Origin of the sequence: Streptomyces sp. NPDC006207, from assembly GCF_040613835.1 — a bacterium.
Taxonomy (GTDB): domain Bacteria; phylum Actinomycetota; class Actinomycetes; order Streptomycetales; family Streptomycetaceae; genus Actinacidiphila.
The window spans coordinates 52931-104971 of the sequence record NZ_JBEXSX010000011.1 but is presented as its reverse complement, the minus strand read 5'-3'; the positions used below and the strand labels follow the sequence as shown (position 1 = coordinate 104971).

The following is a 52041-nucleotide window of genomic DNA, read 5'->3' as shown; positions in this document are numbered from 1 at the left end:
CCGTACGGGTCGTCGAGCACTCCGCGGGCGAACTCGACGCGGCGAAGGCGGTCCTGGACCGCCGGGCCAGGGCGGGGGCCGCTCCGGCGGCCGTGACCGGCTGGCGCGTCGACCCGCGGGCCAACCGCGTCGTCGTCGACGTCCGCGCGGGCGCGCGGGACACCGCGGCGGTGCGCGCCTTCGTCGCCTCCGCCCGCCGGGCCGCACCCGGCGCCGTCGTCACCTCGGTACGCCGGGCCGCGCAGGCACCGGCGACGCTCTCCGCGGGGACGGTCGGCGGGGACCCGTACTACAGCCACAACATCCGCTGCTCCATCGGTTTCTCGGTGTACGGCGGCTTCGTCACCGCCGGGCACTGCGCCCAGCCCGGCGCCGCCGTGTACGGCTGGGACGGCTCCTACGTCGGCGCCTTCCAGGGCGGCACGTTCCCCGGCAACGACTACGGCTGGGTCAACGTCGGCAGCGGCTGGTGGACGGTTCCGGTGGTGCTGGGCTGGGGCACCGTCCCCGACGCCCTGGTGCGCGGCTCCGCCGAGGCGCCGGTGGGGGCGTCGGTCTGCCGGTCCGGGTCGACCACGCACTGGCACTGCGGCACCATCCTGGCGAAGAACGAGACCGTGAACTACAGCCAGGGCAGCGTGTACGGCCTGACGAAGACGAACGTGTGCGCGGAACCGGGCGACTCCGGCGGCTCGTTCATCAGCGGCGACCAGGCCCAGGGCGTCACCTCCGGAGGCTGGGGCAACTGCTCCTCCGGAGGCGAGACCTGGTTCCAGCCCGTCAACCCGATCCTGGCCCGTTACGGCCTGACCCTGCACACCGCCTGAGGCAGGTGCTCTTTCAGTGTCCCGTCGCGCCCTCGCGGGCGCGGCGGGGCATCAGGAAGGCGGCCGCCAGGGCCGCGACGAACGCGGCCGCGGCCATGAGCGCCGTCCACTGGGTCGCGGGCACCGTGCCCCCGTCGGCCGCGTACGAGAAGAACGCCGTGCCGAGCACCGCGACACCGACCGAACCGCCCAGCTGCTGCACGGCGTTGAGGACACCCGAGGCCGAGCCGGTCTCGCGCTCCTCGACGTCGGCGAGGGCGATGTCGAAGAACGGCGCCATGACCAGGCCCATCGCGAAGCCGTTCAGCAGGAGGGCGGGCAGCAGCTGCCAGGTGGTGGCCCCCTGGCCCGCCAGGTGCACGGTGAGCGCCAGCGCGGCGACGGCCACCGCCGACAGCGCGAAGCCGGCCTGGATGGTGCGCCGGCCGTACTTCGGGCCGAGGACGGCACCGGAGAGGACCGCGCCGACGACCGTGCCGGCGGACCAGGGGATCATCGACGCCCCGGCGTGCAGGGCGCTGTAGCCGAGCCCGACCTGCAGGTGCAGGGTGAGCACGAGCATCAGCCCGCTGATCGCCGCGAAGAAGGCCACGCCCACCACGAGCGCGGCGGAGAAGCCGCGGTGGCGGAAGAGCCCCGGCTCGACGAGCGGGGAACCGCCCCGCGCCACCAGGCGCCGCTGGTACCAGGCGAAGAGGCCGAGCACCGGGACCGCGCCCGCCATCGACAGGTACGTCCACAGCGGCCAGCCCAGGTCGCGGCCCTGGACCAGGGGGTACACCAGCATGAGCACCCCGAGGCTGACCAGCGCCGACCCCGGCAGGTCCAGCCGCGGCGCGTGCGGCGAGCGGCCCTCGGGCAGGATGCGCAGCGCGACGGCGAAGGCGACGGCGCCGAGCGGGACGTTGATCAGGAACACCGAGCGCCAGCCGGAGCCGAACAGGTCGGCGTCGGTGAGGAAACCGCCGAGCACCGGCCCGGCGACCGCGGCGAGCCCCATGACCGGCCCGAAAGCGCCGAAGGCCGCCCCCTGCTCCTTCGGCGGGAACATCTGGCGCAGGATGCCGAGCCCCTGCGGCACCATCATGGCGGCGAACAGCCCCTGCGCGGCCCGCCCGCCGATCAGCATCCCCGCGGAGCCCGCGGCCGCGCACAGCGCGGAGCACACCGTGAACCCGGCGAGCCCGACGAGGAACATCCGGCGGCGGCCCACGATGTCGCCGAGCCGCGCCCCCGTGATCATCAGCACGGAGAAGGCCAGCGTGTAGGCGGCGGTGATCCACTGGATCTGCGTGGAGCTGCCGCCGAAGTCGGCGCGGATCGAGGGCGAGGCGACGCCGACGATCGTGGCGTCGAGCAGATCCATGATCTCGACGGCGAGGATCACGGCCAGCCCGAGCTTGCGCAGGGGGTGGCCGACGGCCGGGGGCGCCGGCGGGGAGGGGGCTTGGGTGGTCATGGGGGCCTCCGCGGGATAGGGCGAACGGCGTTCGTTTTGAACGAACAGTGTTCTAGAAGACGAACAGTGTTCGTGTCAAGTACGCTGTTCGTGTTCCGCTCCCGGAGGTGCGCAGCACGTGACATCGGTCCCCGTCCCGCCCTGGCGCGCCGAGCGCAAGAAGGCCCCCCGCCGCAGCCTCAGCCGCGAGGCGATCGTCAGCGCGGCCCTGCACGTCGTCGACGCCGAAGGCCTCGACGCGCTGAGCATGCGCCGGGTCGCCCAGGAACTGGACACCGGCGCCGCCTCGCTCTACGCGCACGTCGCCAACAAGGAGGAGTTGCTGGAGCTGCTCCTCGACCGCATCCAGGCCGACGTGACCCGCCCCGAGCCCGACCCGCAGCGGTGGCAGGAGCAGATCAAGGAGATGGCCCGGCAGGGCCGCCGCGTCCTCGTCGCCCACCGCGACCTTTCGCGAGCCGCCATCGGCCAGGGCATCCCCTTCGGCCCCAACGCCCTCCTCAACGCCGAGGCCATGCTCGCGATCTTCAAGGCCGGCGGCCTGTCCGACCGGGTCTGCGCCTACGGCGTGGACGCCCTCGCGCTCTTCGTCACCGCCACCGCGGTCGAGGAGAGCCTGCGCAACAGCCAGGGCTTCGGCGGGACGGGCGTCCCCCTCGACGAGCACATCGCCCGCATCCGCGAGTACTTCGGCTCGCTGCCCCCCGCGCGCTTCCCGCACATCACGGGCATGGTCGACGCCCTCATGCGCGACGAGGGCGACGAACGCTTCGAGTTCGGCCTCGACCTGCTCGTCTCCGGCCTCGCCCGCCACGCCCCGGCCTGACGCCGGGCCTCTGCGGCTGCCGCGTAGGGGGGCACGTACTCGGCCGGAGCTGAGTACGTGCGCTCTGGCCGGTGCCCGGGCGGGGCGGGACGCTCGGGTCATGCGCCCATCAACAGTGAATCCCGCTTCCCGGTTGTTGCCGATCCTCCTGCCGGCCGTCGTCGCGTCGGCCGACTGGGCTGCCTGGCTGGGCTGGGACAGCCACCGTGATGTGCAGCCCGACGGCACCGTGACCGGTCCCTACGAAGCCTGGCAGGTCGCAGGGCTGGTTGTGACGCTCGTGGCGGTCGTGTGCTGGGCCGCGTCCCGCGGCTTCGTCATGGCCGCCGTGCTCGGCACCACGCTCGGCCTGACCGCCGCCGCCTTCGTCGACTGGTCGGACGACTCAAGCGGCCTCTTCGTGGTCGGCGTCGGGATGGTCCTGACCGGGAGCCTCGTCGTGACGGCCGTCATCGCCAAGGTGGTCGCCTCCGTGACAGGGGACGGACGAAGGACGAGGGCCTGACGGCCTGCACCCACGCCAGGGCGTGGGGGGTGGTGGTGCCCGCGGGACCAGAATTCACCGCAACGACGTTGTAATGAAAACATCCGGGGCCCTAGTCTCCGAGCAGGACGGCGACGGGGAGGTCGGCATGGGGACGGGTTCCGCACCCGCGGACACACGGATGATGGGGATCGTGCACGGCGCGCTCCGCCGTGACCTGGAGCGCACGCGGACGGTGTTGTCCACCGAGCCGCATCCGCAGCCGGGGCAGGGGAGCGCGGTCGGCCGGCACGTCGTGTGGCTGATGGAGTTCCTCCACGCGCACCACATCGGCGAGGACGAGGGACTGTGGCCGCTGGTGCGCGAGCGCGACCCGGCCACCGGGCCGCTGCTGGACTCGCTGGACGCCGACCACCGCCGGATCACCCCGGCGGCCGTGACCGTGACGGACGCCGCCCGGCGGTACGCGGAGACGGCCTCCGACCAGGCGCGCGTCAGACTGCTGGCGGCGCTCGACGCGTTGACGGCCGTGCTCGTACCGCACCTGGAACGCGAGGTCGAGCAGGCCATGCCCGTCGTGTCGGCCACCCTCACGCAGGACGCGTGGCGTGACTGGGACCAGCGGTACAACGTGAAGTCCAAGTCGTTCAGGCAGCTCGGCATGGAGGGGCACTGGCTGCTCGACGGCATCGACCCCGAGGGGCACCGGATCGTGGTCGCTCTGGTGCCCCCCGTTCCGCGCTTCATCCTGCTGCACGGCTTCGCCCGCGCCTACCGGCGGCGCCTGGCGCAATGGTGGCGGCCGCAGGACCCCGAGCGGGGCGGGGCGGTCCGCTGATGGCGGAGCAGGAGGAGCCCCGGGCGCGGCGCGCGTACCGGTCACCGCGACGCGAGCAGCAGGCGGGGGAGACCCGGGCCGTCGTGCTGGCCGCGGCCGTCCGGCTGTTCGGCGAGCGGGGGTGGGCGGCGACCGGGATGCGTGACGTCGCCCGCGAGGCCGGGGTGTCGGTCGAGACGGTGTACGCGGGCTTCCGGTCCAAGGGCGAGCTGCTGATGGCCGCGCTCGACGTCGCCGTCGTCGGCGACGCGGAGCCCGAAGCGCTCGCCGAACGCCCGGAGTTCGCCGGACTCGCGTCGGGGACCCGGCAGGAGCGCATCGCCGCCGCTGCGCGGCTGGTCACCGCCATCCACCGGCGCACCGCCGGTGTGCACCTCGCGCTGCGCGAGGCGGCCGCCTCCAACGGCGACCTGGCGGGGAAGCTGCGGGACAACCAGCGGCGCCGGCGCGTCAGCGTCGAGCAGGGCCTGACCGGCGTCACGGGGCGTGCGGTGACCCGGGAGGAGCTCGACGGGGTGTGGGCCGTCCTCGGCGTCGAGGTCTACCACCTGCTGACCGGGATCTCCGGCTGGACACCGCAGCAGTACGAACAGTGGGTGGCCGGTGTCATCGACCGGCTGCTCGACGCGTGAGACCCGAGCACACGACCTGGAGGGGGAGGAACAGTGAGGGGTAACGACAGGGAGCGGGGCGTCGCCCGGACGTGCCGCACCGAGGTGGTCGTCGACGCGCCGGCCGAGGCCGTGTGGCGCGTCGTCGCGGACGTGACCCGGACCAGCGAGTGGAGCCACGAGTGCCACCGGGTCACCTGGCTGCGCGGGGCGAGCACGGCGGCACCCGGCGCCCGCTTCCGCGGCCGCAACCGATCGGGCCGGCTGAGGTGGAGCCGGGTCTGCGAGATCGTGGCGTTCGAGGCCCCGCACCGGATCACGTGGCGCACCGTCGCCACCCCGCTCTTCCCCGACAGCACCGACTGGACCATCGCGGTGGAGCCGGCGGGCACGGGGACACGGGTGGTGCAGACCTACCGGATACGGAACACGCCCGCCTGGTTCCGGTGGCTCGTGGGCCGGCTGGTCCCGGCCCACCTCGACCGCAGCGGTGACCTCACCGGCGACCTGCGCCGCATCGGGACGATCGCCGCCCGCGACGCGCGGACCGCCGCGGCACGGCGCTGAGGACGGGCCGGCGGCCGGGAAGCCTCAGCGGGGCGTGCGGATCGCGAACACCCCGATCGTGGCCAGGGTGAGGACGACCCAGGCGAACCACACCCATCCGTTGGGGCCGAGCGCCACCGTGTACGCGGTCACGGCGACCAGACACGCCACCGTGCACGTGATCATCGCCTTGGCAGGTGTGGGCATCCCTGGCCTCCTCCCCGGGGGCCGCGCGGCGGCGGCCCGGACTCCATGGTCCCGCCGCCGCCCGCCGTGCGCTACCAGTCGCCGTCGGTGACCTGACCCTCGTCCCCCAGCTGCTGCACCTGACCCGGGTGCGGCGCCACCCACGGCGACTCGTCCTCGCCGAGCCAGTCGCCGACCGGCTTCACCTGGGTGAGCGTGCCGGGCGCCGCCAGGTCGTCGGCGTCGGCGTCGTAGTAGTCGAACCAGGGCAGTCCGGCGGCGGTGTACGCGGCGCGGTCGACCGGGGAGGGGGGAGCCGGTTCGCCGGTGATGCGGCGCCATTCCGGCACCGTCGTCAGGTGGACGTAGACCCGGCCCGAGGGCTTGCCGCGCCAGTCGGAGGGCTTGCGGTCGTCACGGTAGACCTCCTGCCGCATGCGGCCGCCGGCGCCCAGCCCCATGGAGACCGGGGACCGTCCCGCGCCCCCCGCCCGGCGCGCGGCGCCCCCCGGACGCGGGACGCTCCCCGGGGCCGGCGGAGGGGCGGCCGCCGGGGCGGCCATCGGCATCGCCCCCGGGGCGCCGCCGTAGCCGCCGAAGGCCGCGCGACGCGTGCTCTCCCGGCGCCGCTGCTCCGCCACCCACGCCGCCAACTGCTCCTCGCCGAGTTCGGTCACCTGCAACTGCACCCCGCCCCAGACCTCCTCGCCGGTGACCTGGCCCTCGACGGTCGCGCCCAGACCCAGGGGCACGGCCACGAACTGCCTGATCGTCCCGGAGCCCGAGTTGATGCCGTCCAGCCACGGCTGGCGCGGCAGCACCACGTAGTTCTGCGGGTCCTGCGACAGCCGGTCGCTCCACGGCCGCCCCGACACCGCGCACACCTTGCCGACGCCCACCTGGAGCGCGGCCGGCGCGGAGGCCGAGAAGCTGAGCCACATGGCCTCGCGCTGGTAGACGGGCAGCATGACCCCGCCCCGTGCGAGCCATTCCCGGGGGGCGGTGTCGGGGTGGTCCGAGACCCGGCGCAGCGGGAAGGTGCCGATCCCGGGTGGGAGCGGATGCGTCCCCGTCTCCGGCAGCCGCAGGGTGCGCATGAAGCGCACCGTGACACCGCCCGGCAACTGCAGCGCGTCGCCCGATATCCGTACCTGGTCGCCCATCGCGGGCCTCCCTTCGCGGCGGGCGGCCCCGTCAGCCGCGACCCCGTGCCTCCAAGGATGCCAAGTACGCGTTGTAGGCTGCCAGTTCCGCGTCGCCGTCGCGGTCCGCGGCGCGGTCCTTGCGACGCGCCTGGCGCTGGTCGGAGGTGTACCACTGGATCAGCAGCGCCACGAGGACGATCACCGACGGGATCTCGCTGAACGCCCACGCGATGCCGCCGGCCGCGGTCTGGTCGTCCAGCGCGTCGATCCCCAGCGAGGCGGACGGGTGCTTGAAGGCGCCGATCATCGGCTCGCTCGCCATCATCAAGGCGATGCCGAAGAAGGCGTGGAACGGCATCCCGGCGAACAGTTCGAGGATGCGCATCACATGGCTCGGCCGGTTCGGCCCCGGGTCCACGCCCATGATCGGCCAGAAGAACACCAGGCCCACGGCGAGGAAGTGGACCATCATCGCGATGTGCCCGGTCCGGCTGCCCATCAGGGTGTCGAACAGCGGCGTGAAGTAGAGCCCGTACAGGCTGGCGATGAACAGCGGGATGGTGAACGCCGGATGCGTGATCACCCGCAGGTAGCGGCTGTGCAGCAGCGCCACCAGCAGCTCCCGCGGGCCCTTGCGGCCCCGTCCCGCCGTCGGCAGCGCCCGCAGCGTCAGGGTCACCGGGGCGCCCAGCAGCAGGAGGATGGGGGAGACCATGCTGACGACCATGTGCTGCACCATGTGGACGCTGAACATGACCATGCCGTAGTCGTTCAGCGCGGTGCACATCACCAGGGCGATGGACAGCACGCCGGCGACGAAGGCGACGATCCGTCCGGCCGGCCAGCGGTCGCCGCGCCGCAGCAGTCGTACGACGCCCCAGCCGTAGAGCGCGAGCGCGAGCAGACAGCCGGCCAGGAAGACCGGATCCCCGCTGAACTCGAGCCCCCGGCCGAGGGTGAACGGCGGGAGCTCCGCCGTCATCCCGTGTCCGCCGTGGTCCATCCGTCACTCTCCTGTCGTGCCTGCCGCACGCACCGCGCCGTCGGCAATGTGCCGGTTGGGGCGGGTGCGCCCGCACCAGACTAGAACCGCCCCCGGTCGCGCTCGCGACCGGGGGCGGTTCCAGGAGTGTGTCAGCGCGTCACAGCACGCACTCGGCCTCGACGTAGCGCTCGGCGGGGACGGTCTTGAGGTGCTCGACGGCGGTGGCGAGGGGCACCAGCGTGATGTCGGTGCCGCGCAGCGCCGTCATCATGCCGAAGTCGCCGTTGTGCGCGGCCTCGACCGCGTGCCAGCCGAAGCGGGTGGCCAGCACCCGGTCGTAGGCGGTGGGGGTTCCGCCGCGCTGCACGTGGCCGAGGATGACCGGGCGGGCCTCCTTGCCCAGCCGTTCCTCCAGCTCGATCGAGAGCCGGGTGGCGATGCCGGTGAAGCGCTCGTGGCCGTAGACGTCCTTGACGCCCGACTCGAACTCCATCGTGCCCTCGCGCGGCTTCGCGCCCTCGGAGACCACGACGATCGCGAACTTCTTGCCCGCGGAGAAGCGCTCGCCGACCCGCTGGGTCAGCTCCGCGACGTCGAAGGGGCGCTCCGGCACGACGATCGCGTGCGCGCCGGCCGCCATGCCGGAGTGCAGGGCGATCCAGCCGGTGTGGCGGCCCATGACCTCGACGATGAGCACGCGCTGGTGCGATTCGGCGGTGGTCTTCAGGCGGTCCAGCGCCTCGGTGGCCACCGTCACGGCGGTGTCGAAGCCGAAGGTGACGTCGGTGGAGGCGATGTCGTTGTCGATCGTCTTGGGCACGCCCACGATCGGCAGGCCGTTGTCGGACAGCAGCCGGGCGGCCTTGAGGGTGCCCTCTCCGCCGATCGGGATGATCGCGTCGAGACCCAGGTCGGCGACGTGGCCCTTGGCCCGCTCGACGCCGTCCCGCAGGTGCTCGGGGCGGACCCGGGAGGAGCCGAGGATGGTGCCGCCACGGGCCAGGATGCCGCCGACCGCGTCGAGGTCGAGCTTGCGGTAGTCGCACTCGAGGAGGCCCTTCCACCCGTCGTGGAAACCTATGACCTCGTCCCCGTGGTCGACGACCGCGCGGTGCACGACCGACCGGATGACGGCGTTGAGGCCGGGGCAGTCGCCGCCGCTCGTCAGCACACCAATACGCATTTGCTCGTTACTCCTGAAAGATCGATCCGGGCGCCGGACGCCGTCGTCCGGATGGACCCGCGGCGACGCGCACCGCTGCTCACTACGTTATCGAGCCGGGCGCGGGCGGCGGAAACGCCGCCCGCACTGCGGACACAACCCGGCCCTGGCCCCGTTTCCCCCGGTCGGACCCGCGACGTTGCGGACCTCAGGCGGGCTGGGACGCCGCCGCGATGCGCTCGGCGCGCAGCGCCTCGTACCACTGGTCGTCGACCGGCGGCAGCGCCCTGACGTCCATCGCCAGCTTGATCAGCATGTCCGCGATCTGCGGGTTCCGGGCCATGACGGGGCCGTGCATGTAGGTGCCGAAGACGGTCTCGTTGTACGCGCCCTCGGTGCCGTCGCCGGTGCCGTTGCCGTTGCCGAAGCGGGTCCGTGCCAGGGGGCGGGCGTTCTTGCCGACGTGCGTGACGCCCTGGTGGTTCTCGAAGCCGGTCAGCGGGGGCAGACCGAGGACGGGGTCGATGTCGGCCAGCACGTCGCCGACGCAGCGCTCGCCCTCGCCGCGGACGCTCACGACGTCCAGCAGGCCCAGGCCCGGTTCGGGACGGCCGAGGTCGTTGACGAACTCGTGGCCGATGATCTGGTAGCCGGCGCACACCGAGAAGACGATGGCGCCGTTGTCGACCGCGCGGTTCAGCCCGCCGTCGCGGCGCAGCCGCTCGGCGGCCAGCCGCTGCGGGCGGTCCTCGCCGCCGCCGATGAGGTAGATGTCACCGGAGGTCGGGATCGGCTGGTCGGACCGTACGTCGATCCGGGTGACCGGCACCCGCCGCTGGCGGGCCCGGCGCTCGGTGACCAGGACGTTGCCCTGGTCGCCGTAGGTGCTCAGCAGGTCGGGGTAGACCCACACCAGACGCAGGCTGGAGTCGCTCACAGCGTGTTCTCCTGTCGAAACGGGTCTTCGGTCAGTTGCCGACGCGGCGGCGCAGGTCCTGGAAGGCGGTGTAGTTGGCGATGGCCTCGATCCGGCCGGCCGGCGAGGTGCGCACCGCCTCGTCGAAGTCCCGGCACACCTCGAACTGCAGCCCCGCCACCTCGAGCCGGACCGCGAGGTCCAGCTTGCGGTCGCCGATGACCCGGATCGGGTGACCGGCCAGGCGGGTGTAGTCCACGTCCCACAGCCAGGAGGTGTCCGTGCCGTCGGCCCCGCGGGCGTTCACCGAGAGGATCACGGGGGTGGGCGGGCCGTCGATCAGCGAGAAGGTCTCCAGCCAGCCGGCCGGGTTCTTCGCCAGCAGCAGCCGTACGTCGCGGTCCTGGAAGGACACCACGTCGTAGCGGCCGGCGACGGCCTGCACCTTGTACATCCGCTCCAGGGCGACCTTGGGGTCGACCCCGAACGCGGCCGCCGCGGCGGCCGACACGGCGGCGTTGGACTTGTTGGCGCGGCCGGGCAGCTGGAGCTGGATCGGCCACGCGGACCCGTACGGGTCGATCACGTGGTCGCCGGACAGCGCCCAGGTCGGCGTCGGGCGGCGGAAACCGCACTCGCCGCAGAACCAGTCCTCGGCCGGCCGCTGCAGGACACCGCCGCAGGAGGGGCAGGACCAGGCGTCGTCCTTCCACTCCTGGCCCGCCGCGACCCACACGACGGTCGGGCACGAGGAGGCGGCCCAGGTGATCAGCGGGTCGTCGGCGTTGGCGATGATGATGGCGTCCGAGCCGGCCAGGCCCTCGCGCCACTTCTCGGCGAGCATGCGGGTCTCGGCGGCGCGGTCCAGCTGGTCCCGGGAGAGGTTGAGCAGGGCGATGGCCTTGGGCTTGACGTCACGGGCGACGCCGGCCAGGTACTTCTCGTCGACCTCGATCACGCCGTAGCGGGCCTCGGAGCCGCCGGCGAGCGCCGAGGTGATGCCGGCGGGCATGTTGGCGCCCAGGGCGTTGGAGACGACCTCGCCGTTGGCGCGCAGCGCCTCGGCGAGCAGCCTCGTCGTGGTGGTCTTGCCGTTGGTGGCCGAAACGAGCACGACGTCGAGATGGGTCGCCAGCCGGGCCAGCAGATCAGGGTCGAGTTTCAGGGCGACCCGGCCGCCGATCACCGATCCGCTGCCGCGCCCCGCCGCCCGCGACACTGCCGCCGCGGCCTTGCCCGCCGTCACGGCCAGCTTCGCCCGCGGCGACAGTGGCTCCGCATTGCCTGCCATCGTCTCCACATCCTCCTCGCGTCCGGCCCCGCTCACCTCCCCGGCCGTCGGGCCGGAGTGCGTGCCCCGGGCCGTTGCACCGGCCGGAAGGCATCGGTCGCCGATCAGCCTATCCACTTCCCCCACCGGCGCTGAAACGAGCCGCCCCCGTACGCTGGCCCGCATGCCACACGCCCCCATCCCCGGCAGCTCCGGGACCGTCCGCCCGATGCGGCTGCTGGGTGACCCCGGGCTCCGGGAGCCCTGCCGCGACGTGACCGTCTTCGACGCCGAACTCGCCCGTCTCGTCGAGGACTTGTTCGCCACGATGTACGCGCACGACGGGGTGGGGCTGGCCGCGAACCAGATCGGCGTGCCGCTGCGGGTGTTCGTCTTCGACTGCCCGGACGACGAGGACGTCCGGCACCTCGGCTACGTGGTCAACCCCCGCGTCGTGCACAACGAAGGGGTCGTGGTGACCGGCGAGGAGGGCTGCCTGTCGCTGCCGGGCGTCCACGCGGGCACCGCGCGGCACGACGAGACCGTCGTCGAGGGCGTCGGCACCGACGGCGCCCCGCTGCGCGTGGAGGGCACCGGCTTCTTCGCCCGCTGCCTCCAGCACGAGTGCGACCACCTCGGCGGCGGCCTGTTCGTCGACCGGCTCACCGGCCTGCGCCGCCGCCGCGCCCTGCGCGCCGTCCGCCGGGCCCCCTGGGGGCCGCCCGGTGACGACACGACCTAGAGGCGCGGCGCGCCCGGGCGGTCGCCCACGGCGGCGAGGCGGCCCCAGAGCAGGTCCGCGAGGTGGCGGACGAGGACGTCACGGGCGACGGGGCGCTCGCCCAGCCACCAGTCCCCGGCCGCGTGCATCATGCCGACGATGCCGTGGCCCCAGACCCGGGCCGCCACCTGGCCCTCCGGGCCGAGGTCGAGGCGCTCGGCGATGACGTCGGCCAGTTCCTCGCCCATGCGGCGCAGCACGGGGGCGGAGTGGCGGCCGATGTCGAAACCGCGGTCGGAGTCCGCGGTGCTCTCGGCGGGGTGCATCAGGAAGCGGTAGACCTGCGGCCGGGCCTCGATGGCCGACAGATAGGCGTCGAGGGTGGCCTCCACGCGGTCGCGGCGCTCGTTGGGGGCGTCGAGGGCGGCGCGCAGGTTGGCGAGCAGGGCGTCGGTGTGCCGCTTGGCCAGGGCTCGGTAAAGCCCGCTCTTGTCGCCGAAGTGACGGTACAGAATGGGCTTGGTGATGCCCGCCTCGGCGGCGATGGCGTTCATGGACGCCTCGGGGCCGTCACGCAGCACGACGCGGTCCGCGGCCTCGAGCAGCTCCCTGCGCCGCTCCTCCGCCGCGGACGGCGTCCGCCGCTCCTGCCGCTGGCTGGTGTCCACCCGAGCCTCCCCGCCCGTTCGAATTTCCTCGCGCCTGCGCAACGTAACACCCCTCGTCCGGTTGACATCCCTTACCAGCCGGTAACACACTGGCGTTACCGCAAGTAACAAGCACGTGGAGGGGACGATGGGCGACTTCTCGCTCGAGCTCAACGACGACCAGAAATCGGTGCGCGACTGGATCCACGGCTTCGCGGCCGACGTCATGCGCCCGGCTGCGGCGGAGTGGGACGAGCGCGAGGAGACCCCCTGGCCGGTGATCCAGGAGGCCGCGAAGATCGGACTCTACTCGCTCGACTTCTACGCCCAGCAGTACTTCGACCCGACCGGCCTCGGCATCCCGATCGCCATGGAGGAGCTCTTCTGGGGCGACGCGGGCATCGGCCTGTCCATCGTCGGCACCGGCCTGGCCGCCGTGGGCGTCCTGGCCAACGGCACCGAGGAACAGATCGGCACCTGGATCCCCCAGATGTACGGCGACGTCAACGACGTGAAGGTCGCCGCCTTCTGCTCCTCCGAGCCCGACGCGGGCTCCGACGTCGGCTCGATGCGCACCACCGCCGTGTACGACGAGGCCAAGGACGAGTGGGTGCTGGCCGGCACCAAGACCTGGGCGACCAACGGCGGCATAGCCAATGTCCACGTCGTCGTCGCCGTCGTCGACCCGGAGCTCGGCTCCAAGGGCCACGCCTCCTTCATCGTGCCGCCGGGCACCCCCGGACTCTCCCAGGGGCAGAAGTTCAAGAAGCACGGCATCCGCGCCTCGCACACCGCCGAGGTCGTGCTGGACGACGTCCGCATCCCGGGGAGTTGCCTGCTCGGAGGCAAGGAGAAGCTCGACGAGCGCCTCGCCAGGGCCCGCGAACGGGCCAAGGGCGGCGAGCGGGTGAAGAACGCCGCCATGGCGACGTTCGAGGCCTCCCGCCCGGCCGTCGGCGCGATGGCGGTGGGCACCGCCCGCGCCGCGTACGAGGTAGCCCTCGACTACGCCACGACCCGCACCCAGTTCGGCCGCCCCATCATCGACAACCAGGGCGTCGCCTTCCAGTTGGCCGACATGCGCACCCAGATCGACGCGGCCCGCCTGCTGGTCTGGCGCGCCTCCTGGATGGCGATCTCGGGCAAGCCCTTCACCTCGGCCGAGGGCTCGATGTCCAAGCTGTACGCGAGCGAGACGGCGAAGAAGGTCACCGCCCAGGCCATCCAGATCCTCGGCGGCAACGGTTTCACCCGCGAGTACCCGGTGGAGCGCATGCACCGCGACGCCGCCATCTACACGATCTTCGAGGGCACGAGCGAGATCCAGCGCCTCGTCATCGCCCGCACCCTGTCGGGCATGCCGATCCGCTGACGTAACGCTACAGCGGGACACGCGTAGAGTCACCACCCAAAAGCGGCCCTCCCGGCGATCCGGGAGGGCCGCTTCGCGCCGCCAGAAGACGGGTCACGCGACATCTGGGAGATTCTTGGGAGATCGTTTACGGCGGGGAGGCTGGAACGGGGGATAGGGCCCGAACTCCCGCCGATCCACGACCACCCTCAGCGAGTCCTCCCACAACCGCTGCAGGTAGTCGGCGATCGCCAGCTCCATCGGCAGCGTCACGTGCGAGTACGTGCCCTCTACGCCCTGCAGGACGTGCCCCATGCGGGCCTCGACCGCCACCCGAGGGTGGTTGCCCTCGTCAAGCCAGACTTTGTGGCTGTGCCGCAGCCCGTGCGGCACCATGCCCTCCACGCCCTGTACCGGCCGCACGCCGGCGCGGGCCTTCGCGCCCCGCACGACGCCGCGGGGCGCCAGGCCGTCTACGACCGGCCGCCAGGTCTCGGCGTACCAGTCGCCGCCGCGGAGTAGCCGGCCGCCCTTGGGGGCGGTGAAGAGCCACTCGGAGTCCGGCCGGTACCCGGCCAACTGCCGCAGGAGGTCGGCGAGGAACTGGGGGATGATCAGGCCGCGGCCGGAGTCGTACTTGTTGCCGATCTCGGTGAAGACGCCGTCGACGTACTGGGACTGCTGCACGGAGTGAATGCGGGCCCCGGTGCCGCTGTCGTCCAGGGCCAGCTGGTCGCGGTGCAGGCCGGCCAGCTCGCCGATCCTGAGGCCCGTATAGGCCGATGTCAGGACGATGGCGTACTCGTTGATGCCGCGCATCTGCAGGGCGTTCCGGGCCACCAGCAGGGCCTGCCTGGGGGTCGCAATGACCTTCTCGTCCTTCGGCTTGGGCTTGAACTTGCCGCGTCGCCCGCTCGTGCGCGTGGCTACCGGATTGTCGCCCCGCAGCTTCGAGGCGACGGCATCGTCCATCATCGTCCGGAAGGTCGAGATGATGCCGTCCGCGTAGTTCTTGCTGAGCTTGGCCCGCAGCCGCTTCTCCCAGGTGGTGACCCCAATGACGGCCAGGTCGCGGACGGCTACGCTGCCCCACTCGGGCAGGATCTGGTTCTTCAGCCGGAGCCGATACTCCTTCTCGGTGAGCGGCCCCACGTCGATGGACTCGATCCACTGCTCTGCCCACTCGGCAACGGTGATCCGCCCATCACGGGGGTTGATGAAGGTACCGCGGCCGACGTCGGTTTCCATGGCGTGCCCATAGGCCTCGGCGGACCGCTCGGTGGTGAACCGATTCCCCGCCTCGTCCCGGGATGCGGATGCCCACTTGCCGTTGGGCAGAAGGTACTTCACCCGCCAGTACCAGCGCTTGTCCCGCTTGGACCAGCGCCTCTCGGCATGTGCCATCGTTCACCTCGCCGTGTTCCTACTGTGCCTGCGGGCCGCCCTGTGTGGGTTGGGCGGCCCGTCGCAGGCGTCTGGCTCGTGAGTCAGCCGGCGTTGGGGTCTTCGCCGCTGCGCTTCGTCCAGTGCTTGGACGCTTCCCGCATCATGGTCTCGAATCCCAGGACCCCGGCGGGCTTAATTGCACTGCGGCAGAACACGTAGTCCGAGAAGTGGTCGGTGGCGTTCACGGCGATCCGCACACCGGGGGGCAAGTCTTCTCCGTAGCCGGCCCTGACTTCTACAGGGTGCCACTCGGCGGGTGCCTCAGTTCTGGGTACCCACTGGCGGGCCTGGATCTCCAGGGCGTGTGAGAACTCGTCGAGGAAGTCCTCCTCGATGATGTCGTCCGGGTTGAAGCAGATGTTGACCAGCAGTCCCCCCGTGCTGTCGTCGTACACCGGATCTATCTTCGCTTCGCCGCTGGCAACGGCGTTATCGAGCTTCACGCGGACACGCATCGGTCACCTGACCCAGTCCGAGTGGTGGCACCTCTCGATGGCGTTCAGTCATGCAACCACAACTTTTGGTCACATGTGGAGGCTTCTTGCGTAACTGAGGCCTCGTTTGTTACGGAGCGTTCGATTCCAGTTACTCATCCTGATCGTCGGCGATCCGGCGCAGCTTCCGCTCCGCCCGCCGCACCTCATCCATGTACTGCCGGATCTGCGCTGGGGTAGCCGTCGACGGCGCCTTGATCACAACGATCAACTGTGCGCCAGAGTCATCACCCGGTGACAGGTCGTACACGCCAGTGTCCAAAACCTGCCCCTCCTCAAGCTCCGCACGGATACGGGCGGGCAAATGACCAAGGCTCCCGCCTCCGGCTTGCCCCACCTCATTCCTAGGTGGTGCGGCCGGTCGGTCAGGGGTGTCGGCGAGGGTTGGGTCGCCGCCATTGAGGACGGCCTCGGGGGAGTCGTCTGTCCAGCCCACAAGGCGCGCAAGTCCGCGCACTGTGGGGGTGACCCGCTGGAACGTCTTGCCGCCTTCGATGGCTTGCACGGTGGCGAGGGAGACGCCGGCCAGCTCGGCAAGCTCCCCTTGGGTGAGCTTCTTCGCCTTGCGGGCGGCCTGCAGGCGGTCGCCGAGCCTGATCCAGTTCCACGTCATGTCTACACATGATGCCTTACTTCTCTGCAACCACCTAGGCGAGATTCAGGCTTTTGACCTGCATGTTAGAGGGGCTTCTGGGGGCTTTTGGTTGCACAAGTGCCACCCGAGGTAGAGGTTTGCGCCCCCCACCCCACCTAGATCACCCAGAAACTGTGGCCACAATGTAGGCAGAGCGCTTGTGTTGCGCCCCTAGAAGGCCTAGATTCTGGGTGTGACGTTGAACGGCCCCGCAGTTCGTGCGATCAGAGAAGCCCAGAAACTAGGCCTTCGCGCGCTCTCCGACCTGACCGGCCTCAATCGCGGATACCTGTCCCGACTCGAAACCGGCAAGGTCCGCCAGCCGGCCGAGGAGAAGGTGCAGCGCATCGCGGACGCCCTGCAGGTGCCGCCCGAAGCCATAGACCCAAGAGAGGAGACGCCGTGACCGCCGAGGCCCACAAGAGGCCCCCCACCCCCGACGAGACGACGGGCGGCGAGAACGAGTTCAGGCACTACACCCCAGAAGAGCTGGTCGACCCCGACGGGGAGTTCCGCTTCCCGACCACGGTCCGAATGCTCAAGGAGATGGCCTACAAGCGCCAGATCCCCCGTAGCCGGATGGGCGGGCGCGTGACGTTCCGCCTTCCCCACATCCGCGCTATCGCCGAGCTCTTCGACGAGCCGGCCATGGAGAAGCCCAAGCGCAAGACCCGCGCCGCCGCTTAGGCGGTCTGCGGCCGACGCCGGGAGGCAACCCGACGCCGGCCTGATCCACCACACCCGTAGCTAGAAACAGAGAGGTGGACCATCACCATGGTCGCATCCCGAAGCAAGCTCCCCGAGATCGTCCGGCAGACGCCGGTCATCACGGACACCAAGAACCTGCTCGTCTCCACGGTCCGAATCGGTGGCGGCTACTACGACACCGTCGTCTTCGACGAGAGCGCCGACAAGCGGCACGCCGGGTTCTTCCTCGGCGGCTACGTCATCAACAAGTCCTCGAAGGCCGCGGGTAGCCGCGAGTCCGCCATGGACGACCACCGTGAGGCGCTGTACGCGGCCCGCACCGAGGAGCCCAAGGCCCCGCAGGCGGTGCAGTCGTGAGCGCCCCGGCCGTCGACCCCGCCGCCTTGTCGTCCCTGCTGGCTGGCCAGCGTGCCGCCGTCGAGTCGGAGGGCGCCCTGCTCGAGCAGCGCCACCAGCTCCTCGACCTGGATGCCGACTCCGTGTGGACCCTGCCCGGCTGCATCCCCGCCTGCCCGCCCCGCGAAGAGGAGAAGGCCGCATGAACGCCCGCGACTGGCCGTTCGGGGACGACGCCATCGAGAACGACCCGCTGACCGCAATGCGGATCCCGGTGGTGACCAGCTTCAACCCGATGTGGCGCTACGTCGCCGCCTACCTCGGCACCAACGCCGACATCGGCAGCGACTGGGAACCGTCCTGGCCGTTCGCCAGCACCGAGCGCCCCACCGACGCCGAGACCCGCATGCTCGCCTCCTACCTGGAGGAGCACCGGAACTATTGGTTCGGCAACGGCGGCTACGCCCGCAAGATGGACGAGCGCCCGCTCGACGTCGACTCCGGCTGGAACACCACGGTCTTCATCAAGTACGGCACCGACGACTGGGGCTACCGCCGCTGCTCCTGGGAGTACGGGCCGACGTTCGTGCCGACAGCGCCCCACTCGCGCGGTACGCAGTACGCCCACGCCAAGCATCCCGGCCCGCTGCCGCTCGAGCAGGTCATGGACCTCGTCCACACGATCGTCGACGAGCCCATGCAGCACTGGGTGGAGTGGAAGGCCCAGCACCCCGAGGTCTTCCCCGCGGACAAGGCGGTTGCGTCGTGAGCCCGCTGCAGGCCGAGCTGGCCACGAACCGCCGCCAGTCCCTCATAGCCGCCCTGGACGCCGAGTTCCTCGCCCAGCACGGCCCCGAGGCGACGTGGCCGCCCGCCGTCGCCGATGAGTACGACGCCCTCATGGACGGCCTGTTCCGCGCCGCTTGCCCCATCACGGAGGTGGCGTGAGATGTCTGACCTGATGTTCCGCGCGATCGCGCACTCGCGGCACCTGGACGCTGACGGCCGCCGCCTGTTCTGGCTCGGCTTCAACGCCGGACGCGCGGCGGCCGCGGACGAGAACACGGCCCGCGAACTGGAACGCCTGATCTCCGAGCACCCCGCGCAGGCCGCCGGCTACCTCGAAGGCCTCGCCGCAGCCCGGGCGGTGGCGTGATGGCGATCTCCGTTCCCGTACTGCGGGAGTCGCTGGCCGACTTGGCTGACGCGCCGAGCGAGGTGCGTGAGGCCGCCGGGCGAGAGCTGCTGTACGCGCTCCGCCTCATACCCCGCCCCGCCGACCCGGAGCCGGACGAGGACGACGGCCCGTGGTGCCTGCCCGCGCACCTCGCCCCGTCCCGCCGCCAGCGCCTGTCCTACGCCGCGCTGCAGGCCCCGTTCCGGCCCGCCCTGTGGGCCGTCTGCGCCGCCCTCATCGCCACCGCCACCACCACACACCTGACCAGGGGGAACCGCAATGCCTGAGACGACCGCCGTCTGCGCCGACTGCCGGGAGATGCAGGCCAACCGCGCCTGGGTTCTCCGAGCCCTCGGCCACCCCGACTGCCTGGCCGCCATCAAGGCCGAGCGGCAGGCAGCCCGCACATTCTGGATCCGCATCAACCCGCAGGGCTGCGTCGAAGGCTCCGCCCTCGGCGAGTACGTCGGCCCGCTGGTCGACGACGCGCACAAGCAGTTCACGCCGAAGATCAAGGACCGGCGTCGCGAGGCCGCCGAGGGATACCGGCACGAGCTCATCGGCTACGACGAGTGGAAGCAGCGCGCCGAGCCCTGCCTGATGAGCGCCTGCCAGCACCGGAAGCAGGCCGCGTCGTGATCGGGCTCATCGTCTTCGCCACCGCCGTGGCCGTGATCTGGACGGTCCTGTACATCGCCTACTTCCGCAGCGGCAGCACCATCCACGCCGCCACCGGCCAGCAGGAGCCGTACACGGCCCAGCAGGACGACCTCGGCCCGTTCTTCGACGACTACCAGCCCGACACCCGCAGCGACTTCCAGCGGTCCGTCGACGCCGGCTTCATCCAACTCCCCGACTTCACCAAGAGGGGCGACCGCTGATGGACCGCATACGCCACGCCCGCCTCCGCCTCGCCACCACCGGCGGACCCCTCGGCGCCACCCCCGTCGAGATCGCCGACCAGACCACCACCACCAACGACCTCCGCATCGCCCTCAACGCAGCCCGCGGCATCCCCCTCGACGACCTCGACCCCACCACCGGCCACGTCAAGGAGGCGTCGTGAAGCTGCTCGCAGTCCTCGACCGGATCGGCCAGCCCGGCAACGGCAAGCGGCAGGCCAACCCCCTCGAGCGCGCCAACGCCGAAATCCAGCGCCTCCGCAACGAGAACGCCCGCCTCAAGAACGTCGAAGGCCTCCTCGACGAAGCCGGCATCGAGATCTCCGGCCTGCGCCTCGACGTCGAGCAACTCGCCAACGAGGCCAAGTTCCAGGCGGGCCGCGCGACCCGGGCCGAGGCCGACAACCGCCGGCTCGTCGCATCGCTGAAGAACACGCAGAAGGCCCTCAAGGACGCGCAGCCCCGCATCACCACGGTGCCCGCCCTCGACCGGCCCTACGTGCCCGGCGAAGTGATCCTGCCGTACCGGCTGCCCGCCGGGTCGGACACCAGCAACGAGGACACGCAGAACCTGGCGCTCCTCGACCTGCCGCTGTCCGTCCAGCTCGCCACCGCGGGCGCCGTCACCGTCTCCGGCGGCATCTGAGACCGGCCCGCGCCGCGCATGACCACGTGGCGCCGCGCGGGCCCCACAAGAAGAGCCCCCGACGCTCGAACCGCCGGGGGCACCCAACCCCAGCATCCCACGGAGAGATCACATGGACACCGTCCCCTACACCATCCACCGACTCGGCGAGACGACCACGGTCGACGCCGTCCACCCCGTGCCCGGGCTGTACGTCTACCGCACGCCCGAGCAGATGCGGAACCCGAACCACCCCTACCAGTGGGTGATCGGACACTCCTCCGGCCGCGCCATCGCCGCCTTCGAGTACGAGGCCGACGCGATCTCCGTGGCCCACGAGCTCACCAGCTTCACGAACTGGGACCGCACCGCCGAGGAGCTGCTCGCCGACGACCTCCTCGACCCGCAGGAGATCGCCGACTACGTCGAGGGCGTCACCCCGGGCGTGTTCATGACCGCCAACCGCCGCGCCACGCAGGCCGCCTGAGCCCACCCGACCAGCCGCAGGGCGCGCCCCCACGCCCGAGCGGCACCCCAGGGCCCCGCTCCCCAGACCACCCCCCTGTCGGGGAGCGGGGCCCGCCCACCAGCCATCCCGAAAGCAGGAGCACATGGACACCAGCGACCGCACCGCCCCCACCGTCATCGAATGCGCCGCCTGCGAAGACCAGGACGGCCCCTTCAAGCCCGTCGACGGCATCTACATCTGCGAGACCTGCCTCAACATCGCGGACGACGCCCAGTGACCGCCGCCGTCGAGGTCGAGCCGCCAGCCATCGTGGACGGCCTGTCCGCGGAGGCGTACCACCGGGACACCAAGTCGATCTCCTCGTCCGGCCTGCGTGCCCTCCTCGACCCGGGCTGCCCCGCCCAGTTCAAGTGGGACCGCGACAACCCGCGGCCGGCGAGGGCCGAGTTCGACTTCGGGCACGTCGCACACACGCTCGTCCTCGGCGAGGGCGACGAGGTCGAGATCGTGGACTTCCCGGACTGGAAGAAGACCAAGGCCCAGGACAAGCGGAAGGCCGCGCACGCCGCAGGCCGTATCCCGATCCTCACCCGGGACTACGAGACCGCCCAGGCCATGGCTGCCGCAGTACGCCAGCACCCCATAGCCGGGCCCCTGCTCGCCCCCGGCACCGGCATCGCTGAGCGCTCCATCTACTGGACCGACCCCGCCACCGGCGTCCGCTGCCGTGTCCGCCCCGACTGGCTCAAGCAGCTCCCCAGCCTGACCCTCTGCGTCGACTACAAGACCACCAAGGACGCCAACCCCAAGGCCGTCTCCAAGGCCATCCGGGACTACGCCTACCACCAGCAGGACGCCCTCTACCTGACCGGCATCGAAGCCGCCGGCCTGGCCCCGGAGAACGCCCGGTTCGTCTTCGTCTTTCAAAGCAAGACCGCGCCCTACCTGATCACCGTGCGCGAACTGTCCGAGGCAGACCGCACCATCGGCCGCGCCCGCAACGAGAAGGCCCTGCGCATCTACGCCCAGTGCGAATCCACCGGCGAATGGCCCGACTGGACCGGCCCCGTCACCGACATCCCCATGATCTCGCTCCCGCCCTGGGACGCGAAGGCACAAGCCGAGGAGTACATGCAGTGAACAACGAGATCGCCACCCGCGACGACCAGCAGGCCGTCGCCACCACCACCCCGCCGGTCCCGGCACCGCAGCCGACCGCGGGCAGCACCGCCCTCGTCGCCTGGGCGCAGGAAGCCGAACTCGCCTACCAGATGGCGCAGAAGCTGGCGAACACCTCGTTCGTCCCGGCCACCCTGCGCGGCAAGCCCGGCGACATCACCGCCGCGATCCTCGCTGGCGCCGAGCTCGGCATGAAGCCCATGGCCACCCTCAAGTCCATCGACGTCATCCAGGGCACCCCCGCCCTGCGCGCCCACGCCATGCGGGCGATCGTCCAGCAGCAAGGCCACGACATCGAGCTCGTCGAGTCCACCCCCGAGCACTGCGTCATGCGGGGCCGCCGCCGGGGATCCGAGACCTGGCAGACCGTCGAGTGGACCATCCAGCGCGCCGCCCAGATGAAGCTCACCGACAAGGCGGAGTGGAAGAAGCAGCCGCAGAACATGCTCGTCGCCCGCGCCACCGGCGAGCTGTGCCGACTCATCGCCTCTGACGCCCTCCACGGCATGGCCTACGTGTCCGAGGAGCTCGAAGGCACCACCCACGCCGAGGTGCTGCAGCCGAAGGCCCCGCTGTCCGTCACCGCCCTCACAGCACCAGCTCCCGCCCCCGCGCCGGCCGCGGACTACTCGGTCGAGATCGGCGCCGGAGACGGCACCTGGGACGACGAGGCCGTCAACGACTCCACCGACTGGCCCCCGGCCACACAGCCCCCGCAGTAGCCCGCACACACGACGGCCGCCCCGCGGGCAATGCGGGGCGGCCACCCCTGGAGGATCCCATGACCCGCCGCCTCACCCCTGCCGAGCGTCTCGCCGCGACCGAGCGGGACACCACCCTCGACCAGCTCATGGCCAACGCCTCCAGCTGGGACCAGTTCCTCGTCGAGCAGGCCATATTCCTGACCGGCCTGCAGAGCGACACCTTCACCGCGAACGACCTGCGCGACCTGCTCCCCGACATGGGGCACGGCTTCCTCGGCGTCGCCATCAACGCCCTCCGCACCTCCGGCGTCATCGCGAAGATCCCCGGCGCCGAAGTGCCCTCCACGTCCCCGGCCACCCACGGCCACGGCCTCAAGGTGTGGCACCTCACCGCCCGAGGCCACCGCATCGCCGCCGCCCGCTACCACCGGACGGAGGAAGCCGCATGAAGCCGTACCGCGTTCTCGTCACCGGAAGCCGCACCTGGGACGACATCACCACCATTGGCGCGGCCATCGAGCAGGCCGTCATCGACGCCGCGGGCCGCCCCGTCCTCGTCGTCCACGGAGCCTGCCCCGGCGGCGCCGACTGGCACGCCGACCACTACGCCCGCTGGATGCGCGGCAAGGGCTGCGCTGTCGACGTCGAGCAGCATCCGGCGAACTGGACCCTGAACGGCAAGCGGGCCGGGTTCATCCGCAACGCCCTGATGGTCAACCTTGGCGCCGACGTCTGCCTCGCCTTCATCAAGGACGGCTCCCGAGGCGCCAGCCACACTGCGGCGCTCGCCGAGCAGGCCGGGATCACCGTCAGGCGGTGGACCGCATGACCGCCATCAAGGACGCCGTCGCCGCCATGGCCGTGCCCGCCGCCTACGTGGGCGCCGTGACGGTCGCCACCGCGGCCGCCTGGGCCGCCTGGCGCGCACTCCGGGCAGCCGCCCGCCGCATAGCCCGCTCCTTCGCCAAAGCCAACGACACCGTCGCCTGGGCCCGCAGCACCGCCGCGGCCGACGACGAGGAGGCCGACGCCATGGACCGGCACCTCGACGCCTGCGAGATCGAAGACCTCGAGTGGCTCTACCACCAGCCCTCCTACCAGCGAGAGGAACAGCCGTGACCACCGCCGCCCGCTACCAGCCGCTCGGGGCCAGCAACAGCATGCGGCTCCGCCCCCGCCTCTACATCTGGGACGAGCGCATCCTCGACGACCCGCGCTACGACATCGTCGCCATGGAACGCGCCCTCAACGGCGAACCCACCCCCCTCAACGACGCCGAAAAGTACGCCACCGCCCGCATCCTCTACCGGCAGCTCCGCCACATCGACGACCTCGCCCGCCGCAACAAGCTCATCGCCGAACGCGTCGACGTCGCCGACCGCACCGTCCTCCGCTGGGCCCGAGCCGGCTGGATCGACCGCGACTTCACCCCGGACGGCGCCACCATCACCGGCAGGTTCAAGACCGACAGCCCCGCCGACCGCATGGCCGCCCGCACCCGCATGGAAAACGGGCACCTCATCTGGACCGGCCCCCTCAGCAAGAGCGGCCAGCCCACCTTCGGCTACGGCAAGAAGAACCTCCTCGCCGGCCGCATCGCCTACCAGCAGCACACCGGCTGTGAAGCCGTCGGGATGGTCCGCTCCACCTGCGGCAACGTCCGCTGCCTCCTCGGCGAACACCTGGCCGACCTGCCCAACCCGTGCAGCTCGTCCCGGCCCAAGGCGGTGGCCGCATGAGCGCCTGGATGAACCAGGCCCGCTGCCGCACGGTCGGCGGCCCCGACCTCATGAACCACGACGCCGTCGGCAACAAGGGCGCCCGCCTCGACGCCAAAGCCAAACAGGTCTGCGCCCCCTGCCCCGTCCGCGAACAGTGCCTCAACTACGCCATGCAGGCAGAAGGCACCTACGCCGTCAGCTTCCGCGGCGGCATCTACGGCGGCACCACCCCCGCCGAACGCGCCGCCATCGCCCGACCCTCCCGAGCCAAGGGAGCCGCAGCGTGACCCCCCGCACCTTCGCCACCGTCGAGGACAAGTGGCGGTCCAAGCTGCAGCCCGTCGACGGCGGCCACCTCGTGTGGACCGGACGGCTCGGCGCCAACGGCAACCCGATCCTCGACTACAAGGGCAAGAGCTACCAGGCCGGGCGCATCGCCTACCGCCTGCGTACCGGCCGCGACCCCGTCGGTCCCGCCCGCCGCAGCTGCGACGTCCACCTGTGCGTCGCGCCCGCCTGCGTCGACGACGCCAACGACCGGATGCGCGTCCGTGTCCAGCTCCGCGCCCTCGACGGCTTCAACAGCCCGGCCGGCGGCGTCTGCGGCAACGGCCACGACCTCACCGAACACCGCCGCTACCGGCCCGACGGCAAGCCCTACTGCAACGCCTGCAGCAACAACCACCGCACCGCGGCCTGACAGCACAAAGCCCCGCGGGAAACCGCGGGGCCCAGGAGAAGAGGGAGGAGGGGAAATGTCAGTCGTCAGCAGCCGGCCGCTTGGGGCGCCGAATAACGCGGCGGGGCTTCGGCGTGGCGTCCGGGTCGGGCGCGATCTTCGCGACCCATTCGCGGGTGAAGCCGGACAGGCGGGCCAGCTCCGACGGCCCCTTCCCCAGCTCGTTGCGGCCTTCTACGAGGAGTGCGCGCACCTCGGCGTCCGCCTTGTCGAAGGCGTCCTTCGCGCGGGTGCGCTTCTTCACTGCAGCCTGCAGCCGGTCCTCGTAGGTCTCCATGCAGCACATGGTGACACAGAGTGCGCTGGTCGCGCTACGTATCCGCGTATGACACTCGCGAACGGCATCTGCGAACGGTATTCTCATCTCTGGGTCCGCGGAGACGCGGAGCTGAAGCCCCCGTAGGGGCCTGGTTCCACGCGCCCAAAGTCCCCGCAACATCGATCAGAAGGAAGACGCTCGTGACCCTCGACGCCATGCACTGGGTGTGGAACCACTCCCAGTCGAAGGGGAACACCCGGATCGCCCTGCTCTACGTGGCGGACCAGGTGCGCACTCTCGCGGCCGAGGTGCGCGTGGGGCAGCGCGAGCTGTCGAAGGCACTCAACACCGCGTCCAAGGGCACTGCCGAGGAGGCCGTGCGGCGGGCGATCCAGCTTGGCGAGTTGGAAGTTCTTGAGGCGGGAAGCGGGCGTCGGCCGGCGCTGTACCGACTGCCGAAGGCCGCCGGATACGTGCGACCGACCTCAGCTAGCGCCCCGGAAACCGGGGCACAAAATTTGGCCAGCGCCCCGGAAAGTGGGGCGCAAGACCCCGAAGGCACCCCGCGTAGCGCCCCGAAAACCGGGGCGCAAGAAAACGGTAGCGCCCCGGTTTTTGACGCTAGCGCCCCGAAAACCGGGGCACCTCCCCATACCCAAACTACGCAGGCTGCGAGCGAAGCCGGACGGCCGGACGCCTTCCAGATCATTCAGCCGCTTATCCACGCCATGACCAACGCCGGGATCACCGTCTCCTGGAGCATGCAAGCCAAAGACATGATCGACATCGCGACGATCGTGCAGCGAGCCGGCGTCGACGCCATGGTCACCTTCGCCCGCGACACCAAGGCCTCCTCTAGGCAGCCCGTTCGCTACGCCACCTTCTTCCTCCGCGGCGGATGGCGAGGCCTGCCCCCCGCCTCCAAGGCGCCCCCGCCCCGCAACAACCAGCGCAACCAGCAGCCCTGGTGCGAGGACCCCGATTGCGACCCCGAGACCCGCACCCGGGACATCGAGAACGACAAGGGCCTCCGCTTCTCCGACCCCTGCCCGAAATGCCACCCCAGCCGTAAGGAGTCCGCCGCATGACCGAGCAGCCCGACGACTTCGAGTCGCTCGAGCGGCCCCTGCCCGCCAGCCACCACGCCGAGCAGGCCGTCCTCGGCGCCATGATGCTCAGCCCCAGCGAAATCGACGGCGTCCTCGCCATCCTCGCCACCGACGACTTCCACACCCCACAGCATCAGACGATCTACGCCACGATCTGCGACCTGTACGGCCGTAGCCGCGAACCCCGCATCGATCCGATCACCCTGACCGACGAGCTCACCCAGCGCGGAGAGCTCGCCAAGGTCGGCGGGTCCCCGTACCTGTACCAGCTCGTTGCCGCCACGCCGTCCGCCGCGACCGCCCAGCACTACGCCGAGATCGTCCGCGACAAGGCCATGCTGCGCGCCGTCATCCGCGCCACCACCCGCGCCACGCTCCGCGCCTACACCTCCCACGGCACCGCCGCCGAAATCGTCGACGACGCCATGGCCGAACTCCAGACCGCCGCCACCGGTACCGACGCCGTCGAAGTCAAGCTGTCCGTCGGCGACCGCTGGTACGACTTCCTCCTCGAGCTGGAAGCCGGCTCCGACCCGCGCGCTCTGGACACGCCGTGGATGGACCTCAACGAGGTCATCGAGCTCAAGCCCGGCCAGCTCATCACCGTCGGAGCGGCGACCGGCGGCGGCAAGTCCCTGTTCGGCATGAACCTGGCCGCGCACGTCGCCCTCACCCGCGGCCGGCCCGTTCTCGTCGCGTCCATGGAGATGGGCGGCTCCGAGCTGATGGCGCGCCTCACCGCCGCTGAAGCGTCCGTGAACCTCGACCGGCTGATCCGCCGCCAGCTCAACGACGACGACTGGTCGAAGGTCATCAAGGCGTCGGACCGGCTGCAGAACGCGGGCAACTTCATCCTCGACGACTCGGCGAACCTGACCCTGTCGAAGATCCGGGCCCGCATGCGGTGGATGCACTCCCGCGGCGAGGGCCCCGCCATGGTCGTCGCCGACTACCTCCAGCTGATGACGCCGGAGGACACCAAGTCCTCGGCGAACCGGGCCAACGAGGTTGCCGCGATCTCCCGCGGGCTGAAGCTCCTGGCGATGGAGTTCGAGATCCCCGTCATCGCGCTCGCCCAGTTCAACCGTGGCGCGGCCGGTCGTCAGCCGGTCGTGACCGACTTCAAGGACTCCAGCGCGATCGAGCAGGACTCGAACGTGATCGTGCTGATGCACCGGCCCCTCAACGAAGACGGCTCCGACACCAGCGACCGGGCCGGCGAAGTCGATCTCATCGTCGCCAAGAACCGCAATGGCGCCTCCGGCCGCATCGTCCCGCTCTCCTTCCAGGGCCACTTCGCCCGGCTCCGCTCCATGGCCAGGGGGTTCTGACATGAACGTCGGCAACCGGGACTTCATCGAATACCTGTCCGACCACTACGAGACCGCGCGCCTCCGCCGCGAGCACGTCAAGGGCAGCGGCCTCGGCGGCGACATGACCATCGAAGCCCTCCCCACCGTCTACCGCGGCACCACCTTCCGGTCCGCCCTCGAAGCCTCATGGGCCGCCACCCTCGACAGCCTCAACATCACCTGGGAGTACGAGCCCGAGACGATCACCCTGCCCTCCGGCGCCCGCTACATCCCCGACTTCCACTGCCCCGAGATAGGCACCTGGATAGAGGTCAAGGGCACCGGCGTCCCCCGCGTCGAGAAGGCCTACGAGTTCGGCGAGTTCCTCGCCTGCGACTGCCCCCGTATCCGCGGCATCCTCTGCTGCTCGTGCCGCTGGACCGGCGGCGAGCTTGTCCTCGTCGGCAACCCGCCCGCCTCGTACAACCCGCCCTACGACGAGCACGACCACCGGCCGATGTGGGCCCAGACGATTGCCGCCCGCCGTCACGGCGGCCACATCAGCTGGACCTCCACCCGCAAGAACACCTGCTGGCTGACGCGCTGCGGCGACTGCGAACGCGTCGGCTGGTTCGACGGACGCCGCTGTCGTGGCTGCCGCGGCCCGTTAGCCGGCATGACCGCCCACCGCTCCGGCAGCGACGCCTTCGAGTTCATCCGCATCAGCGGACCCGCCCTCGACGAAGACGACGCCGAGGACATCGCCTGACCACCACCCGCCAGCCCGCCGCCTACCACCCCCGAAAGGACCCAGCCATGACCTACCTCGCCCCGCACTTCATGACCGACGCCACCCCCGAGCAGATCGAGCGCGAGATCCGCGAAGCCGAGGCCACCCGCGATCGGTACGACCGCAAGGCATCCGTCCTGCGCGGCCTGCTCGCCACCCGCAACGACCAGATCGCCGCCGGGACCTGGACGCCCAAGACCAGCGACGGCACCCCCACCCCGTGACCCCTGACGCAGGACGGTCCGCTCCCGGGACAAGCGGGAGCGGACCGCGACACCAGCCTGACACAAGACGAGGAGACCAAGTGACCGCCGCGTACCGCCACGACACCGACGCCCTGACCGTCATGGATTGGTTCTGTGGAGCAGGCGGCTCGAGCCAGGGAGTCCACGCCGTTCCCGGCGTCCGCGTCGAGCGGGCCGCGAACCACTGGCAGCTCGCCATCGAGTCGCACGCCGCAAACTTCCCCGCCACCAGCCACTACCAGGGCGACATCCGTAAGGCCCCCGTGTGGGACTGGCCCGTCACTGACATGTTCTGGGCCAGCCCCGAGTGCACGAACTGGAGTGTGGCCAAGGGCAAGCGCCGCGACTTCGCCGGCGCCATGCAGGGCAGCCTCCTCGACCTCCTCGCAGGATTTGACCAGGACGACGACGAACCGTCCGCGGAGGAGGAGTCCCGCGCGCTGATGGAGGAAGTCCCGCTGTACCTGCGCGGCGTCCAGGAGCGCGGCGGCCTCGTCAAGGCCGGGATCGTCGAGAACGTCGTCGACGTCCGCTCCTGGGACGAGTGGGACCGCTGGATCGGCGAGATCCACAAGATGGGCTACCGCACCCGGATCATCGCCCTCAACAGCATGCACGCCAACCCGCGGACCCTGCACCGGGCCCCGCAGTCCCGCGACCGCCTGTACGTCGGGTACTGGCATGAGTCCCTGGGCCGCACCCCGGACTGGGACAAGTGGCTCCGTCCCCGCGCCTGGTGCGAGACCTGCAGCGAGTGGGTGCAGGCCATCCAGGCGTGGAAGCGCCCCGGCACCGACATGGGCCGCTACCGCCAGCAGTACGTGTACCGCTGCCCCCGCACCGCCTGCCGCAACGCCGTGGTGGAGCCGGAGGCCCTGCCCGCGCTGGCGGCGATCGACTGGTCCCTGCCCGGTCAGCGCATAGGCGACCGGGCCAAGCCCCTTGCGGCGAAGACCCTGGCCCGTATCCAGGCCGGCCTGACCAAGTTCGCCACCCCGCTGGCTGACGGCCTCGCGGTGCCGCCGCTGATGATCCCCGTCGAAGGCCGCGACGGGAAAGACGCCGCCAACGCCAACAGCCCCCTGCGGACCATGACCACCCGCAACGAGACCGGCCTCGCCTGGCTGCCGTTCATCGCCGAACTCCGCGGCGGCGGCAGTGAGGCCCGCTCCGTCGCCGAAGCCCTCGCCACGGTGTGCGCCTCCGGCAACCACCACGGCCTCGTCACGCCGGGCCAGATCACCGAGCACATGCTCATCCCGTACTACGGCACCGGCGCGGCCCGCCCCGTGACCCAGCCCGTGGGGGCGCTCACGACCCGGGACCGGTACGCGCTGGTCCACGGCCAGCCCGCCATCGAAGACGTCCGCTTCCGGATGCTCGAGCCCCACGAGATCGGCCGCGCCATGTCGTTCGCCGACGACTACGTGGTCCTCGGCAACAAGCGCGAACGGGTCCGCCAGTACGGCAACGCCGTCACCCCGAACGCCGCCGAAGTCCTCGTCTGCGCCCTGGTGGAGGCCATCACCGGCGAACAGATCAGCCGCCATGAGACGCCCATCGAGTACGGGGCCGCCGCGTGAACGAGCCGTTGTCTCTGCGCGCCCAGGCCGTTGCCCTGCTCGGTGAGGGCGTGCCGCAGGCCGAGGTCGCCCGCCGCCTCCACGTCGACGACACCACCGTCCGCACCTGGTGCCGTGCCGCAGCCGGCCGGTCCCGGGTGCGGGTCCTGACCCGCAGGCAGCTCGAGGTGCTGCGGCTGGCCGCAAACGGCAACACGGCGGCGGAGATCGCGGGCTGGCTCGGGGTCACCGCGGACACGATCAACGGCACGCTGCGGCACGCCTACCGGAACCTCGGCGTCAACGACCGGGCCCACGCCGTTGCTGTCGCCTGCCGGGTTGGGCTGCTCCGTCCGGGCGACATCGTCCTGCCGGAGGCGCTGAGAGCCCGCCTAAGCCCCGCAGCCCCCGCTGTGGCTCCGTCACCCCAACTCGCCCCTCCTGGGCCGCCACAGGCCCGCACAGCCCCCAAGGAGACCCAGCCGTGACGCTCGCCAACGACCCCGGCGCCGCCCAGGAGGGCACAGACGCCCGCCAGACGGGCCAGGAGACGACGGACGACCTCCGGGAGCCCCAGGCCGCCACGGGAGCCGCAGACGGGCGTACAGGCCCGCACCCGCTCATCAGCGCCGGACACTGCGACGCCTGCCTCCACACCTGGTACGGCGCCGACGACAAGCCCAGCCTCGCCGACATGGTGCGCGCCGTACTCGAAGCCGACACCCCCGCCTGACCGTCCCGCCCGCACCACTGAGGAGCACCCGCCGTGACCCAGCCCGCCGCCCCGACGTGCAGCATCTGCGGCAACCCCGCCACCCAGCCCGTCCACGACGGCTGCCGCAAGCGTCTCGACCAGGCCCTCGCCGAACTCCCCAAGCGCTACGTCGACCTGGAGGCCGCCCTCATCCCTGGACGCGGCGGCAACGACGGCGGCCGGCGCGGCAAGTCCCTCACCCCGCCCGTACCCCTCAACCTGTCCGCCCTCGACCTTCGGGCCCGCGGCGACGAAGCCATCATCGGCATCGTCACCCGCTGGGAAGACCACGTCCGCGACGCACTCGCCTGGTCGCCCCGCACCCTGTACGGCAGCATCGAGCAGGCCATCGCCCACTCGGTGAAGTTCCTGCGGAACAACCTGCCTTGGATCTGCGAGCAGGACCCGGCCGCGGTCAAGGAGTTCGCCGACGACATAGCCCGCGTCCACCACCGGGCCGGGCTGATCATCACCGGTGAACGCGGCGAGATGCGGATCCCCCTCAAATGCGACGGCACCCTGCTCAACGGCAACCCGTGCGAGGCCGTCCTCAAGGTCACCATCTCCACCACCGCCCAGCAGTGCCCCCGCTGCGGCACCCAACGCGACCGCGAACAGCTGTTCAACCTCACCCCGACGAGGGCCGCGGCGTGATCAAGGCGAACCGGTAGCCACGCATCCACCCAAGCGCCATCATTCAGCCACACCACACCAGGGGGCGGTCATCGTGAAGAAGTTCCTGCTAAGCCTCGTAGCGTTCTGGCTCACTCTGTTCGCCCTTGGCGGGCTGCTCGCCCTGGTGAAGGACGGGCAAGTTGGGGCTGGCATCCTCGGCCTCATCTCCGCTGTCGCTGCGGCCCGCTGCTGGTGGCTGCGCTTCACCTGGGACCAGCGCGCCCGCGAGCCCCGCCTTCCCGACGTCGACCCCGGCAGACCCTGGCAGCACTGAACACGACAGCGGCCCGCCCCCACACCGGGGACGGGCCGCTTCGTTGCGTCTGGGGCTAGGCGACCAGCGCCGGCCGCTGACCCGGCAAGGCCACGCCCCGCATCCGCGCCAGGAGGTCGCGAGCGATCGAGTCCCGCTCAGCCGGCGGACGACCCGCCGGCATCACCAGCGCCACATGCCCGCCACGCCGGGTCGCGCCATAGCCCATGAACTTCTCCCAATCCACGACCGGGCCGTCGTCGTCGACCATGTCCTCCGGCGTGACCTCCTGCACCTCCGCGTCAGCCGCAGCCAGGAGGAAGTCCAGCGGGACGGAGGACCACAGGTTGGCGAGCAGGGACAGGGGCGACGTCGACTCGGTCGACTGCTGAGCAGCGGAGATCTGCGATACGCTCATGTAGACCTTCTCTCTGGGAAGAGGTTGGGTTTCTTGATCAGCGGGTGATGACCGCTGGTTGACCGGCCGGACGGGTGATGACCGTCCGGCCGTTCGCGTTTACGACGTCCAGTCGATGAAGTCTCTCCGGGGTGTCCACGGCGATGGGGTTCGCTTGGGCCGCTGCCGTCTGATGTCTTCGTTCTGCAGTTCCCAGCGGCGTTCCCCGTTGTGGTTTCGGTTGTAGCGGGGGCGACGTTCGCCGACTTCGGTTCGCTCGGCCTCCTCGGCGAGAGCCCTGCTTTCGAACCATTCGATGGTCTTTTCGGCGACCTCCGGCCACCAGTGCTTCTGGTTGGCGTGGTCTCGCCAGCGGCGCTTCGGGTTGGACGAGATGCCGACGTAGAGCAGTTGGTCGTCGTCGCCGAACAGTCGGTAGAGCGCGGTGCGTTCGGTGGACTTGGGCATGACGCTCCTATCCGTGCGTGTGGCGGAAGCCACCCTCACACCGGCAACTGTAGGAGGTTTGTTGAGAAGTGCGCAACGTTCTCGTTTGTATCAGGCACGACGAAGCCCCGGCGGCCATCTCGCCGGGGCTTACGAACGGCCAGGTCAGAACTCGTACTGCAGCTCGTAGAGATGGCCCGCCTTCGCCATGATTTCCACCTGGATCGGCCGGTCATCCACGCTGTAGGTCACGCGGAAGGTGCGCAGCACGGGCAGCTTGGTCGGCATCTTCAGCGCGCGGGCCTGCTCCGGGGTCGGCCAGCGAGCCGAGACCCTGTCGACGCAGCGCACCGGCGGGAGGCCGGCTTCCGCCAGCACCCGTCCCACGCCACCGCGCACCTTACGCTTCTCGGCGATCGGAGTGCCCTGGGCAAGCTCTAGCGGGACGTAGACCTCGACCAGCTCGCACGGCTTGTCGTCCAGGAACAGAACCTGGCGACGCAGCAGCGCCTTCTCGTCGTCCGCCAAGCCGAACGCTTCACGCACAGCCTTCGGCGGGACGACCGACTCGACGGCCAGCAGCTCGCTCTTGCCCGTGGAACCCTTCTTCTCGGCAGCGCTGATCCACTGGTACTTGCCGCCATCCGTGGGCGGAGTCTTGTAGCTGGCTGGCTCCATCGTCTGCTGCGGATGCTTGCGCGCCATCACGCCCAGTCCCTGCCGGGAGTACGCCAGCCCCTCCTTTTCCAGGGTGATGACGGCGTTTCGGATGGTCTGCGAGGCGGCGCCAAACTGCGCGGTGAGATCTCTGCTGGAAGGCAGCTTCTCTCCGGGCGGGATGTCCCCCGAAAGGATCCTGTCTCGCAGGTAGGAAGCGATCTGGTCCTGGGTTGACCAGACGGTGGTCTCGTCCTCGTGTTCGTCAGTCATGTCAGTCGACCTTCATTGAGTAGTTGAGCCGCCCAATGCGGCCGGGCATGACCATCGCGGTGACCTCGTAAGGGGTGCCGTCTTGGTTGGCGATGACGCGAGTGAGGGTGAGAACCCACTCGGCCTCGTCGGCGATGCGCAGGTCTTGCAGCTCCTGTCGCGTGGGAGGGCGCGTGGCGATCCGCTCGTCCACCGAGCCCGGCGTATAACCGAGTTCTGTGAGTAGCGAGACAGCCCCGCCTCGGATCTTCCGCTGCTCGGTCAAGGCCGTGCCGCGCGCCACGTCGGCCGGCCAGTAGGAGTCGGCAACTTCCACAGGTCGGTCGTCAAGCAGGACGAGGCGGCGCCTTGTGCCGACAGCTGTCCCGGGTGCCACGCCGAGCGCGCGTGCGATTTCGGCGGGTGCGTTGACTTCGCCAGCGAAGAGGATCCGCTGACCGCCGCGCCCGCCTGCGGTGGCTGCCTCCTGCTGCCAGGTGTCGCCCATGGAGGGCTTGAGGTACGGCGTTGACGATCCAGTCCACCCGGGGTCGGTCACTCCCAGCTCCTCCAGTGCGCGACATCTCTTGAGGCATCCAGCAATTCCCCCAACGATAAGCCCTGGCCACGGCAGGCGTCGGAGCTCTCTGTAGGCATCAGTGCATGCGAGACGGTTGGCACTTCTCAAGAAACCACCTACAGTAGAGAAGTCAGACCGCCACTCCTGGATTGGAGCGCTTAATGCTGCCTGCCAGCAAGAACCTGCTGACCGTGGGGGAGGCCGCGGCAGCGCTGCGCGTCTCCAAGCCGACGATCTACCGCTGGATCGCCAACGGCGAGCTGCCGGCGATCCGCTACGGCCAGCCCCGACCCGTCGAGGACACGCGGCGAGGCGGAGCCATCCGCATCCCCCAAAGCGCCGTCACCGCCTTCCTGACCGGCACCCCCCACCCCACCGAGGAGATCGCATCGTGACCACCGCCCTGACCCCGCCCCCGTACCTGCTGTCCGCCGCCGACGAGCGCGCCCACGACCTGGCCTCGCACGTCCGCGTCGTCCACGACGTGCCGCCGGAGCCCGAGCTGGTCGAGCTGCTGGACCGGACGATCGGCGTCATCGCCCGCTGGGAGGCGGAGGAGATCGCCGCCGACATCGCCCTGTACCTGGCGCACGGCGGGGCGGAGGACAACCCGTCGATCCCGCCGATCCCGCCCCCGCCGCCGAAGTCGGCCGACGTGATCCAGCTGCACTCGGCGACGCGTCGGTTCCAGGCCGCGGCCTGAGAGCCGAGTCCGATGTTCACGGCCTGCGACTGGTGCGGGCAACGCGACGAGGACCCGATCAAGCCCCAGGACGACGACTAGCTGCCGGGCCGCGGCGACCACCCCCACCCGCGGCCCGGCGCACCACCCCACGCACCACCACCCCAACCCGAAGGGAGCCCGCCATGGGCCGCAACGACAACAACACCCCGACCCGCCTCACCGACGCCAACGGCGACGTCTGGCGGCAGACCGAGGCCTTCGACCCGAAGGGCAACGCCGAGCCCGTCTACTGGTGCACCACCGCCCCGGACGACCGGATCCTGAGCGCCCGCGAGGTTCGCGAGAACGGCGACGGCTTCTGACCGATCCAGCTCGCTGCCGGCTGGTAGCCCGGGCGTCAGGACCCTGCACCCCCTGACGGCCGGAGATCCGACCAGACACCCCGCCTCGACCGATGGAAGGACCGTCATGCCGAAGTGCGCCCTTGTTCTGATCGTCGCGCTGGTGGCGCTCGCCCTCAGCTACCCGGTGATCCTCGCCGCCCTCGTCACCGTCGCTGTGGCGGTCGTGACGAGCACGGTCGGCCAGCTCGCCATCGCCCTGGTTGCCGGAGCCCACCTCATCGGGCACCGCAGCCACCAGCACGCCAAGTAGACCCACCGACCGGCGCCTCACTTCACGAAGGGAACGAACCGATGAGCAGCTGGAGCGAAGAGCGCCGGCTCAACAGTGCGGCCGAGCGCGAGCAGCAGCGCAAGGACGACGACGCCCGCGCCGAGCGCATCGCACGGCAGCGGCAGATAGAGGACGAGCGGCGCCGGCAGAACCGGCTCGCCGACAAGGCCGAAGCGCGCGCCGAGCAGCTGCAGCGCCGTAAGGACCGCGCCAACCGGCGCAAGGAGCGCGCCGCCACCTGGGCCAGCATCACCGAGCCCGCCAACGCCTACGGCCGCGGCACCACCGCCCTGGTCACCGCCTCCGTGCTGGCGTCCCTGCCCGCACAGTTCATCCACTTCGTGGCCATCAGCCCGATGATGCTCACCGTCCCGATCGCGATCGAGGGCGGGGCCTGGGTCGCGTTCGCCGGCGTCCGGTACGCCGACGCCAAGGGGCTGCCCGGCTGGGTCCGCTGGATATTGCGGGTCCTGACCGTGACGGCCGCCGGATACGCAGCCCACATCAACTACGAGTACGGCGCCAGCATCGCGCCTGCCGCGGCGTGGGGCCTGGCCGGCGTCACCCTCGGCGGCCCGATGTTCGCCGAGATCCGCCAGTGGGTCATGGCGATGTCCACCGCGACCCGGTCCGGTGCCGGCCGTAAGGAGGCCAAGGCGCGCCGGAAGCACGACAAGCAGCGCCGCAGCGACTGGAAGGACGTGCAGAGGATCGCCGACCGGCTGATCTCTGCCGCACCCTTCGGCACCCTCTCGGAAGAGGACGCCTTCAGCCAGGCGTGGTTCATCGTCAACGGCACCCACAAGCGGGGCGTGACGGCGAGCCTGGAGCAGATGGCCACGGCGTCCCGGGCGCGCATGGCGAAGGCCGTCGCGGGCCCCGACGCCACCCCGGAAGCCGACGCCATAGACCGCTTCCTGGAGGACGTCTTCGGGCCCGGTTGGGGCGATGACGGAAACCCCGGCGGAGCCACCGCAGGAGCCCCGCACGGTGACCCGGACGGCGGCGGAGACTCAAACGCCCGACGCCTTCCCCGCGGCACCTCTCAGGGCCGTACAGCCCTTGGGGGTAAAGGGAAGCGCGGCATTCGAGGCCGCGCCACCAAGGCCCCGCTGAAGCCCCTCGACGAGGCCGACCTCGACGCCGTCCGCCGCCTCGCCGACGGACTCGGAGACGCCGCAAAGCTCAGCGTCTCCAACGTGAAGACCGCCGTCGGCGGAGGCCGCAACGAGTACCTCATCCGGCTCCGCGACGCCGTCCGTGCCGAGCGCGAGAACTGACCCCGCCGCCCCCGCCGAGAAGGACTGAACCCGCCATGACTGAGACCGCCGTTCCGCCCCTGCCGGACCCCGAGTCGCGGCCCGCGCTCAGCCTCGTCAAGGACGAGACCGAGCCGGTACGCGAGGAGCGGGTGCCCCGCCCGCGCCCCGCCTGGATGCAGTCGGGCACCGCCCTGAAGCAGCACGCCGACTACCACCGGGCCAACGCCCTCGACTGGGCCATCCACCACGTCACCCACGCCCCCTACTACATGGGCTGGTCCGTGCGCGGCTACCGCAACCTCGGCCGACGCTGGATCGCCGCCCACCGTGAGGACTACCCGCAGCTGATCGCCTCGGCCCGCGCCGCCATCAAGGAGGCCAACGGGAACCCGGGCAAGGAGATGAAGGCCAAGGCGCTGAAGGACCACCACCGCGCTGAGTACAAGCTGCACAAGCGCAAGCACCTGAAGAAGACTGCCATCTGGGCCGGTATCGGCGTGCCCGTCGTCACGGCTGGTGCCGTCGCCGGCACGGTCTTCATGGGCGGACTGTGGGTGCAGATCCTTCTGGCTGTCGCGTTCACCGCTGTCGGCGCGTGGCACGGCCGGCCGGAGACGCCCGCAAAGCCTGAGGTGAAGGCGCCGCGTCGCCCGTCGCAGCTGGGCGAGGACACCATGCGGCGTGTCCTCGTCGAGGCTGGCGTCGTGCCCGAGAAGCGCGCGGAGGAGATCCGTGGCGTGGGGATACCGCACAGTGACGGGCCCGGCACCGCCACCATCGTTGACCTACCCTCGGGCATCCCGGCCTCCGCCGCCCTCGCGAAGAAGCAGCAGGTTGCGTCCGCGATCGGTGTCCACGTCGACTGGATGGACCTCGACATTGACCGCAGCCCCGGCAGCAGCGAGTCCCGCCTGAAGGTGTGGGTGTCCAGCGAGGACCCGTTCAACGTGGTCCGCCGCTCCCCGATCCTCGACCACAAGGGCAAGATCGACACGTGGCGAGACGGTGTGACCCCCTCGTTCGGCAAGCGCGGCAACCCCATCGACCTGTACATCCGTGACACCAGCCTCCTCGCCGGGGGCGCCACCCGCCGCGGCAAGGGCATGCTCCTCGCCAACATCCTCATCGGCGTGGCGAAGGACCCGTGGGTCAACGTGCGGGTCTTCGACGGCAAGGGCACCGCCGAGCACAACCCGTTCGCGCCCCTGCTCGCTACGTTCGTCAAGAGGAACGCGGAACGGCTCGCCATGTTCCTGCGCGCCGTCGTGCAGGAGATGGACCGCCGCTCCGACCTCCTCGACGAGTACGGCTGGGAGAAGATCGACGACGACAACTACGAGGAGGCCATGCGGCTCCTCGGTGGACGCGAGCTCATCGTCGTCGACGAACTCGCCACCTACACCCCCAAGGGCACCAGCCCCTGGGCCGACGAGATCACCGAGAACCTGTCGCAGATCGCCGCTGTCGGCGCCGCCCTCGGCATCATCCTGATCAGCCTCACGCAGGTTCCCGAGGTTGACGTCGTTCGCGGCCGGCTCCGCCAGAACCACGTCGGGCGGGCCGCCATGAACACCGAGTCGGCGCAGGCATCCAACACAATCCTCGGCGACGGCATGGCCGGACAGGGCTACGACGCCTCCCGTATTCCGATCAACCAGCCCGGTCGGCACTTCCTCGCCACCCCCGAGACCGGCGTGATCGAGGCCCGCTCCTACCTCGTGAAGCCCGACGAGAAGCGGCAGGTCGCCGAGGAGGCGTACCGCATCCGTGAGGCTGCCGGTCGGCTGCCGGGGCAGTTCCTCGACCCGATCGAGTCCCTCCTCGCCTCGTGGACCGGCGTGTCCTCAGCAGCAGGCGGGGAGCGCGGCAACGGCCGCATCCTGCCGGGCGACGTCCTGGAGCGCCTGGAGGGCCTGGCCAAGGCCACCGGCCGCGGCAACGTCACCAACGCCGAAGTCTGCGAAGGCTTCGCCGCGATCGACCCCCGCCGGTACGGGCGGAAGGACGGCGAGATCGACACGGCGTGGGCGACCCGCGTCGGCAAGGCCATCAAGGCCGAGATCGTCGCCAAGGGCGCCGTCCTCGAGCCGAAGCGGCTCCCCGAGGTCGACGGGACGCGGCCCAACGGCTACACCCTCAGTGACATCACCGACGCCCGCAATGCCCTGAAATGACCCATGGCTGAGGCTGGACAGCAGCCACAAAACCGCAGGTCACGCGCTGGACACACCCTGGACAGCCGACCTGTCCAAGCCCCGCCCCGACACCCCGCTGTCCAGCCTCCGTCCACGGCCTGACCTGCACGTTCCCAAGCCCGGTCCAACCCCAGTCACCCCGGAGATGACCATCATGGAGCCGCTCGCCCGCACCAGCGGGATCCGCCACTGGACGCCCCGCGTCGCGCCCGCCATCACCACCACGACCGTCCTCATCGCCGCCCGAGCCTGGAACGCCGACGGAGCCGAACACTCGATCGGCGCCGCCATCCTCATGGGCGCGTTCGCCGTCGGATCCGCCGGCTTCGGCATCGCCTCCGCCGGGGGCGAGAACTCCAACCCCACCATCACCGCCCTGTCCTTTGCGGGGGCGGGGGCGTTCGCGACCGCCGGAGTCGCCGCCTACAGCGACGGCCTGGCCCTCCCCATCCTGCTGTGGCTCCTCGCCACCATCGCCGTGTACGCCGTGTGCTCCCGCTACTGGCGCGACGACCTCCGGGCCGAACTCGACCACCAGCGGGCCATGGAGAAGACCCGTGAGGACCACCGGCACGGCATCCAGATCGAAGCGTTGCGCGGCAAGACCGCCGAGCGAGTCGCCGAGACCACCAAGGACGCCGCCTACGCCGCCCAGCTCCTGGCCGCCCACGCGCACCGGCAGATGCTCAACGTCCACCCCGACCTCGCCGGCATCGACGCCGCCTCCAAGATCCTCCTCGGCGACAGCGAGCAGGTCGGCCAGTGACCACCCTGAAGATCCAGGCCATGACGCTCAACGGGCAGCCCTACCGGTGCCCCGAATGCGACATGGCCTCCTACACCCTCGACACCGCCGGCCCCATCCCCGGCTGGCCCGCCACCTTCAACTGCCTCGTCGGCTGCACCTGGGAAGACCCGATCATCACCAACCGGGTCGTCGACCAGATCCTCAAGAGCAGCAGCGGACGGAAGACCGCCAACGATGACGACACCTTCCGGATCGTCATCAGCAGCGTCGTCCTCGAAGGGATCCTCGTCCCCGAGGTCACCCTCGCCGACGTGAAGCAGATCGGCGGGATCTACTGGCGGCGCATCGCCAAGCCCGCCCTCCGCAAGCAGAAGACCCGGGCCAAGCGGGCCGTCCGCCGCGGCGCCCGCAACGCCGTCGTCAAGCCCGTCAAGAAGGCCGCCGGAGCCGCCAGCGCCGTAGCCCTCACCACCGCATGGGAAGCCCAAGCCGGAGGCTGGGACGAACAGCCCATCGAAGACCCCTGCCTCGCCTGCGAAGGCGCCAAAGGCTTCGAGATCGAATCCCGGCTCTACGGCGACGGCTGGATCGACTGCTCCGTCTGCTCCGGCACCGGCGAAGCCGCCTGACCCTCAACCCTCAAGCCAAGGAGAACGCCATGCCCAGGACCACCCAAACCCGCAGGACCCTCGCCGTCCTCGCCATACCCGCCGCCGTCATCGCCCTCACCGCTGGCACCTGCAACCCGGAGGCCGTCGGCCCGTCCGGGACCGTCACCGCCCGCGAGTTCAAGCGGTGGGACTGCACCGGCCACTGCAAGGCCCGACTGTGGCTCACCACCCGCGACAGCAGGGGCGTCACGCACCGCTTCGAAGTGTCCAAGCCGACCTACCGCGAGTGCGGCATCGGCGAGGCCTACCCGGGCTGCAAGCCCTGAGGCACAGGACGGCCCCCGCCGCGGGAATCGGCGGGGGCCGCGTCGTTCACGGTAGCGCGGGCCATCCACCGGCCGGTGGCCGCCGTGTGGAGCGGGCCGAGCGATGGCCGCAGGTTCAGAAGTTCGCAGGCGCGGGCGATCAACACAGCACACTCAGCCTCCGTGTCCGCCTGCACCGTCACCACCACGCCCATAGACGCAGTGTGACGGAACGGCGACAGCGACCGCAGCCCGTTGTCCGTGGCGGCTGAGACAATTCAACGTTGACCCCGGCGACGGCGGTAACCGTCCCGGGGCCTGGCCGATCTAAATAGGAGATCGACGTGGCCAAGCATGGCAGGACCGAAGCTCTCGTTCGGAACCCGTACCGCCCCAGAGGGATAGGCGGGAACAGCGGAGACCGGATCCCCTACTCGTCGCGTGTCGATCGGGACGATCCGGCTCGCACGCACATCCTGATCACCATTCACAAGATGGAGCAGGCCGGCGTCGAGATAGACGACCGTGCCATCGAGATCGCCACCAAGCTGGGGCAGTGGCATTACAGCGAGGCTCTGAAGGAAGAGCCTGTGGCGCCTGGCGATGTGCCGCGGTGGAAGAAGGGCCCGCGCGAAGCAGGGGACCGGCAGTGCTGGATCTACTACGTGCGGATCGGGCACCTGATCAAGATCGGGACGAGCATGGCGCTCGATACCCGCTTCACCACCCTGCGACCTAACGAGGTGCTGGCCCTTACGCCTGGCGGGGAGATTTTGGAACGCGAACTACACCGGCAGTTCGCCGACCTCCGGGCCAACGGAGAGTACTTCCACCCCGGAAAGGCCCTGCAGGATCACATCCTGGCGCTACGAGAAGAGCACGGCGTCCCCACGTGGACAGCCTCAGTCGTCCCAGACGGACAGGACTTCTTCCAGCGCGGGTGACCTGTGAGTCCTGCTTGCGAAGGGCTTGACAAAACTGTAATCTCCAAATCGTTCAATGGAACACGCAACTCACAAGCCACCGAGACCCCCGCTGTGAACTTCCGGCGGGGGTCTTTGCGTATCCGGGGGAGGTGCAATGGTCGACTTCCCCAACCCGCGGGTGATCGACGTTGACAACCGCGATCACCTCGGCAACATCTGGCAAGCCGCCCGAGCAGCCGGCGTGAAGCCCGCCACCATCCGCGTCTGGGTCCATCGACAGAAGATCGAGCCCATGCCCATCGCAGGGGGCGAACCGCTCTACCACCTGCCCACCGTCGAACGGGCAGCGCAGGTTCGCCACGGCCGGCCCCGCAAGGCCGCCTGAGGAGGCGTCGTGGACTTCTCCACAGAGCAGGTCATCACCCACACTCTGAAGCTGACCGACGCCGAGCTCGCCGAGATCCGTGAGGCAGCCAAGTGCGCGATCGACCTTGGGGGCGCCACCGACGAGCATCTGCCCGTCTGGCGCTCGCTCGCCCGCCTCGGACTGTCGGCCATACGCGGTACGGCCGCCGCCTAGTTGTCCTCGCGGCTGGTTCTGAGCCGACCGCTCCCGCCGCGAGGCGTTCTCTCCCGCTGCCCGGTGTCTCCAGGGCCGGGCAGCGGGTCACAACCTGAGGAGGCCGCGCCGTGGCGGAAGAGCACGCGTTCGCACTGACCATCGAAGCGTCCGGCGAGGTCACCCCGGCCCAGCCCGAGCCCGAGGCTGAGACCGAGGAGGTCGAGCAGTGACCGCAGGACTCGCCCCCGCCACCGTGTCGGGCTGGCTGAACACGCTCCGCACCACCGGCAACGGCGGCGCGGCGTACAGCGCGGTCGCCGGCACTTTCGTTCAGTTGCACACGGGGGATCCCGGTGCGGCAGGCACCGCCAACGTCAGCGTGGGCTCCACGACCCGCAACTCGTTCGTGTTCTCCTCGTCGTCGTCGGGGTCGGCCCTGTCGCTGGGCACGCCGCCTTCGGCGTGGACGAACGGCGGCACGTCGGAGACGCTCACCCACATCTCCGTGTGGACCGCCTCTACGTCCGGGACGCTGCTGTTCACAGTGGCGCTGACCGCGTCGCGCGCCTGGGCGTCCTCTGACTCCTTCACGCTGTCCACGCTCACGGCTGCGCTAACACCGCAGTCTGCGTGATCCCCTGACGGGGAGGGGCCATGGCGACCTTCACCGACGACTTCAACAGGGCCGACAGCAGCAGCTTGGGCGCCGGGTGGGTGGAGGTCACGGGCGACTGGTCGATCGCCTCCAGCAGGCTCAGCCCGGGTGTCTCGACCGGGACCGTCGTGCTGCGCGCCGCGACGGCGATGGACAGCTCCGACCACTCCGCGCAGGTCACCATCGCCGTTGCCGCGGCAGCGAGCCAGGGCGTGTGGTGCCGAGGCAACAGCACCTTCACCAGCGGCTACCTGTGGCGCAACGACGGGTCGAGCTGGAACTTGTTCAGCAACGTCGGCGGCTCCTTCACCAGCATCGGCTCCTTTGCCGGGGCGGCCGTGTCGGGCGACGTGGCGAAGGTTCAGGCCGTCGGATCGACGATCAAGGGCTACGTCAACGGCGTCCAGCGCGTCTCGGTCACCGACACGGCCGTCACGACCGGCACGAGCGTTGGCCTCCGCTCGGACACGCCCGGCACGATCAGATTCGACGACTTCTCCGCTGCGGACGTCACCAGCGGTGCCACGGGCGATGCGGCACTCTCGGGCACCGCCACACTGGCGGCCAGCGGCCTCCGGGCTACTGCGGGCGCCGCTGCGCTCACCGCGACCGCCTCCCTGTCCACGTCAGGGCTGCGCGCCACCACGGGCAGTGCGGCCCTCGCGCCCACGGCTGGCCTTACGGCCGACGGCACCCGGGCCACGACCGGGACAGCGAGCCTCGCCGCGACGGCGTCCCTGGCCGCGTCCGGGCAGACCACTGCAGTCGGCAACACCGCCCTCGCGGCCACCGCGACCCTCACCGCGATCGGCCAGCGTGCAGCCATCGCTGTTGCGGGCCTGGCCGCCACCGCCGCCCTCACCGCGCAGGGCCTCGTCGCCCACGACGGAGCAGCGGCCCTCACCGCCGTAGCCGTCCTGACTGCCGACGGGACGACCGGCACGCCGCCCGGAACCGCCACCCTCACGGCCACAGCCGCCCTTACCGCGGCAGGGGCCACGGCTAGCACCAGCACCGCGCAACTCGCCGCCACGGCCACCCTCACGGCCAGCGGGACGACGACCTCAACGGACGATGACGTTGACGTCTCCGTCGGCGCCCCCTACGCCACATGGATGGTCGGGGAGCCATACGGGCCCACCTGGGCCGCGCAAGCACCCCACGCCAGCGACTGGGAGGTAGACGCCCTGTGGTGATCCCCAGCTCGTCCACGGAGTACCTGCACGTGCCCATCACTGCACCCGCCGGAGTGGACCTGACCGGGGCACCAGTACGTATCGCCATCGTGGCGCACGCCGAGAACCCGTCCGAATCGGAGTGGCAGACCGCCGAGTGGGTCGACGACGTCGCAAGGCTCCTCATCGGGCCGGACGGCGGCGCGATCGCCCTCACCCGCGGCGACTACCGGGTGTGGGTCGCTGTCGATCCTGCTGGCCCCGAGAACATCGTCCGCCAGTCCGGTGCCCTGAGCATCATCTGACCTCCCCAAGCCGCGCCGCGACTTCCCCCCGGCGGCGCGAACGGCCCGCCGGTAGGGGTTGCCGGCGGGCCACCACCACCCAAGGAGAAGGCATGCTCGAGCTGATCTGCTACCTCGCCGCCCTCATCCTCGCCGCCATCGCAGTCCTCGCCCCCAACAGCCCGCCGTTCGACCGCGTTCGCTTCCTCGCGGCCGCGTTCGCCGCATATGTCATTCCCGCGCTCGTGCACGCCGCGCAGAGCGTGTAAGCCCCAAGGCGGTCACTGAACGGTCACAGACCAGCCACAAGCGGAACAAGCACTGCCCAACACGCATCAGCCGCCCCACACTGGCCGGACGCGCACAGACCGTCCTGGGGGGACCATGCGAATCCGTACCGCCGCCGTCACCGCGGCCCTGCTCCTCGCCCCGCTTACCGCATGCAGCGGCGGCAGCGAGCCCGACGTTGCAGCCTGCAAGGCCGCCATGGCCAAGCAGCTCGACACCGCCGTCAAGGCCGGCGACAAGGCCGAGGAAGGCAGCCGGCCCGCTGAGTGTGAAGGCGTCGACAACAAGACGTTGGAGCGCATCGTCGGCGAGGTGACCGAGGAACAGCTCGGCAAGGCCATGGAGAGTGCCCTACCCAGCGTCTCCAGCGGCGCCCTGGCCATCACCGGGGACTGCCGGGCCTGGATCGAAAGCGAACTGCAGGACGACTCCAGCAGCCTCGACGCCACGGCAGGCCAGGATGCCTGCGGCTACATGAGCCCCGACGAGCTGCAACAGGCCATCGACCAGGTCACCGACGACCTCATGAACCAAGGCTGACCCCAGCGGGAGGTGGCGCCCGTGGCTGGCAACCCCCGAAACGGGCGCCCCTACCGCCAGCTGTGCGCCGACCAGCGGGCCATGGGCCTGCCGTGCTGGCTGTGCGGCGAAGAGATCGCCTACTGGATCACCGGGCCCGAGGCCGGCAAGCACCCGGCCGCCTTCACGCTGGACCACGCCATCCCGCTCTCGCGGGGTGGCGACCTGCTTGATCCCGCCAACGCCCGCAGCGCGCACCGCCGGTGCAACTCGGCGAGGGGCAACAAGCTCACCATGGCGCCAGCCGTAGCGTCCCGCAGGTGGTGACGTCCGGTGCTGTACGTCGTCACTGGGCCGCCAGCCGCAGGCAAGTCCAGTTGGATCCGGGCCCACGCCAAGGCCGTCGACGTCGTCATCGACCTGGACCTGATGGCGCTGGCCATGGCCGGCCCAGGTGCTGACCACCACAGCCACAGCGACACGCTGCTGAAGGTCGTTCACCGGGCCCGGCAGGCAGCGATGTACGAGGCGTTCAAGCACCTCGATACCACTGACGTGTACCTGATCCACACGATGCCGCAGGCTAAGGCCATGGCTCAGTACAAGCGGCTCGGTGCCCGCATCGTGGTCGTCGACCCTGGTCGGGCCATCGTCGAGCAGCGAGTCAAGGACATGCGACAGTCCGGCATGGAGGCCGTCGTCACGCGCTGGTACCAGCAGCGCAGGCGGTGGTCGTCACGCGATGTGATGCCCCAGGCGTCCCGGTCGTGGTGACGAGCCGGGGTTCACGATCACCCATGGCGGGTTGCTTCGCGTGATGCGGTGGCCGGCCGATGCCGACGGGCCACGCTGGGCGACCTCGAACGGGTGGCCGGGGGTGCGCGACCAGGGCGAACCATGATCGGCCCGGGGCCGGCTGACCCTTCTTTGAGTGGAGGAGCGGGCGACCCAAACGCCCTTCTCGCCCGATTTTTTGCGTGATCAATTTGAAAGGCGATCTTGACCCATCTGGACGCAGATTCATTTTAGTGGCGTCACTCTCTGTGACGTCACCGTGTGTCACCTTCCCTATTTCGCATCTGGACGCAGATCTGATTTAGCGAGCGGGTCGGGGGTGCCGCATGCCGGGGGTTGAGGACGCGATCCGCGCGGAGATCGATTCGCTGCGCGCGGAGCAGGCTGCGCCGGGTCTGGTCGCCGTTGCGATCGATCTTGCCCGGCAGATGGACGGCACCGACGCCCCAACGGCAGCCGCGGTGGTCGCGCGTGAGCTGCGCGCGGTGATGGCGGACGTGCGGAAGCTGGCCCCGGTGGGCGAGGAGGGGGACGCACTCGATGAGCTCCGTCGTAAGCGAGAGGCCCGCCGCACCGGGTGACGTTCTGCTCGGCTGCCAAACCCCGCGGGTGACGACCGTACCGCCGGTGTTCTTGTCCTCGTCAGGTCAGGAAGCCGCCGAGCTCGCTGCGATAGCGGGTCTGCGGCTCGACCCGTGGCAGCAGCTCGTCCTCGACCAGGGTCTGCGGGAGCGGGGCGACGGGAAGTGGGCGGCGTTCGAGTGCGTCGTTAACGTCCCGCGCCAGAACGGTAAGGGCGGCATCATCGAGGCCCGCGAGCTCGCCGGGCTGTTCTTGCTGGGCGAGAAGCTGATCCTGCACAGCGCCCATGAGTTCAAGACCAGCATCGAAGCGTTCCGCAGGATTGAGTCGCTCATCGTGAACTGCGACCAGCTGCGGAAGCGCGTGGCCCGGGTGCGGCGGACGACGGGTGAGGAAGCGATCGAGCTGATTGGCGGGCAGCGCCTTCGTTTCCTTGCCCGCTCGGGCGGCTCGGGTCGTGGCTTCACCGGGGACTGCAACATCCTCGACGAGGCGATGATCCTCGGTGACGAGGCTATGGGCGCGCTGATGCCGACGATGGCCGCGGTTCCGAACCCGCAGATCTGGTACCTCGGGTCTGCTGGTATCGGGTCTCCGTCGGCGCAGCTTGGCCGGTTGAGGCGCCGTGCGCTGGCTGCTGCGGAATCCGGGGAGCCAGATCCCAGCCTGGCGTACTTCGAGTGGTCGATCAGCCCGCACGCGGACGAGTGCCGCCCGGACTGTACGGACCACGACGACATCGACGACCCGCGGTCTCACGCCAGGGCGAACCCGGCGCTGGGCATTCGCATCACGCCGGAGCACGTCCGTAACGAGCTGCTGTCGATGGGCGAGCTGGTCTTCGCCCGTGAGCGCCTCGGTCACGGCGCGTACCCGTCGGATGCTGCGGACACGTGGTCGGTGGTTGGTGAGGACGCGTGGCGGGCCCTGGCGGACGGCTCGTCGCGTCCGGCGGACCCGGTGGTGTTCGCCATTGACGCGACGCCGGAACGCTCGCACGCGGCGATCTGTGTGGCTGGCCAGTCGGGCGAGGTCGTGCACGTCGAGGTCGTCGACCACCGACCCGGTACGGGCTGGGTGGTGGCGCGGGCCAAGGAGCTGCACGAGAAGTGGCAGCCTGCAGCGTGGGTGGTGGATGCGGGCGGCCCGGCCGGTTCGCTCATTGCCGACTTGGAGCGCGAGCTCGACATGGAGGTGACGGCGCCGAAGACCCGGGAGATCGGGCAGGCCACCGGCCAGTTCATCGACTCCGTGACGGATCAGACGACGGTGCATCTGGATCAGGCGCCGCTGTCAGCCGCCCTGGCGGGCGCGGAGTTGCGGCCGCTGGGTGACGCGTCGGCGTGGTCCCGGCGGGGCGTCTCCGTGGACATCAGCCCGCTGGTCGGCGTGACGCTGGCCCGTTGGGGCTGGGTGACGCGGCCGGAGGAAGAAGACTCAGATCCGCTCAACAACATCTGGTGAAGGGGGCTCGCATGGCCAGCAAGGAGCCCCTGGCCGTTCGTGTGGCTGGCGCGGCCGGAGTCCTGGTGGCAGCCGCTTGGCGGGCGTTCCCGGCTCTGCTGGGCCTGTTGCTCGTCTCGTATGGAGCGTGGCTGGCGTGGCCGCCTGCCGGCTTCCTTACGGCTGGCGCGTTGGTGCTGGCAGATCAGGTAGCGGGTCGCGTGGCGGCCGGTAGGAGGCCGCAGTGAGCTTTGTGTTGGGTCGTGCTGAGCGGCGAGCGTGGACGGCCGAGCCGCCGATCCCGCCGAACTCGATGCAGGGCAGCAGCTTTGCCCGCGTGGACCTGTCGCGCACGGAGTCGTCGCTGCAGAAGCTGGCGATCTGGGCGTGCGTGAACCTGGTGGCTTCGGTCGCGGAGACGATGCCGCTGAACTACTTCCCAAAGCCGCGGGAGACGGCTGCGATGCCGTCGTGGATGACGGACCTGGGTGGCGACGGGTACGGCCTGCCGGACTGGTGCTCGCAGTACGTGTACTCGGCGATGCTGCGTGGCAACGTGTACGGCGCGATCGGCAAGCGGAACCCGACCCGGGGCACGCCGACGCTGATCCAGTTGCAGCACCCGGATCTGGTGGGCGTGTGGCTGGACGACGACGGCCAGCCGGCTTGGCGGTTCAACGGCGAGCAGGTGTCCCGCGGCGAGGTCTGGCACAAGCGTTTCCATCCGACGCCGGGTCGGCTGCTGGGCTTGTCGCCGATCGCGGTGCATGCGCTGACGATCGGCACGGGCATCTCGGCCTTGCAGTTCGGCGCCCAGTGGTTCCAGGACGGCGCGCACCCATCGGGGGTGCTGACCACCGACCAGGCCCTGGATCAGAAGCAGGCGATGACCGCGAAGGAGCGGTTCATGGCTGCCGTGCACGGCCGGCGAGAGCCTGCGGTGCTGGGTGGCGGCTGGAAGTACCAGTCGATCCAGATCGCTCCGAATGAATCCCAGTTCCTGGAGACGAACAACTACACCGCCGCCGAGTGCTGCCGGATCTTCGGCCCCGGATTCGCCGAGATCTTCGGGTACGAGACCGGCGGCTCACTGACCTACAGCAACATCGAGCAGCGTTCGCTGGACCTGCTGACCTACGCAGTTGATCCGTGGCTGGTGCGCCTTGAGCGGGCCCTGTCGGACTTGCTGCCGAAGCCCCAGACCGTGAAGTTCAACCGGTCCGCGCTGGTCCGCACAGACCTGCTGACCCGGTTCCGGGCGCACGCGATCGCCCTGCAGAACCAGTTCGAGACCGTCAACGAAGTCCGGAACCTCGAGGACATGGGGCCCGTGGAGTGGGGCGACAAGCCCACCGCGCCGCCACCCGATCCCGCCGCAATCAGCCTGGGAGGCTAGGTGAACGACAAGAGCGAGCGCGCCTCCGTCACGGGTATCGTGCGGCGCGCCTATCCCGTACAACTGGAGGCCCGCGCCAAGGACGGCGCCTCCGGAGTTTCCACGATCACCGGCTATGCCTCGGTGACGGAGCAGCCCTACGAGATGTGGGACTTCCTCGGCGCCTACGGCGAGGTCGTCCGCTCCGGATCCTTCACCAAGACCCTGACCGAGACGCCCCAGGTGCAGCTGCTGCTGAACCACGGCGGCCTCGCCATGGCGTACACGAAGGCCGGCACGCTGCGCCTGTCGGAGGACTCGACCGGCCTGCACATGGAGGCCGACGTCACCGCCAAGCGCAGCGACGTGCAGGACATGCTGCTCGCCCTGGAGGACGGCTCCGTGGACGAAATGTCGTTCGCGTTCCGGGTGACCCGCCAGTCGTGGTCGCCGGACTACGACCAGCGGGACATCCTCGAGGTGGATCTGCACCGCGGTGACGTGTCCGTCGTGAACTTCGGGGCGAACCCGAACACCAGCGTGCAGCCTGCGATGCGGGCTGCCGACTTCGACCAGCTTGGCGATGACGACGCCCGCGCTCTCTTGGAGCGCCTGCAGCGTCGCTTCGCCCCGGCGGAGCCCGTCTCGGTCCCTGTGGCTGCCGGGCATCCGTTGTCCCTGTACCTGGCTCAGGCCGAGGCTCTCAGCCTGTAGCTGTTTCCGCCTGCTTCACCTGACGCGCCGGAGTCCACGCCGGAGCGCCTTGCGGCATGTCCGCTGGCGCCACCACCTGGACCACCACCCGGACGGTTCGCGGGCGCGACCCACCCAACACCCAACAAGATCAGGAGTTAGCCATGCTCGAATTCCTGCGTAAGCAGCTGCAGGACGCGCTCGAGCGTCGGGCCGCGCTGAAGACCGAACTGGACGGCATCCTCACCGCGCCGACCGCGGAGAAGCGCGACCTGAACGCCGACGAGGAGTCCGCGTTCGCCGAGAAGCGCGACGCCATCAAGGGCATCGACGGCGACGTCGAGACCCTCCGCGGCCGCATCAGCGAGCTGGAGGAGGGCGAGGCCCGCGACGCCCGTGCCGCCGAGCTCCGCGCCCAGTACTCGGCGAAGGGCCCGCAGCCGACCGGTATCCGGGTCACCTCCGAGCCGGAGACCTACCGGCGCGACGGCAAGACCTCGTACTTCCGGGACCTGTTCCGCGCCCAGCAGCGCGGCGACCACGAGGCCATCGAGCGGCTGCGCCGCAGCGACCGCGAGGTCATCGACGGCCTGGAGAAGCGCGCCCTGACCACCACCGACGGCGGCGTCGGCGAGTTCGTGCCGCCGCTGTGGATGGTCGACGAGTACGTCAAGCTGGCCCGTGCCGCCCGCGTGGTCGCGGACCAGGTCGCGCACCAGCCGCTGCCGGCCGGCACGGACTCCATCAACCTGCCGCGCCTGGCGACCGGCACGTCGACCGCCGAGCAGGCCACCCAGAACACCGCGGTGTCCAACACCGACGCCACCTCGAACAGCGTGACCGCCGCGGTCGCCACGCTGGCCGGCCAGCAGGTCGTCGCCCAGCAGCTGCTCGAGCAGTCGCCGATCAACATGGACACCATCCTTCTCGCCGACCTGGCCGCGGACTACGCGACCAAGCTCGACGTGTTCGTCATCAACAACAACGCGGCCAGCAAGCGCGGCCTGCTCAACGTGACCGGCGCCAACGCCATCACCTACACCGACGCGACGCCGACGGTGGGCGAGCTGTACTCCAAGGTCGGCGACGGCATCCAGCAGATCCACACGGGCCGGTTCATGCCGCCCGACAAGATCTTCATGCACCCGCGGCGCTGGGCGTGGTTCACCGTGTCCCTGGACACCGCGGGCCGGCCGCTGGTCGTGCCTTCGGCGAACATGCCGCAGAACGTGCTGGCCGCGATGAGCGACGTCGTCTCGGAGGGCTTCGTCGGCACGCTGCAGGGCCTGCCCGTGTACGTCGACCCGTCCATCCCGACGAACCTCGGTGCGGGCACCAACGAGGACCGGATCATCATCGCCCGCTCCTCGGACGTGATCCTCTTCGAGGGCACGCCGCGTGCCGAGGCCTTCCGCGAGACGAAGGCCGACCAGCTCTCCGTGCTGCTGCGGTTCTACAACTACGCGGCCCTGCACTCGGAGCGGTACCCGAAGAGCATCAGCGTCGTGGCCGGCACCGGCATGATCGCCCCGACCTTCTAGTTGCCCGGGGTGCCGCAGGGCTGATGCTCTGCGGCACCCCTGTGGGAGGAGGAAATCATGGCCGACAAGAAGACCGACGAGGACGTCCAGCGCGACGCCTACGCGGCTGCGCTCAAGCGGGAACGGGAAGGCTACGTTCTGCGCGGTCTGTCCGACCGCGTGTCAGCGGTGGACGCTGAGCTCAAGCGGCTCGGCGTTGCGGCCCCGTCCACGGAGCCGCGGGAGACCGCCGCCGAGAGCAAGCCACGGCGTACCGCTGCCCAGGCGCGCGGTCGCAAGACCGACTGACGGGCGGTGGTGAGCCGTGCCGTTCGATCTCGGTGACACGGTCCGGCTGGAAGC

At 70.4% G+C, this 52041-nt stretch carries 81 protein-coding genes (2 of these 81 only partly in view); 65 read left to right on the top strand and 16 right to left on the bottom strand.

Annotated elements, in window-relative coordinates; translation table 11 throughout:
* Positions 1 to 827, top strand: the 3' portion of a protein-coding gene (locus tag ABZ312_RS11795; protein WP_500437445.1) for a S1 family peptidase. 364 nt of this gene lie to the left of the window's left edge; only the last 827 of its 1191 coding nucleotides appear in the window; the start codon falls outside the window, past its left edge; its stop codon occupies positions 825 to 827.
* Between the two features lie 13 nt (positions 828 to 840).
* On the opposite strand, the gene ABZ312_RS11790 is transcribed toward ABZ312_RS11795, so the two are convergent.
* Positions 841 to 2286 carry an MFS transporter gene (locus ABZ312_RS11790; protein ID WP_500326875.1) on the bottom strand — a complete coding sequence of 482 codons (1446 nt, stop codon included), beginning with the start codon at positions 2284 to 2286 and terminating at the stop codon, positions 841 to 843.
* Between the two features lie 118 nt (positions 2287 to 2404).
* On the opposite strand from ABZ312_RS11790, the gene ABZ312_RS11785 reads away from it, so the two are divergent.
* From ABZ312_RS11785 to ABZ312_RS11765, 5 genes are all read left to right on the top strand, one after another.
* On the top strand, positions 2405 to 3112 hold the full coding sequence (locus ABZ312_RS11785; protein ID WP_500326877.1) for a TetR/AcrR family transcriptional regulator: 708 nt from the start codon (positions 2405 to 2407) through the stop codon (positions 3110 to 3112).
* A 100-nt stretch (positions 3113 to 3212) separates the two neighbouring features.
* A complete protein-coding gene (locus ABZ312_RS11780; RefSeq protein ID WP_500437443.1) occupies positions 3213 to 3617 on the top strand; it encodes a hypothetical protein in 405 nt (134 codons plus the stop codon).
* A gap of 127 nt (positions 3618 to 3744) precedes the next feature.
* Positions 3745 to 4434, top strand: coding sequence for a hemerythrin domain-containing protein (locus ABZ312_RS11775; protein ID WP_500437441.1), 690 nt, complete (start codon positions 3745 to 3747; stop codon positions 4432 to 4434).
* Positions 4434 to 5066 (top strand): TetR/AcrR family transcriptional regulator, encoded by a 633-nt coding sequence (locus ABZ312_RS11770; RefSeq protein ID WP_500326881.1) that lies wholly within the window; start codon positions 4434 to 4436, stop codon positions 5064 to 5066. The genes ABZ312_RS11775 and ABZ312_RS11770 overlap by 1 nt, the downstream gene beginning before the upstream one ends.
* Before the next feature lie 33 nt (positions 5067 to 5099).
* Positions 5100 to 5612: an SRPBCC family protein gene (locus ABZ312_RS11765; protein WP_500437439.1), complete on the top strand. Its 513-nt coding sequence runs from the start codon at positions 5100 to 5102 to the stop codon at positions 5610 to 5612.
* 24 nt (positions 5613 to 5636) lie between these two features.
* Here ABZ312_RS11765 and ABZ312_RS11760 read toward each other — a convergent pair whose 3' ends face one another.
* The 6 genes from ABZ312_RS11760 to ABZ312_RS11735 all read right to left on the bottom strand — a co-directional run bounded on the left by ABZ312_RS11760 (position 5637) and on the right by ABZ312_RS11735 (position 11276).
* Positions 5637 to 5798, bottom strand: coding sequence for a hypothetical protein (locus ABZ312_RS11760; protein ID WP_499510335.1), 162 nt, complete (start codon positions 5796 to 5798; stop codon positions 5637 to 5639).
* A 71-nt stretch (positions 5799 to 5869) separates the two neighbouring features.
* Positions 5870 to 6940 (bottom strand): hypothetical protein, encoded by a 1071-nt coding sequence (locus ABZ312_RS11755; RefSeq protein ID WP_500326883.1) that lies wholly within the window; start codon positions 6938 to 6940, stop codon positions 5870 to 5872.
* Between the two features lie 31 nt (positions 6941 to 6971).
* Complete coding sequence (locus tag ABZ312_RS11750) at positions 6972 to 7925, bottom strand: cytochrome c oxidase assembly protein (protein WP_500326885.1); 954 nt, start codon at positions 7923 to 7925, stop codon at positions 6972 to 6974.
* Between the two features lie 139 nt (positions 7926 to 8064).
* Entirely contained in the window at positions 8065 to 9090 is a 1026-nt protein-coding gene (locus ABZ312_RS11745) for a 6-phosphofructokinase (protein WP_499510332.1), read from the bottom strand.
* 187 nt (positions 9091 to 9277) lie between these two features.
* Complete coding sequence (locus ABZ312_RS11740; RefSeq protein ID WP_500326886.1) at positions 9278 to 10006, bottom strand: type 1 glutamine amidotransferase; 729 nt, start codon at positions 10004 to 10006, stop codon at positions 9278 to 9280.
* A 31-nt stretch (positions 10007 to 10037) separates the two neighbouring features.
* The gene (locus ABZ312_RS11735; RefSeq protein WP_500326888.1) at positions 10038 to 11276 is read right to left on the bottom strand and encodes a MurT ligase domain-containing protein; all 1239 of its coding nucleotides are present in this window, start codon (positions 11274 to 11276) and stop codon (positions 10038 to 10040) included.
* 163 nt (positions 11277 to 11439) lie between these two features.
* On the opposite strand from ABZ312_RS11735, the gene def reads away from it, so the two are divergent.
* Entirely contained in the window at positions 11440 to 11997 is a 558-nt protein-coding gene (gene def / locus ABZ312_RS11730; protein WP_500326890.1) for a peptide deformylase, read from the top strand.
* Here the strand turns inward: def and ABZ312_RS11725 are convergent.
* Complete coding sequence (locus tag ABZ312_RS11725) at positions 11994 to 12644, bottom strand: TetR/AcrR family transcriptional regulator (RefSeq protein ID WP_500326892.1); 651 nt, start codon at positions 12642 to 12644, stop codon at positions 11994 to 11996. The genes def and ABZ312_RS11725 overlap by 4 nt on opposite strands.
* A gap of 127 nt (positions 12645 to 12771) precedes the next feature.
* Between ABZ312_RS11725 and ABZ312_RS11720 the strand changes: the two genes are divergently transcribed.
* On the top strand, positions 12772 to 13995 hold the full coding sequence (locus ABZ312_RS11720) for an acyl-CoA dehydrogenase family protein (RefSeq protein WP_500326894.1): 1224 nt from the start codon (positions 12772 to 12774) through the stop codon (positions 13993 to 13995).
* Positions 13996 to 14088: 93 nt separating this feature from the next.
* Here the strand turns inward: ABZ312_RS11720 and ABZ312_RS11715 are convergent, their stop codons facing one another.
* The 3 genes from ABZ312_RS11715 to ABZ312_RS11705 all read right to left on the bottom strand — a co-directional run bounded on the left by ABZ312_RS11715 (position 14089) and on the right by ABZ312_RS11705 (position 16527).
* Entirely contained in the window at positions 14089 to 15378 is a 1290-nt protein-coding gene (locus ABZ312_RS11715; protein WP_500437437.1) for a tyrosine-type recombinase/integrase, read from the bottom strand.
* Between the two features lie 83 nt (positions 15379 to 15461).
* Positions 15462 to 15863, bottom strand: coding sequence for a hypothetical protein (locus ABZ312_RS11710; protein WP_500437436.1), 402 nt, complete (start codon positions 15861 to 15863; stop codon positions 15462 to 15464).
* A 142-nt stretch (positions 15864 to 16005) separates the two neighbouring features.
* The gene (locus tag ABZ312_RS11705) at positions 16006 to 16527 is read right to left on the bottom strand and encodes a helix-turn-helix domain-containing protein (protein ID WP_500437434.1); all 522 of its coding nucleotides are present in this window, start codon (positions 16525 to 16527) and stop codon (positions 16006 to 16008) included.
* A 214-nt stretch (positions 16528 to 16741) separates the two neighbouring features.
* On the opposite strand from ABZ312_RS11705, the gene ABZ312_RS11700 reads away from it, so the two are divergent.
* From ABZ312_RS11700 to ABZ312_RS11595, 22 genes are all read left to right on the top strand, one after another.
* On the top strand, positions 16742 to 16954 hold the full coding sequence (locus ABZ312_RS11700; RefSeq protein ID WP_500437432.1) for a helix-turn-helix domain-containing protein: 213 nt from the start codon (positions 16742 to 16744) through the stop codon (positions 16952 to 16954).
* Complete coding sequence (locus ABZ312_RS11695) at positions 16951 to 17235, top strand: hypothetical protein (protein ID WP_500437430.1); 285 nt, start codon at positions 16951 to 16953, stop codon at positions 17233 to 17235. Before ABZ312_RS11700 ends, ABZ312_RS11695 begins: the two co-directional genes overlap by 4 nt.
* Before the next feature lie 87 nt (positions 17236 to 17322).
* Complete coding sequence (locus ABZ312_RS11690) at positions 17323 to 17613, top strand: hypothetical protein (RefSeq protein ID WP_500437428.1); 291 nt, start codon at positions 17323 to 17325, stop codon at positions 17611 to 17613.
* Positions 17610 to 17798 (top strand): hypothetical protein, encoded by a 189-nt coding sequence (locus ABZ312_RS11685; RefSeq protein ID WP_500437426.1) that lies wholly within the window; start codon positions 17610 to 17612, stop codon positions 17796 to 17798. Before ABZ312_RS11690 ends, ABZ312_RS11685 begins: the two co-directional genes overlap by 4 nt.
* Positions 17795 to 18361, top strand: coding sequence for a hypothetical protein (locus ABZ312_RS11680; RefSeq protein ID WP_500437424.1), 567 nt, complete (start codon positions 17795 to 17797; stop codon positions 18359 to 18361). The genes ABZ312_RS11685 and ABZ312_RS11680 overlap by 4 nt, the downstream gene beginning before the upstream one ends.
* On the top strand, positions 18358 to 18540 hold the full coding sequence (locus ABZ312_RS11675; protein ID WP_500437423.1) for a hypothetical protein: 183 nt from the start codon (positions 18358 to 18360) through the stop codon (positions 18538 to 18540). The genes ABZ312_RS11680 and ABZ312_RS11675 overlap by 4 nt, the downstream gene beginning before the upstream one ends.
* Position 18541: 1 nt before the next feature.
* Complete coding sequence (locus ABZ312_RS11670; protein WP_500437421.1) at positions 18542 to 18748, top strand: hypothetical protein; 207 nt, start codon at positions 18542 to 18544, stop codon at positions 18746 to 18748.
* A complete protein-coding gene (locus ABZ312_RS11665; protein ID WP_500437419.1) occupies positions 18748 to 19056 on the top strand; it encodes a hypothetical protein in 309 nt (102 codons plus the stop codon). Before ABZ312_RS11670 ends, ABZ312_RS11665 begins: the two co-directional genes overlap by 1 nt.
* Positions 19049 to 19408 carry a hypothetical protein gene (locus tag ABZ312_RS11660; RefSeq protein WP_500437417.1) on the top strand — a complete coding sequence of 120 codons (360 nt, stop codon included), beginning with the start codon at positions 19049 to 19051 and terminating at the stop codon, positions 19406 to 19408. The genes ABZ312_RS11665 and ABZ312_RS11660 overlap by 8 nt, the downstream gene beginning before the upstream one ends.
* Complete coding sequence (locus tag ABZ312_RS11655; RefSeq protein ID WP_500437415.1) at positions 19405 to 19650, top strand: hypothetical protein; 246 nt, start codon at positions 19405 to 19407, stop codon at positions 19648 to 19650. Before ABZ312_RS11660 ends, ABZ312_RS11655 begins: the two co-directional genes overlap by 4 nt.
* On the top strand, positions 19650 to 19835 hold the full coding sequence (locus ABZ312_RS11650) for a hypothetical protein (protein ID WP_500437413.1): 186 nt from the start codon (positions 19650 to 19652) through the stop codon (positions 19833 to 19835). The genes ABZ312_RS11655 and ABZ312_RS11650 overlap by 1 nt, the downstream gene beginning before the upstream one ends.
* On the top strand, positions 19832 to 20317 hold the full coding sequence (locus ABZ312_RS11645) for a hypothetical protein (protein WP_500437411.1): 486 nt from the start codon (positions 19832 to 19834) through the stop codon (positions 20315 to 20317). Before ABZ312_RS11650 ends, ABZ312_RS11645 begins: the two co-directional genes overlap by 4 nt.
* Positions 20318 to 20429: 112 nt before the next feature.
* Positions 20430 to 20783, top strand: coding sequence for a hypothetical protein (locus ABZ312_RS11640; protein ID WP_500437409.1), 354 nt, complete (start codon positions 20430 to 20432; stop codon positions 20781 to 20783).
* 124 nt (positions 20784 to 20907) lie between these two features.
* On the top strand, positions 20908 to 21042 hold the full coding sequence (locus tag ABZ312_RS11635; protein ID WP_500437407.1) for a hypothetical protein: 135 nt from the start codon (positions 20908 to 20910) through the stop codon (positions 21040 to 21042).
* The gene (locus ABZ312_RS11630) at positions 21039 to 21905 is read left to right on the top strand and encodes a PD-(D/E)XK nuclease-like domain-containing protein (RefSeq protein ID WP_500437406.1); all 867 of its coding nucleotides are present in this window, start codon (positions 21039 to 21041) and stop codon (positions 21903 to 21905) included. Before ABZ312_RS11635 ends, ABZ312_RS11630 begins: the two co-directional genes overlap by 4 nt.
* Positions 21902 to 22666, top strand: coding sequence for a hypothetical protein (locus ABZ312_RS11625; protein ID WP_500437404.1), 765 nt, complete (start codon positions 21902 to 21904; stop codon positions 22664 to 22666). The genes ABZ312_RS11630 and ABZ312_RS11625 overlap by 4 nt, the downstream gene beginning before the upstream one ends.
* A 59-nt stretch (positions 22667 to 22725) precedes the next feature.
* Complete coding sequence (locus ABZ312_RS11620; protein WP_500437402.1) at positions 22726 to 23097, top strand: hypothetical protein; 372 nt, start codon at positions 22726 to 22728, stop codon at positions 23095 to 23097.
* Positions 23094 to 23477: an SLOG family protein gene (locus ABZ312_RS11615; RefSeq protein ID WP_500437400.1), complete on the top strand. Its 384-nt coding sequence runs from the start codon at positions 23094 to 23096 to the stop codon at positions 23475 to 23477. Before ABZ312_RS11620 ends, ABZ312_RS11615 begins: the two co-directional genes overlap by 4 nt.
* Positions 23474 to 23767 carry a hypothetical protein gene (locus ABZ312_RS11610; RefSeq protein ID WP_500437398.1) on the top strand — a complete coding sequence of 98 codons (294 nt, stop codon included), beginning with the start codon at positions 23474 to 23476 and terminating at the stop codon, positions 23765 to 23767. Before ABZ312_RS11615 ends, ABZ312_RS11610 begins: the two co-directional genes overlap by 4 nt.
* Positions 23764 to 24387: a hypothetical protein gene (locus tag ABZ312_RS11605; protein ID WP_500437396.1), complete on the top strand. Its 624-nt coding sequence runs from the start codon at positions 23764 to 23766 to the stop codon at positions 24385 to 24387. The genes ABZ312_RS11610 and ABZ312_RS11605 overlap by 4 nt, the downstream gene beginning before the upstream one ends.
* Positions 24384 to 24656 carry a WhiB family transcriptional regulator gene (locus tag ABZ312_RS11600; RefSeq protein WP_500437394.1) on the top strand — a complete coding sequence of 91 codons (273 nt, stop codon included), beginning with the start codon at positions 24384 to 24386 and terminating at the stop codon, positions 24654 to 24656. Before ABZ312_RS11605 ends, ABZ312_RS11600 begins: the two co-directional genes overlap by 4 nt.
* A complete protein-coding gene (locus tag ABZ312_RS11595; RefSeq protein ID WP_500437392.1) occupies positions 24653 to 25069 on the top strand; it encodes a hypothetical protein in 417 nt (138 codons plus the stop codon). Before ABZ312_RS11600 ends, ABZ312_RS11595 begins: the two co-directional genes overlap by 4 nt.
* Positions 25070 to 25127: 58 nt before the next feature.
* Here the strand turns inward: ABZ312_RS11595 and ABZ312_RS11590 are convergent, their stop codons facing one another.
* A complete protein-coding gene (locus tag ABZ312_RS11590) occupies positions 25128 to 25385 on the bottom strand; it encodes a hypothetical protein (RefSeq protein WP_500437391.1) in 258 nt (85 codons plus the stop codon).
* Between the two features lie 182 nt (positions 25386 to 25567).
* Here ABZ312_RS11590 and ABZ312_RS11585 point away from each other — a divergent pair, with 182 nt between their 5' ends.
* The 9 genes from ABZ312_RS11585 to ABZ312_RS11545 all read left to right on the top strand — a co-directional run bounded on the left by ABZ312_RS11585 (position 25568) and on the right by ABZ312_RS11545 (position 32068).
* Positions 25568 to 26455 (top strand): hypothetical protein, encoded by an 888-nt coding sequence (locus ABZ312_RS11585; protein ID WP_500437389.1) that lies wholly within the window; start codon positions 25568 to 25570, stop codon positions 26453 to 26455.
* Complete coding sequence (locus tag ABZ312_RS11580) at positions 26452 to 27807, top strand: replicative DNA helicase (protein ID WP_500437388.1); 1356 nt, start codon at positions 26452 to 26454, stop codon at positions 27805 to 27807. Before ABZ312_RS11585 ends, ABZ312_RS11580 begins: the two co-directional genes overlap by 4 nt.
* Before the next feature lies 1 nt (position 27808).
* The gene (locus ABZ312_RS11575) at positions 27809 to 28537 is read left to right on the top strand and encodes a PDDEXK family nuclease (protein ID WP_500437386.1); all 729 of its coding nucleotides are present in this window, start codon (positions 27809 to 27811) and stop codon (positions 28535 to 28537) included.
* 47 nt (positions 28538 to 28584) lie between these two features.
* Positions 28585 to 28782 carry a hypothetical protein gene (locus tag ABZ312_RS11570; RefSeq protein WP_500437384.1) on the top strand — a complete coding sequence of 66 codons (198 nt, stop codon included), beginning with the start codon at positions 28585 to 28587 and terminating at the stop codon, positions 28780 to 28782.
* 80 nt (positions 28783 to 28862) lie between these two features.
* Positions 28863 to 30386 carry a DNA cytosine methyltransferase gene (locus tag ABZ312_RS11565; RefSeq protein ID WP_500437382.1) on the top strand — a complete coding sequence of 508 codons (1524 nt, stop codon included), beginning with the start codon at positions 28863 to 28865 and terminating at the stop codon, positions 30384 to 30386.
* Complete coding sequence (locus ABZ312_RS11560) at positions 30383 to 30853, top strand: LuxR C-terminal-related transcriptional regulator (protein WP_500437380.1); 471 nt, start codon at positions 30383 to 30385, stop codon at positions 30851 to 30853. The genes ABZ312_RS11565 and ABZ312_RS11560 overlap by 4 nt, the downstream gene beginning before the upstream one ends.
* Positions 30850 to 31098, top strand: coding sequence for a hypothetical protein (locus ABZ312_RS11555; RefSeq protein ID WP_500437378.1), 249 nt, complete (start codon positions 30850 to 30852; stop codon positions 31096 to 31098). Before ABZ312_RS11560 ends, ABZ312_RS11555 begins: the two co-directional genes overlap by 4 nt.
* Before the next feature lie 33 nt (positions 31099 to 31131).
* Positions 31132 to 31773: a hypothetical protein gene (locus tag ABZ312_RS11550; RefSeq protein WP_500437376.1), complete on the top strand. Its 642-nt coding sequence runs from the start codon at positions 31132 to 31134 to the stop codon at positions 31771 to 31773.
* Positions 31774 to 31846: 73 nt separating this feature from the next.
* Positions 31847 to 32068: a hypothetical protein gene (locus ABZ312_RS11545; protein WP_500437374.1), complete on the top strand. Its 222-nt coding sequence runs from the start codon at positions 31847 to 31849 to the stop codon at positions 32066 to 32068.
* Between the two features lie 55 nt (positions 32069 to 32123).
* Here the strand turns inward: ABZ312_RS11545 and ABZ312_RS11540 are convergent, their stop codons facing one another.
* From ABZ312_RS11540 to ABZ312_RS11525, 4 genes are all read right to left on the bottom strand, one after another.
* Complete coding sequence (locus tag ABZ312_RS11540) at positions 32124 to 32465, bottom strand: hypothetical protein (RefSeq protein ID WP_500437372.1); 342 nt, start codon at positions 32463 to 32465, stop codon at positions 32124 to 32126.
* A gap of 99 nt (positions 32466 to 32564) precedes the next feature.
* The gene (locus tag ABZ312_RS11535; protein ID WP_500437370.1) at positions 32565 to 32912 is read right to left on the bottom strand and encodes a GIY-YIG nuclease family protein; all 348 of its coding nucleotides are present in this window, start codon (positions 32910 to 32912) and stop codon (positions 32565 to 32567) included.
* Positions 32913 to 33056: 144 nt separating this feature from the next.
* Positions 33057 to 33821 (bottom strand): GntR family transcriptional regulator, encoded by a 765-nt coding sequence (locus ABZ312_RS11530; protein WP_500437368.1) that lies wholly within the window; start codon positions 33819 to 33821, stop codon positions 33057 to 33059.
* A gap of 1 nt (position 33822) precedes the next feature.
* A complete protein-coding gene (locus ABZ312_RS11525) occupies positions 33823 to 34359 on the bottom strand; it encodes a UTRA domain-containing protein (RefSeq protein WP_500437366.1) in 537 nt (178 codons plus the stop codon).
* A 182-nt stretch (positions 34360 to 34541) separates the two neighbouring features.
* Here ABZ312_RS11525 and ABZ312_RS11520 point away from each other — a divergent pair, with 182 nt between their 5' ends.
* From ABZ312_RS11520 to ABZ312_RS11395, 26 genes are all read left to right on the top strand, one after another.
* Entirely contained in the window at positions 34542 to 34775 is a 234-nt protein-coding gene (locus ABZ312_RS11520; RefSeq protein ID WP_500437364.1) for a helix-turn-helix domain-containing protein, read from the top strand.
* Positions 34772 to 35083 (top strand): hypothetical protein, encoded by a 312-nt coding sequence (locus ABZ312_RS11515; protein WP_500437362.1) that lies wholly within the window; start codon positions 34772 to 34774, stop codon positions 35081 to 35083. The genes ABZ312_RS11520 and ABZ312_RS11515 overlap by 4 nt, the downstream gene beginning before the upstream one ends.
* A 164-nt stretch (positions 35084 to 35247) precedes the next feature.
* Positions 35248 to 35427, top strand: a complete 180-nt coding sequence (locus ABZ312_RS11510) for a hypothetical protein (RefSeq protein WP_500437360.1) — start codon at positions 35248 to 35250, stop codon at positions 35425 to 35427.
* Positions 35428 to 35533: 106 nt separating this feature from the next.
* Entirely contained in the window at positions 35534 to 35719 is a 186-nt protein-coding gene (locus tag ABZ312_RS11505) for a hypothetical protein (protein WP_500437358.1), read from the top strand.
* A gap of 41 nt (positions 35720 to 35760) precedes the next feature.
* Entirely contained in the window at positions 35761 to 37020 is a 1260-nt protein-coding gene (locus ABZ312_RS11500; RefSeq protein WP_500437356.1) for a hypothetical protein, read from the top strand.
* A gap of 35 nt (positions 37021 to 37055) precedes the next feature.
* Complete coding sequence (locus ABZ312_RS11495; RefSeq protein ID WP_500437354.1) at positions 37056 to 39176, top strand: FtsK/SpoIIIE domain-containing protein; 2121 nt, start codon at positions 37056 to 37058, stop codon at positions 39174 to 39176.
* Positions 39177 to 39342: 166 nt separating this feature from the next.
* Entirely contained in the window at positions 39343 to 39963 is a 621-nt protein-coding gene (locus tag ABZ312_RS11490) for a hypothetical protein (protein WP_500437353.1), read from the top strand.
* Entirely contained in the window at positions 39960 to 40574 is a 615-nt protein-coding gene (locus ABZ312_RS11485; RefSeq protein WP_500437351.1) for a hypothetical protein, read from the top strand. Before ABZ312_RS11490 ends, ABZ312_RS11485 begins: the two co-directional genes overlap by 4 nt.
* A gap of 29 nt (positions 40575 to 40603) precedes the next feature.
* Positions 40604 to 40882: a hypothetical protein gene (locus ABZ312_RS11480; RefSeq protein ID WP_500437349.1), complete on the top strand. Its 279-nt coding sequence runs from the start codon at positions 40604 to 40606 to the stop codon at positions 40880 to 40882.
* Between the two features lie 323 nt (positions 40883 to 41205).
* A complete protein-coding gene (locus tag ABZ312_RS11475; RefSeq protein WP_500437347.1) occupies positions 41206 to 41805 on the top strand; it encodes a GIY-YIG nuclease family protein in 600 nt (199 codons plus the stop codon).
* Positions 41806 to 41941: 136 nt separating this feature from the next.
* On the top strand, positions 41942 to 42172 hold the full coding sequence (locus tag ABZ312_RS11470) for a MerR family transcriptional regulator (RefSeq protein WP_500437345.1): 231 nt from the start codon (positions 41942 to 41944) through the stop codon (positions 42170 to 42172).
* A 9-nt stretch (positions 42173 to 42181) separates the two neighbouring features.
* The gene (locus tag ABZ312_RS11465; protein ID WP_500437343.1) at positions 42182 to 42367 is read left to right on the top strand and encodes a hypothetical protein; all 186 of its coding nucleotides are present in this window, start codon (positions 42182 to 42184) and stop codon (positions 42365 to 42367) included.
* Between the two features lie 208 nt (positions 42368 to 42575).
* On the top strand, positions 42576 to 42983 hold the full coding sequence (locus tag ABZ312_RS11460) for a phage tail fiber protein (RefSeq protein WP_500437341.1): 408 nt from the start codon (positions 42576 to 42578) through the stop codon (positions 42981 to 42983).
* A gap of 20 nt (positions 42984 to 43003) precedes the next feature.
* The gene (locus ABZ312_RS11455) at positions 43004 to 44200 is read left to right on the top strand and encodes a hypothetical protein (protein ID WP_500437339.1); all 1197 of its coding nucleotides are present in this window, start codon (positions 43004 to 43006) and stop codon (positions 44198 to 44200) included.
* A gap of 29 nt (positions 44201 to 44229) precedes the next feature.
* Complete coding sequence (locus tag ABZ312_RS11450; protein ID WP_500437338.1) at positions 44230 to 44484, top strand: hypothetical protein; 255 nt, start codon at positions 44230 to 44232, stop codon at positions 44482 to 44484.
* Positions 44485 to 44576: 92 nt separating this feature from the next.
* A complete protein-coding gene (locus ABZ312_RS11445; RefSeq protein ID WP_500437336.1) occupies positions 44577 to 44732 on the top strand; it encodes a hypothetical protein in 156 nt (51 codons plus the stop codon).
* 115 nt (positions 44733 to 44847) lie between these two features.
* A complete protein-coding gene (locus ABZ312_RS11440; RefSeq protein WP_500437335.1) occupies positions 44848 to 45291 on the top strand; it encodes a hypothetical protein in 444 nt (147 codons plus the stop codon).
* Between the two features lie 21 nt (positions 45292 to 45312).
* Positions 45313 to 45597 carry an HNH endonuclease gene (locus tag ABZ312_RS11435; RefSeq protein ID WP_500437333.1) on the top strand — a complete coding sequence of 95 codons (285 nt, stop codon included), beginning with the start codon at positions 45313 to 45315 and terminating at the stop codon, positions 45595 to 45597.
* A gap of 6 nt (positions 45598 to 45603) precedes the next feature.
* Positions 45604 to 46044 (top strand): AAA family ATPase, encoded by a 441-nt coding sequence (locus tag ABZ312_RS11430; RefSeq protein WP_500437331.1) that lies wholly within the window; start codon positions 45604 to 45606, stop codon positions 46042 to 46044.
* A gap of 347 nt (positions 46045 to 46391) precedes the next feature.
* Positions 46392 to 46646 carry a hypothetical protein gene (locus ABZ312_RS11425; protein ID WP_500437329.1) on the top strand — a complete coding sequence of 85 codons (255 nt, stop codon included), beginning with the start codon at positions 46392 to 46394 and terminating at the stop codon, positions 46644 to 46646.
* A 28-nt stretch (positions 46647 to 46674) separates the two neighbouring features.
* Positions 46675 to 48111 (top strand): terminase large subunit domain-containing protein, encoded by a 1437-nt coding sequence (locus ABZ312_RS11420; protein ID WP_500437327.1) that lies wholly within the window; start codon positions 46675 to 46677, stop codon positions 48109 to 48111.
* A gap of 223 nt (positions 48112 to 48334) precedes the next feature.
* Entirely contained in the window at positions 48335 to 49486 is a 1152-nt protein-coding gene (locus ABZ312_RS11415) for a phage portal protein (protein ID WP_500437325.1), read from the top strand.
* On the top strand, positions 49487 to 50179 hold the full coding sequence (locus tag ABZ312_RS11410; protein WP_500437323.1) for an HK97 family phage prohead protease: 693 nt from the start codon (positions 49487 to 49489) through the stop codon (positions 50177 to 50179).
* A 143-nt stretch (positions 50180 to 50322) separates the two neighbouring features.
* Complete coding sequence (locus tag ABZ312_RS11405; RefSeq protein ID WP_500437322.1) at positions 50323 to 51699, top strand: phage major capsid protein; 1377 nt, start codon at positions 50323 to 50325, stop codon at positions 51697 to 51699.
* 57 nt (positions 51700 to 51756) lie between these two features.
* Complete coding sequence (locus tag ABZ312_RS11400; RefSeq protein ID WP_500437320.1) at positions 51757 to 51987, top strand: hypothetical protein; 231 nt, start codon at positions 51757 to 51759, stop codon at positions 51985 to 51987.
* A gap of 16 nt (positions 51988 to 52003) precedes the next feature.
* On the top strand, positions 52004 to 52041 hold the start of the coding sequence (locus ABZ312_RS11395; protein ID WP_500437318.1) for a head-tail connector protein. The gene runs 796 nt beyond the window's last position; 38 of the gene's 834 nt are visible here — the first part of the coding sequence; its start codon is at positions 52004 to 52006; its stop codon lies beyond the right edge, outside the window.

What these genes read in the sequence shown, in the direction of transcription:
- ABZ312_RS11660 (WP_500437417.1), top strand. Translation starts at nt 19,049, where the DNA reads ATGCCTGAGACGACCGCCGTCTGCGCCGACTGCCGGGAGATGCAGGCC.
- ABZ312_RS11760 (WP_499510335.1), bottom strand. Translation starts at nt 5,798, where the DNA reads ATGCCCACACCTGCCAAGGCGATGATCACGTGCACGGTGGCGTGTCTG.
- ABZ312_RS11610 (WP_500437398.1), top strand. Translation starts at nt 23,474, where the DNA reads ATGACCGCCATCAAGGACGCCGTCGCCGCCATGGCCGTGCCCGCCGCC.
- ABZ312_RS11775 (WP_500437441.1), top strand. Translation starts at nt 3,745, where the DNA reads ATGGGGACGGGTTCCGCACCCGCGGACACACGGATGATGGGGATCGTG.
- ABZ312_RS11455 (WP_500437339.1), top strand. Translation starts at nt 43,004, where the DNA reads ATGGCGACCTTCACCGACGACTTCAACAGGGCCGACAGCAGCAGCTTG.
- ABZ312_RS11510 (WP_500437360.1), top strand. Translation starts at nt 35,248, where the DNA reads ATGGGCCGCAACGACAACAACACCCCGACCCGCCTCACCGACGCCAAC.
- ABZ312_RS11405 (WP_500437322.1), top strand. Translation starts at nt 50,323, where the DNA reads ATGCTCGAATTCCTGCGTAAGCAGCTGCAGGACGCGCTCGAGCGTCGG.
- ABZ312_RS11615 (WP_500437400.1), top strand. Translation starts at nt 23,094, where the DNA reads ATGAAGCCGTACCGCGTTCTCGTCACCGGAAGCCGCACCTGGGACGAC.
- ABZ312_RS11670 (WP_500437421.1), top strand. Translation starts at nt 18,542, where the DNA reads ATGTCTGACCTGATGTTCCGCGCGATCGCGCACTCGCGGCACCTGGAC.
- ABZ312_RS11535 (WP_500437370.1), bottom strand. Translation starts at nt 32,912, where the DNA reads ATGCCCAAGTCCACCGAACGCACCGCGCTCTACCGACTGTTCGGCGAC.
- ABZ312_RS11425 (WP_500437329.1), top strand. Translation starts at nt 46,392, where the DNA reads ATGCCGGGGGTTGAGGACGCGATCCGCGCGGAGATCGATTCGCTGCGC.
- ABZ312_RS11520 (WP_500437364.1), top strand. Translation starts at nt 34,542, where the DNA reads ATGCTGCCTGCCAGCAAGAACCTGCTGACCGTGGGGGAGGCCGCGGCA.
- ABZ312_RS11570 (WP_500437384.1), top strand. Translation starts at nt 28,585, where the DNA reads ATGACCTACCTCGCCCCGCACTTCATGACCGACGCCACCCCCGAGCAG.
- ABZ312_RS11575 (WP_500437386.1), top strand. Translation starts at nt 27,809, where the DNA reads ATGAACGTCGGCAACCGGGACTTCATCGAATACCTGTCCGACCACTAC.
- ABZ312_RS11445 (WP_500437336.1), top strand. Translation starts at nt 44,577, where the DNA reads ATGCTCGAGCTGATCTGCTACCTCGCCGCCCTCATCCTCGCCGCCATC.
- ABZ312_RS11480 (WP_500437349.1), top strand. Translation starts at nt 40,604, where the DNA reads ATGCCCAGGACCACCCAAACCCGCAGGACCCTCGCCGTCCTCGCCATA.
- ABZ312_RS11540 (WP_500437372.1), bottom strand. Translation starts at nt 32,465, where the DNA reads ATGAGCGTATCGCAGATCTCCGCTGCTCAGCAGTCGACCGAGTCGACG.
- ABZ312_RS11650 (WP_500437413.1), top strand. Translation starts at nt 19,650, where the DNA reads ATGGACCGCATACGCCACGCCCGCCTCCGCCTCGCCACCACCGGCGGA.
- ABZ312_RS11590 (WP_500437391.1), bottom strand. Translation starts at nt 25,385, where the DNA reads ATGGAGACCTACGAGGACCGGCTGCAGGCTGCAGTGAAGAAGCGCACC.
- ABZ312_RS11490 (WP_500437353.1), top strand. Translation starts at nt 39,343, where the DNA reads ATGACCATCATGGAGCCGCTCGCCCGCACCAGCGGGATCCGCCACTGG.
- ABZ312_RS11470 (WP_500437345.1), top strand. Translation starts at nt 41,942, where the DNA reads ATGGTCGACTTCCCCAACCCGCGGGTGATCGACGTTGACAACCGCGAT.
- ABZ312_RS11790 (WP_500326875.1), bottom strand. Translation starts at nt 2,286, where the DNA reads ATGACCACCCAAGCCCCCTCCCCGCCGGCGCCCCCGGCCGTCGGCCAC.
- ABZ312_RS11400 (WP_500437320.1), top strand. Translation starts at nt 51,757, where the DNA reads ATGGCCGACAAGAAGACCGACGAGGACGTCCAGCGCGACGCCTACGCG.
- ABZ312_RS11690 (WP_500437428.1), top strand. Translation starts at nt 17,323, where the DNA reads ATGGTCGCATCCCGAAGCAAGCTCCCCGAGATCGTCCGGCAGACGCCG.
- ABZ312_RS11505 (WP_500437358.1), top strand. Translation starts at nt 35,534, where the DNA reads ATGCCGAAGTGCGCCCTTGTTCTGATCGTCGCGCTGGTGGCGCTCGCC.
- ABZ312_RS11580 (WP_500437388.1), top strand. Translation starts at nt 26,452, where the DNA reads ATGACCGAGCAGCCCGACGACTTCGAGTCGCTCGAGCGGCCCCTGCCC.
- ABZ312_RS11780 (WP_500437443.1), top strand. Translation starts at nt 3,213, where the DNA reads ATGCGCCCATCAACAGTGAATCCCGCTTCCCGGTTGTTGCCGATCCTC.
- ABZ312_RS11770 (WP_500326881.1), top strand. Translation starts at nt 4,434, where the DNA reads ATGGCGGAGCAGGAGGAGCCCCGGGCGCGGCGCGCGTACCGGTCACCG.
- ABZ312_RS11680 (WP_500437424.1), top strand. Translation starts at nt 17,795, where the DNA reads ATGAACGCCCGCGACTGGCCGTTCGGGGACGACGCCATCGAGAACGAC.
- ABZ312_RS11530 (WP_500437368.1), bottom strand. Translation starts at nt 33,821, where the DNA reads ATGACTGACGAACACGAGGACGAGACCACCGTCTGGTCAACCCAGGAC.
- ABZ312_RS11745 (WP_499510332.1), bottom strand. Translation starts at nt 9,090, where the DNA reads ATGCGTATTGGTGTGCTGACGAGCGGCGGCGACTGCCCCGGCCTCAAC.
- ABZ312_RS11720 (WP_500326894.1), top strand. Translation starts at nt 12,772, where the DNA reads ATGGGCGACTTCTCGCTCGAGCTCAACGACGACCAGAAATCGGTGCGC.
- ABZ312_RS11640 (WP_500437409.1), top strand. Translation starts at nt 20,430, where the DNA reads ATGGACACCGTCCCCTACACCATCCACCGACTCGGCGAGACGACCACG.
- ABZ312_RS11500 (WP_500437356.1), top strand. Translation starts at nt 35,761, where the DNA reads ATGAGCAGCTGGAGCGAAGAGCGCCGGCTCAACAGTGCGGCCGAGCGC.
- ABZ312_RS11665 (WP_500437419.1), top strand. Translation starts at nt 18,748, where the DNA reads ATGGCGATCTCCGTTCCCGTACTGCGGGAGTCGCTGGCCGACTTGGCT.
- ABZ312_RS11755 (WP_500326883.1), bottom strand. Translation starts at nt 6,940, where the DNA reads ATGGGCGACCAGGTACGGATATCGGGCGACGCGCTGCAGTTGCCGGGC.
- ABZ312_RS11440 (WP_500437335.1), top strand. Translation starts at nt 44,848, where the DNA reads ATGCGAATCCGTACCGCCGCCGTCACCGCGGCCCTGCTCCTCGCCCCG.
- ABZ312_RS11600 (WP_500437394.1), top strand. Translation starts at nt 24,384, where the DNA reads ATGAGCGCCTGGATGAACCAGGCCCGCTGCCGCACGGTCGGCGGCCCC.
- def (WP_500326890.1), top strand. Translation starts at nt 11,440, where the DNA reads ATGCCACACGCCCCCATCCCCGGCAGCTCCGGGACCGTCCGCCCGATG.
- ABZ312_RS11635 (WP_500437407.1), top strand. Translation starts at nt 20,908, where the DNA reads ATGGACACCAGCGACCGCACCGCCCCCACCGTCATCGAATGCGCCGCC.
- ABZ312_RS11715 (WP_500437437.1), bottom strand. Translation starts at nt 15,378, where the DNA reads ATGGCACATGCCGAGAGGCGCTGGTCCAAGCGGGACAAGCGCTGGTAC.
- ABZ312_RS11735 (WP_500326888.1), bottom strand. Translation starts at nt 11,276, where the DNA reads ATGGCAGGCAATGCGGAGCCACTGTCGCCGCGGGCGAAGCTGGCCGTG.
- ABZ312_RS11705 (WP_500437434.1), bottom strand. Translation starts at nt 16,527, where the DNA reads ATGACGTGGAACTGGATCAGGCTCGGCGACCGCCTGCAGGCCGCCCGC.
- ABZ312_RS11495 (WP_500437354.1), top strand. Translation starts at nt 37,056, where the DNA reads ATGACTGAGACCGCCGTTCCGCCCCTGCCGGACCCCGAGTCGCGGCCC.
- ABZ312_RS11620 (WP_500437402.1), top strand. Translation starts at nt 22,726, where the DNA reads ATGACCCGCCGCCTCACCCCTGCCGAGCGTCTCGCCGCGACCGAGCGG.
- ABZ312_RS11750 (WP_500326885.1), bottom strand. Translation starts at nt 7,925, where the DNA reads ATGGACCACGGCGGACACGGGATGACGGCGGAGCTCCCGCCGTTCACC.